Annotated in this window: 54 protein-coding genes and 1 pseudogene (1 of these 55 running past the window's edge); 23 read left to right on the forward strand and 32 right to left on the reverse strand. The window is 56.0% G+C overall.

The genetic code is table 11. The annotated features are described in order from the left end of the window. Positions 1-5: 5 nt before the first annotated feature. Both tssB and icd read right to left on the reverse strand, forming a co-directional pair. Positions 6-503, reverse strand: coding sequence for a type VI secretion system contractile sheath small subunit (gene tssB, locus EDF81_RS21640; RefSeq protein ID WP_123350236.1), 498 nt, complete (start codon positions 501-503; stop codon positions 6-8). A gap of 613 nt (positions 504-1,116) precedes the next feature. Next, a complete protein-coding gene (icd, locus tag EDF81_RS21645; protein WP_123350237.1) occupies positions 1,117-2,367 on the reverse strand; it encodes an NADP-dependent isocitrate dehydrogenase in 1,251 nt (416 codons plus the stop codon). 460 nt (positions 2,368-2,827) lie between these two features. Here icd and EDF81_RS21650 point away from each other — a divergent pair, with 460 nt between their 5' ends. The 11 genes and pseudogenes from EDF81_RS21650 (at position 2,828) to EDF81_RS21700 (ending at position 13,797) form a co-directional block, all read left to right on the forward strand. Then, positions 2,828-4,387, forward strand: a complete 1,560-nt coding sequence (locus EDF81_RS21650; protein WP_123350238.1) for a hypothetical protein — start codon at positions 2,828-2,830, stop codon at positions 4,385-4,387. A 102-nt stretch (positions 4,388-4,489) separates the two neighbouring features. Then, complete coding sequence (locus tag EDF81_RS21655) at positions 4,490-4,921, forward strand: hypothetical protein (protein ID WP_123350239.1); 432 nt, start codon at positions 4,490-4,492, stop codon at positions 4,919-4,921. A gap of 149 nt (positions 4,922-5,070) precedes the next feature. Then, positions 5,071-5,943, forward strand: coding sequence for a hypothetical protein (locus tag EDF81_RS21660; protein ID WP_123350240.1), 873 nt, complete (start codon positions 5,071-5,073; stop codon positions 5,941-5,943). Positions 5,944-5,992: 49 nt separating this feature from the next. Continuing rightward, complete coding sequence (gene rluE / locus EDF81_RS21665; protein WP_123350241.1) at positions 5,993-6,631, forward strand: 23S rRNA pseudouridine(2457) synthase RluE; 639 nt, start codon at positions 5,993-5,995, stop codon at positions 6,629-6,631. 20 nt (positions 6,632-6,651) lie between these two features. Then, a complete protein-coding gene (locus tag EDF81_RS21670) occupies positions 6,652-7,110 on the forward strand; it encodes an NUDIX hydrolase (RefSeq protein ID WP_123350242.1) in 459 nt (152 codons plus the stop codon). Positions 7,111-7,165: 55 nt separating this feature from the next. After that, positions 7,166-8,272, forward strand: coding sequence for a tRNA 2-thiouridine(34) synthase MnmA (gene mnmA / locus EDF81_RS21675; protein ID WP_123350243.1), 1,107 nt, complete (start codon positions 7,166-7,168; stop codon positions 8,270-8,272). A gap of 59 nt (positions 8,273-8,331) precedes the next feature. Next, a pseudogene (gene hflD, locus EDF81_RS21680) lies at positions 8,332-8,975 on the forward strand (high frequency lysogenization protein HflD). Positions 8,976-8,978: 3 nt separating this feature from the next. Continuing rightward, positions 8,979-10,349, forward strand: a complete 1,371-nt coding sequence (gene purB, locus EDF81_RS21685) for an adenylosuccinate lyase (RefSeq protein ID WP_123350245.1) — start codon at positions 8,979-8,981, stop codon at positions 10,347-10,349. Between the two features lie 121 nt (positions 10,350-10,470). After that, positions 10,471-11,145 carry a two-component system response regulator PhoP gene (gene phoP / locus EDF81_RS21690; RefSeq protein ID WP_123350246.1) on the forward strand — a complete coding sequence of 225 codons (675 nt, stop codon included), beginning with the start codon at positions 10,471-10,473 and terminating at the stop codon, positions 11,143-11,145. Further along, positions 11,142-12,620 carry a two-component system sensor histidine kinase PhoQ gene (gene phoQ, locus EDF81_RS21695; RefSeq protein ID WP_123350247.1) on the forward strand — a complete coding sequence of 493 codons (1,479 nt, stop codon included), beginning with the start codon at positions 11,142-11,144 and terminating at the stop codon, positions 12,618-12,620. The genes phoP and phoQ overlap by 4 nt, the downstream gene beginning before the upstream one ends. A gap of 55 nt (positions 12,621-12,675) precedes the next feature. Continuing rightward, a complete protein-coding gene (locus EDF81_RS21700; protein ID WP_123350248.1) occupies positions 12,676-13,797 on the forward strand; it encodes a cupin domain-containing protein in 1,122 nt (373 codons plus the stop codon). Between the two features lie 40 nt (positions 13,798-13,837). Here the strand turns inward: EDF81_RS21700 and pepT are convergent, their stop codons facing one another. Further along, positions 13,838-15,064: a peptidase T gene (gene pepT / locus EDF81_RS21705; protein ID WP_123350249.1), complete on the reverse strand. Its 1,227-nt coding sequence runs from the start codon at positions 15,062-15,064 to the stop codon at positions 13,838-13,840. A 264-nt stretch (positions 15,065-15,328) separates the two neighbouring features. On the opposite strand from pepT, the gene potA reads away from it, so the two are divergent. The 4 genes from potA to potD are packed head-to-tail and all read left to right on the forward strand — an operon-like array spanning position 15,329 to position 19,131. Continuing rightward, positions 15,329-16,465 (forward strand): spermidine/putrescine ABC transporter ATP-binding protein PotA, encoded by a 1,137-nt coding sequence (gene potA, locus EDF81_RS21710; RefSeq protein ID WP_123350250.1) that lies wholly within the window; start codon positions 15,329-15,331, stop codon positions 16,463-16,465. After that, positions 16,449-17,306, forward strand: coding sequence for a spermidine/putrescine ABC transporter permease PotB (gene potB, locus EDF81_RS21715; protein WP_123350251.1), 858 nt, complete (start codon positions 16,449-16,451; stop codon positions 17,304-17,306). The genes potA and potB overlap by 17 nt, the downstream gene beginning before the upstream one ends. Then, positions 17,303-18,088 (forward strand): spermidine/putrescine ABC transporter permease PotC, encoded by a 786-nt coding sequence (gene potC, locus EDF81_RS21720; protein WP_123350252.1) that lies wholly within the window; start codon positions 17,303-17,305, stop codon positions 18,086-18,088. Before potB ends, potC begins: the two co-directional genes overlap by 4 nt. Then, on the forward strand, positions 18,085-19,131 hold the full coding sequence (gene potD / locus EDF81_RS21725) for a spermidine/putrescine ABC transporter substrate-binding protein PotD (RefSeq protein WP_123350253.1): 1,047 nt from the start codon (positions 18,085-18,087) through the stop codon (positions 19,129-19,131). The genes potC and potD overlap by 4 nt, the downstream gene beginning before the upstream one ends. A gap of 42 nt (positions 19,132-19,173) precedes the next feature. On the opposite strand, the gene cobB is transcribed toward potD, so the two are convergent. Genes cobB through lolC form a run of 5 tightly spaced genes read right to left on the reverse strand, consistent with a single transcriptional unit; the run spans position 19,174 to position 24,076 of the window. Beyond that, entirely contained in the window at positions 19,174-19,992 is an 819-nt protein-coding gene (gene cobB / locus EDF81_RS21730) for a Sir2 family NAD+-dependent deacetylase (protein WP_123350254.1), read from the reverse strand. A 12-nt stretch (positions 19,993-20,004) separates the two neighbouring features. Beyond that, a complete protein-coding gene (gene nagK, locus EDF81_RS21735; protein WP_123350255.1) occupies positions 20,005-20,919 on the reverse strand; it encodes an N-acetylglucosamine kinase in 915 nt (304 codons plus the stop codon). 19 nt (positions 20,920-20,938) lie between these two features. Beyond that, positions 20,939-22,183, reverse strand: coding sequence for a lipoprotein-releasing ABC transporter permease subunit LolE (gene lolE / locus EDF81_RS21740; RefSeq protein WP_123350256.1), 1,245 nt, complete (start codon positions 22,181-22,183; stop codon positions 20,939-20,941). After that, positions 22,183-22,884, reverse strand: a complete 702-nt coding sequence (lolD, locus tag EDF81_RS21745; protein ID WP_123350257.1) for a lipoprotein-releasing ABC transporter ATP-binding protein LolD — start codon at positions 22,882-22,884, stop codon at positions 22,183-22,185. Before lolD ends, lolE begins: the two co-directional genes overlap by 1 nt. After that, positions 22,877-24,076: a lipoprotein-releasing ABC transporter permease subunit LolC gene (gene lolC / locus EDF81_RS21750; protein ID WP_123350258.1), complete on the reverse strand. Its 1,200-nt coding sequence runs from the start codon at positions 24,074-24,076 to the stop codon at positions 22,877-22,879. Before lolC ends, lolD begins: the two co-directional genes overlap by 8 nt. 296 nt (positions 24,077-24,372) lie before the next feature. Here lolC and EDF81_RS21755 point away from each other — a divergent pair, with 296 nt between their 5' ends. The 3 genes from EDF81_RS21755 (at position 24,373) to EDF81_RS21765 (ending at position 30,145) form a co-directional block, all read left to right on the forward strand. Further along, positions 24,373-25,446 carry an acyltransferase family protein gene (locus EDF81_RS21755; protein ID WP_123350355.1) on the forward strand — a complete coding sequence of 358 codons (1,074 nt, stop codon included), beginning with the start codon at positions 24,373-24,375 and terminating at the stop codon, positions 25,444-25,446. Positions 25,447-25,578: 132 nt separating this feature from the next. Beyond that, positions 25,579-29,025, forward strand: a complete 3,447-nt coding sequence (gene mfd, locus EDF81_RS21760; protein ID WP_123350259.1) for a transcription-repair coupling factor — start codon at positions 25,579-25,581, stop codon at positions 29,023-29,025. A gap of 154 nt (positions 29,026-29,179) precedes the next feature. Then, the gene (locus EDF81_RS21765) at positions 29,180-30,145 is read left to right on the forward strand and encodes a L,D-transpeptidase family protein (RefSeq protein ID WP_123350260.1); all 966 of its coding nucleotides are present in this window, start codon (positions 29,180-29,182) and stop codon (positions 30,143-30,145) included. A gap of 85 nt (positions 30,146-30,230) precedes the next feature. Here EDF81_RS21765 and EDF81_RS21770 read toward each other — a convergent pair whose 3' ends face one another. Then, a complete protein-coding gene (locus EDF81_RS21770; RefSeq protein ID WP_123350261.1) occupies positions 30,231-30,488 on the reverse strand; it encodes a DUF1471 domain-containing protein in 258 nt (85 codons plus the stop codon). A 243-nt stretch (positions 30,489-30,731) separates the two neighbouring features. Here EDF81_RS21770 and EDF81_RS21775 point away from each other — a divergent pair, with 243 nt between their 5' ends. Next, positions 30,732-31,367: a TetR/AcrR family transcriptional regulator gene (locus EDF81_RS21775; protein WP_123350262.1), complete on the forward strand. Its 636-nt coding sequence runs from the start codon at positions 30,732-30,734 to the stop codon at positions 31,365-31,367. 64 nt (positions 31,368-31,431) lie between these two features. On the opposite strand, the gene EDF81_RS21780 is transcribed toward EDF81_RS21775, so the two are convergent. The 8 genes from EDF81_RS21780 to hinT all read right to left on the reverse strand — a co-directional run bounded on the left by EDF81_RS21780 (position 31,432) and on the right by hinT (position 37,499). Next, a complete protein-coding gene (locus EDF81_RS21780; RefSeq protein ID WP_123350263.1) occupies positions 31,432-31,971 on the reverse strand; it encodes a glycine zipper 2TM domain-containing protein in 540 nt (179 codons plus the stop codon). A 166-nt stretch (positions 31,972-32,137) separates the two neighbouring features. Further along, positions 32,138-33,442, reverse strand: coding sequence for an NAD(P)/FAD-dependent oxidoreductase (locus EDF81_RS21785; protein WP_123350264.1), 1,305 nt, complete (start codon positions 33,440-33,442; stop codon positions 32,138-32,140). 258 nt (positions 33,443-33,700) lie between these two features. Beyond that, on the reverse strand, positions 33,701-34,243 hold the full coding sequence (ycfP, locus tag EDF81_RS21790; protein ID WP_123350356.1) for an alpha/beta hydrolase YcfP: 543 nt from the start codon (positions 34,241-34,243) through the stop codon (positions 33,701-33,703). 38 nt (positions 34,244-34,281) lie between these two features. Then, the gene (gene nagZ / locus EDF81_RS21795) at positions 34,282-35,307 is read right to left on the reverse strand and encodes a beta-N-acetylhexosaminidase (RefSeq protein ID WP_123350265.1); all 1,026 of its coding nucleotides are present in this window, start codon (positions 35,305-35,307) and stop codon (positions 34,282-34,284) included. A gap of 11 nt (positions 35,308-35,318) precedes the next feature. Then, complete coding sequence (gene thiK, locus EDF81_RS21800; protein WP_123350266.1) at positions 35,319-36,134, reverse strand: thiamine kinase; 816 nt, start codon at positions 36,132-36,134, stop codon at positions 35,319-35,321. Beyond that, entirely contained in the window at positions 36,115-36,753 is a 639-nt protein-coding gene (lpoB, locus tag EDF81_RS21805) for a penicillin-binding protein activator LpoB (protein WP_123350267.1), read from the reverse strand. Before lpoB ends, thiK begins: the two co-directional genes overlap by 20 nt. Positions 36,754-36,763: 10 nt before the next feature. Continuing rightward, positions 36,764-37,138 (reverse strand): YcfL family protein, encoded by a 375-nt coding sequence (locus EDF81_RS21810; protein WP_123350268.1) that lies wholly within the window; start codon positions 37,136-37,138, stop codon positions 36,764-36,766. A 1-nt stretch (position 37,139) separates the two neighbouring features. Then, on the reverse strand, positions 37,140-37,499 hold the full coding sequence (gene hinT / locus EDF81_RS21815; protein WP_123350269.1) for a purine nucleoside phosphoramidase: 360 nt from the start codon (positions 37,497-37,499) through the stop codon (positions 37,140-37,142). A gap of 336 nt (positions 37,500-37,835) precedes the next feature. Here hinT and fhuE point away from each other — a divergent pair, with 336 nt between their 5' ends. Further along, positions 37,836-40,046: a ferric-rhodotorulic acid/ferric-coprogen receptor FhuE gene (fhuE, locus tag EDF81_RS21820; protein WP_123350270.1), complete on the forward strand. Its 2,211-nt coding sequence runs from the start codon at positions 37,836-37,838 to the stop codon at positions 40,044-40,046. A 111-nt stretch (positions 40,047-40,157) separates the two neighbouring features. On the opposite strand, the gene ptsG is transcribed toward fhuE, so the two are convergent. The 14 genes from ptsG to yceD form a co-directional block, all read right to left on the reverse strand. Then, positions 40,158-41,591: a PTS glucose transporter subunit IIBC gene (ptsG, locus tag EDF81_RS21825; RefSeq protein ID WP_123350271.1), complete on the reverse strand. Its 1,434-nt coding sequence runs from the start codon at positions 41,589-41,591 to the stop codon at positions 40,158-40,160. A gap of 376 nt (positions 41,592-41,967) precedes the next feature. Beyond that, entirely contained in the window at positions 41,968-42,762 is a 795-nt protein-coding gene (locus tag EDF81_RS21830; protein WP_123350272.1) for a metal-dependent hydrolase, read from the reverse strand. A 10-nt stretch (positions 42,763-42,772) separates the two neighbouring features. Then, positions 42,773-43,780, reverse strand: a complete 1,008-nt coding sequence (gene holB / locus EDF81_RS21835; RefSeq protein ID WP_123350273.1) for a DNA polymerase III subunit delta' — start codon at positions 43,778-43,780, stop codon at positions 42,773-42,775. After that, a complete protein-coding gene (gene tmk, locus EDF81_RS21840; RefSeq protein ID WP_123350274.1) occupies positions 43,777-44,418 on the reverse strand; it encodes a dTMP kinase in 642 nt (213 codons plus the stop codon). The genes holB and tmk overlap by 4 nt, the downstream gene beginning before the upstream one ends. Then, positions 44,408-45,430 carry a cell division protein YceG gene (gene yceG, locus EDF81_RS21845; RefSeq protein ID WP_123350275.1) on the reverse strand — a complete coding sequence of 341 codons (1,023 nt, stop codon included), beginning with the start codon at positions 45,428-45,430 and terminating at the stop codon, positions 44,408-44,410. The genes tmk and yceG overlap by 11 nt, the downstream gene beginning before the upstream one ends. Further along, complete coding sequence (gene pabC / locus EDF81_RS21850; protein WP_123350276.1) at positions 45,427-46,242, reverse strand: aminodeoxychorismate lyase; 816 nt, start codon at positions 46,240-46,242, stop codon at positions 45,427-45,429. The genes yceG and pabC overlap by 4 nt, the downstream gene beginning before the upstream one ends. Before the next feature lie 76 nt (positions 46,243-46,318). Further along, on the reverse strand, positions 46,319-47,560 hold the full coding sequence (gene fabF, locus EDF81_RS21855) for a beta-ketoacyl-ACP synthase II (protein ID WP_123350277.1): 1,242 nt from the start codon (positions 47,558-47,560) through the stop codon (positions 46,319-46,321). A gap of 86 nt (positions 47,561-47,646) precedes the next feature. Continuing rightward, the gene (gene acpP, locus EDF81_RS21860) at positions 47,647-47,883 is read right to left on the reverse strand and encodes an acyl carrier protein (RefSeq protein ID WP_004157115.1); all 237 of its coding nucleotides are present in this window, start codon (positions 47,881-47,883) and stop codon (positions 47,647-47,649) included. A gap of 153 nt (positions 47,884-48,036) precedes the next feature. After that, positions 48,037-48,771: a 3-oxoacyl-ACP reductase FabG gene (fabG, locus tag EDF81_RS21865; protein ID WP_123350278.1), complete on the reverse strand. Its 735-nt coding sequence runs from the start codon at positions 48,769-48,771 to the stop codon at positions 48,037-48,039. Positions 48,772-48,783: 12 nt separating this feature from the next. Beyond that, the gene (gene fabD, locus EDF81_RS21870; protein WP_123350279.1) at positions 48,784-49,713 is read right to left on the reverse strand and encodes an ACP S-malonyltransferase; all 930 of its coding nucleotides are present in this window, start codon (positions 49,711-49,713) and stop codon (positions 48,784-48,786) included. A 15-nt stretch (positions 49,714-49,728) separates the two neighbouring features. After that, positions 49,729-50,682, reverse strand: coding sequence for a beta-ketoacyl-ACP synthase III (locus EDF81_RS21875; RefSeq protein WP_123350280.1), 954 nt, complete (start codon positions 50,680-50,682; stop codon positions 49,729-49,731). Between the two features lie 6 nt (positions 50,683-50,688). Then, positions 50,689-51,762 carry a phosphate acyltransferase PlsX gene (plsX, locus tag EDF81_RS21880; RefSeq protein ID WP_123350281.1) on the reverse strand — a complete coding sequence of 358 codons (1,074 nt, stop codon included), beginning with the start codon at positions 51,760-51,762 and terminating at the stop codon, positions 50,689-50,691. Positions 51,763-51,841: 79 nt separating this feature from the next. Next, positions 51,842-52,015 carry a 50S ribosomal protein L32 gene (gene rpmF, locus EDF81_RS21885; protein WP_006819481.1) on the reverse strand — a complete coding sequence of 58 codons (174 nt, stop codon included), beginning with the start codon at positions 52,013-52,015 and terminating at the stop codon, positions 51,842-51,844. 53 nt (positions 52,016-52,068) lie between these two features. Then, positions 52,069-52,590 carry a 23S rRNA accumulation protein YceD gene (yceD, locus tag EDF81_RS21890; RefSeq protein WP_123350282.1) on the reverse strand — a complete coding sequence of 174 codons (522 nt, stop codon included), beginning with the start codon at positions 52,588-52,590 and terminating at the stop codon, positions 52,069-52,071. 142 nt (positions 52,591-52,732) lie between these two features. Here yceD and EDF81_RS21895 point away from each other — a divergent pair, with 142 nt between their 5' ends. Both EDF81_RS21895 and EDF81_RS21900 read left to right on the forward strand, forming a co-directional pair. Next, positions 52,733-53,317, forward strand: a complete 585-nt coding sequence (locus EDF81_RS21895; RefSeq protein WP_123350357.1) for a nucleoside triphosphate pyrophosphatase — start codon at positions 52,733-52,735, stop codon at positions 53,315-53,317. An 82-nt stretch (positions 53,318-53,399) separates the two neighbouring features. Continuing rightward, a complete protein-coding gene (locus EDF81_RS21900; RefSeq protein WP_184999578.1) occupies positions 53,400-54,554 on the forward strand; it encodes an alpha/beta fold hydrolase in 1,155 nt (384 codons plus the stop codon). Positions 54,555-54,596: 42 nt separating this feature from the next. Here the strand turns inward: EDF81_RS21900 and rluC are convergent, their stop codons facing one another. Then, positions 54,597-55,550: a 23S rRNA pseudouridine(955/2504/2580) synthase RluC gene (rluC, locus tag EDF81_RS21905; RefSeq protein WP_123350284.1), complete on the reverse strand. Its 954-nt coding sequence runs from the start codon at positions 55,548-55,550 to the stop codon at positions 54,597-54,599. A gap of 573 nt (positions 55,551-56,123) precedes the next feature. Between rluC and rne the strand changes: the two genes are divergently transcribed. Next, positions 56,124-57,671 carry the start of a ribonuclease E gene (rne, locus tag EDF81_RS21915; protein WP_123350285.1) on the forward strand. 1,614 nt of this gene lie beyond the right edge of the window, so only the first 1,548 of its 3,162 coding nucleotides appear in the window; it begins with the start codon at positions 56,124-56,126; the stop codon falls past the right edge of the window.

Raw genomic sequence — 57,671 nt, forward strand, 5'->3', positions numbered from 1 at the left:
ACCGGTCAGGCCTGTTGCGGCACCAGGGCAGTCAGCTCGGTGCGCAACTCCTGGCTCAGGGCCGGGTCGAGCAGGATTTTCTCCAGCTCTTTGCGGAAGGCCTGGTTATCAAGCAGGTTGGCTTTCAGGTCGCGGAGAAGATTGCGCATGGCAAGCATGGCTTTCAGCTGGGGGATCTGACGCGCCACCTGCTCCGGCGTGAAGTCATTCATATCGCGGAAGGTCAGGCGGACATTCTCCTCGCTGCCGTCACCGGCGAGGGTGTTTTCCACGGTCAGGTTGACGGCGGGAGAATAATCCGCGAGGACGCTGTTAAAGTTATTTTTGTTGATGTTGATCCGGTTACGTTCAGAGACCGCCGCAGTCTCCCTGCCGTTGCTGAAATCACCGGTCACCAGTAATTTCAGTGGGAGCTCCGTTTTTTTCTGTGCGCCACCGGTATGCAGATCGAGTTTCAGGTTAATACGTGCTTTTGGTATTTCCTGCTGGAAGCTATCGCCCATAATTCCCTCTTATATATTGCTGTTTAATCATTTGCCAGCTACTGGTCCGTGCAGTGGCATAATAGAACATTACGCTCACAATGATCAAATATTGAGATCTTCGATCTGCAATTAGAAAAATCCTAAGAATTTATGACTACAACAGGACAAAAAAAGACCGGAAAAAGGACCAGAAACCCTCTCTTTCGGTTGATAAAAAGCCAAATACCAGGAATATCTGTCGCGCACGATGATAACGTCAGGATTTTATTTGAAAACGATGCAGCATTGATTTAAATCAGAACAATAAATGGATCATGCCCTGACAAGAAATATCTTAGGGAATTATCTTAGAAGAACGACTAAAAATGGATCGAGAAAGAAAAACAGGTAAGGATAATTAATATCGATTACGAGTTTATATAACGAAAGGGATATTTAATACAGGGCTTATTAATTCCGAAAGTAGTCAAAATAGAGCATAATTGTCTGACAGAGCGCGCAAGAAAAAGGGACTTGAGACGGATAATGGGAAAGCATTCTGGAGCCCGGGAGGAAAGGCTAACCACTCTGACAGATAAGAAAAAATCGCGGGAGCCATCGGCTCCCGCACGTGCATCTCAGCCGGGGCTGATTACATATTCTTGATAATCGCGTCGCCAAACTCTGAACATTTCAGCAGCTTAGCGCCTTCCATCAGACGTTCAAAATCGTAGGTCACGGTTTTGGCAGCGATTGCGCCTTCGGTGCCCTTAACGATCAGGTCTGCGGCTTCGAACCACTCCATATGGCGGAGCATCATCTCAGCAGAAAGGATAATCGAACCCGGGTTCACTTTGTCCTGGCCGGCATACTTCGGCGCAGTACCGTGAGTCGCTTCGAACAGCGCGCATTCGTCACCGATGTTCGCGCCCGGTGCGATACCAATCCCGCCAACCTGAGCGGCCAGGGCGTCGGAGATATAGTCGCCGTTGAGGTTCATACAGGCGATAACGTCGTACTCCGCCGGGCGCAGCAGGATTTGCTGCAGGAAGGCGTCGGCGATAACGTCTTTGACGATGATATCTTTACCTGTGTTCGGGTTTTTGATTTTCACCCACGGACCACCGTCAATCAGCTCACCGCCGAACTCTTCGCGCGCCAGGGCATAGCCCCAGTCTTTGAAGGCACCTTCGGTGAACTTCATGATGTTGCCTTTGTGGACCAGCGTCACGGAGTCGCGTTCGTTAGTGATCGCATACTCAATGGCCGCACGCACCAGGCGTTTAGTGCCCTCTTCCGAGCACGGCTTGATGCCGATACCGCAATGCTCCGGGAAGCGAATTTTCTTCACGCCCATCTCGTCGCGCAGGAATTTAATCACTTTTTCCGCTTCGGCGCTGTCGGCTTTCCACTCGATACCGGCGTAGATGTCTTCAGAGTTTTCACGGAAGATCACCATATCGGTCAGTTCAGGGTGTTTTACCGGGCTTGGTGTACCCTGGTAGTAACGCACCGGGCGCAGACAGATGTAGAGATCCAGTTCCTGACGCAGAGCAACGTTCAGGGAGCGGATACCGCCACCGACCGGGGTGGTCAGCGGGCCTTTAATGGCCACACGATATTCACGAATAAGATCGAGGGTTTCAGTTGGCAGCCAGACATCCTGGCCGTAAACCTGCGTCGATTTCTCTCCGGTATAAATCTCCATCCAGGAAATCTTACGCTCACCTTTATAGGCTTTCTCGACAGCGGCATCGACCACTTTTAACATCGCAGGCGTTACATCCACGCCGATACCATCACCTTCAATGAAGGGAATGATCGGGTTATTCGGAACGTTCAGCTTGCCGTTTTGTAGGGTGATCTTTTTACCTTCCGCCGGAACAACTACTTTGCTTTCCATTCACCTCTCCTTCGAGCGCTTCTGGTTATAATTTACTTTGTTAACGATTTGTAATAAGCAGATTCATACTAACCGATTGTGGAGCGCCAGGAAAGGCGTTCGTTGTACAGGCATAATGCGACAATCGGTCATCACTGAAAATACCCTGCGTAAAACTTACTTTATAACAATGCTGGTATTTATGAATTCGTTCAAGTGAACAATGTAACTTACTGAACATCAACGTAAAATGCGTTGCTTTTGTGATAAAGACTTTTGCAGCACCCCTTGCACTCTTCATCACATCCCCCGAAAGACTATTGGATGACTTAAAAACTAAATACCTTATCTTTTCAGAAGATTGCAATAATGACTAAAATAAGTGATTAAAAAGACTTGAAGACAATCAACCAAAGAGTAAGATGCGCGGCATAATCAATCCACCAGTCACTACCAAAACTCTTTTATGGAAGTCAAACTCATGTCTAAAATCACTATCAGTACTCTGCAGAAAAATACCCAACAGGTGATTCCTGGCTACTGGAAAATCACCCTCGCCGAATCCGCTAAAACGGTAACCAGCATTGTCGAACTCACCGCTGGTGCCTATTGCGTAACCCACGATATGACCGAACATAAAACGTTTATTGCCGCGCTGACCCACGTACTCCCCTTATATCAGGCAGCACAGTCAGTCTTCAATATATCAGTGATGGCACAGTCTGCACGAAGAGCGATGATGTTGGCCTTACTGGGTGTGGCTTCCGTGGGTACCGCTCAGGCATCCAATATTGATGTGAACGCATTTCTGGTGAAGGCTCAGACAGCAATAGATCACACCGATCGCCATGATCTTTATAATGAAGCAGTCAACGCGTTCGATAACCTGAATGCGCGTGACAGAATGGTCGTTGCGGGGATTGCTGATAAGACGAATCATGAAGGGATGATCCGCGATGTAATAGGTTCTGCCGAAGCGCGAGGCCATCAGGCCGTCGTTCCACAGGGCTGGAACGTAGAGAAAACGCAGGAATTTCTCCGTGCAGCCCATCCGGTAGCAGCAACCCCCGCTCCCACAGCGCGCATGGCGCCTGCGCCAGCGGTAACCTTTGACCCGGTGGCACATGCCAACGCGAATGCCAGTGCTGCCCTTCATATGATCCAGACCACTGACAGTACTGTCGCCCAGAATCAGAAAGATATTGCCGCTGCGCAGCATACCGCTGACAGTGCGATGTCAAATGCGGCGCAAGTGAATGGCAAAGTTGACGTTGTTCAGAAAGAGGTCATGACGGTTGACCAGCGCGTCGACGGCGTTGAGCATACCGCTAACCACGCCAACGCAAATGCCAACGCTGCCCTGCATATGCTCCAGAATACGGACAATGCCGTCGTTCAGAATCAAAAAGACATTGCCGTTGTCCAGAATGACGTCACCACGGTCGACCAGCGCGTTGACGGCGTTGAGCATAGCGCTAACCATGCCAACACCAATGCCACTGCCGCACTGCATATGCTCCAGAAAACCGACAGCGCGGTTGTCGGTATGCAGCTTGAACAGGCTAACCGCGATCGCACGGCGAGCCAGCGTGTGGCAACGCCAGCAGAACCTGATACCACAACCCAGGCACAGGTTTCCGATAACACAACGTCACTCCGTGCAGTTATCGATGAGCAACAGACGCAGGGCGATCACGTCCAGACCATGGATCAGGTAGTCTCCCATAACTCAGCCACCATCGCTCAGAACGCCCAGCGTATTGACACCGACGGTCAGCGCATTGACCGCAATGCTAAACGCATCGATGAGACTCGCGAAGATCTGAAACGTGGCCTGAACAATGCGGCGGCAATGACGGGTCTGCATTACCACTCAAATGATGCCTACGCGTTGTCAGTGGGTACCGCGAACGGTGAAGGCGCCGCGCTGGCTGGCGGTCTGTCTCACGGATTCACGCAGCATACTGCGGCAACCGTTCAGGCATCGACCTCAATGGATGGCGGCTACATGGCTTCCGTCGGTTTTTCTGGCGATTTCTAATCGAGCGTGACAAAGGGTGGGCACAGATACCCACCCTGTCAGTCCGTGCCGTTCGAAGATGCCAGCGCCTCAACGTTATTCCATTAATGAGATAGCACCCTAATGAAAAAAAATAAGTTTTTACTCTCGCTGCTTGCCGTGATCCTGTTTAGTGGCTGTACTTCCTCCGCGCAGCGTATGGCGGATTGTCAGGCACAGGGCGTTTCTCGCGATGCCTGCTACATTGCCGAACAGAATCGCAAAGCGTCGATTAACGCCGTTGCTGAGAAACAGGCCATGGAGAATGCACAGGCTCTCTACCCGGTACAACATGCGCAGGCCGCAGCGCGTTCGCATAAGACCTGGAAAGGGTTTGGCGTGACCGTTGAAAGACATGCTGACGGGCTGGTTTACGTTGACAGTAAACCTGCAGTCATTGAAGAGACCACCGAAAAAGCAACAGTCTATCAGCAGGGGTTATACCTGGTGATTATCTATAACAGCGGTAAAGTCAGATTGATGAAAGATAAAGTCTATATCGGTGAACTCAGATAAACCAGTCAATGCCATTGCTGACTATTGTCTTATAATGATAAAAGTGTGATGTACGCCTTGTTCATAACTCAATCAAAATTCATGTTAATGACTTGTTTAACTCTGCTGTGGTACGCTAAGTACGACAGACAGATAACAGGACTTTTTACATGGCACACATTTTTCTTGAGATTAAAGGGATCAGGCCCGGCGTTGAAACCCCCGCCGACCTGAGCTATGTCATACGTGATGACAAGGACACCACCTATTCAATTTCCCCGTCTGTCGTCGAATGGATCAGAGGCACGATTGATTTTGCGGCAGGGCAGCCGCTGGTGACGCTCAAAAATTGTTGCTTTGCATTTGGCGATGGCGCGGAGTTTGTCGAATTCGACGGGAAAGGCAAACTGAAGCCGATAACCACCGTTGTTCCTCCCTGGTTCCCGGATCTGGGTGACTTCCTGAGAGAACGCTGGTTAATCAACAATGAAATGTACGACCTCCCCATTGTTGATTTTATTAAATCTTTCCTCGATATGTTCCCTGACGTGGAAGATCGTCGCCTCCACGCCGGGCTTCTTTTTGATCTCCAGCTAAAAAATGCCAGGACGTTATCCGCGACTGCCGCCAGTCCGATAAAAGGGACGACGGGCAACAAGCACGGTAAATCTACCGCACCCAAAATCGCTGATATGAAGTCGCTGGAGATGTTCACAACCTTCTTTGCCCGGCTCAAAGAAGCGGCAAATCATGACGAATTCCCGACGCTGCATATCCTGACCGGGCATGAGGATATTTCAAAAGTCCCCGCCACCTATAAAGCGGCAGTGCGAACCTGGTTCAGGGCGATTACGGGCGTTCTGCCGCCGAACAACAAACGCGTCGCAGCGGGTAATGCCGAACTGTTCTGTGCTCCGATACGTGAGCAGCTGAAAGCGGTAGAGGCTTACGGTCTCGATAAGTATTATCCCGCGCTTTCCGACGCCATTGAGCAGGCTGGTGATCTTGAAGTCTCTAAGTTTGAATATAAACTGCCTGTTTAAACGCTCAGCAATTTGATCTGCGCCCACTGCGATACGAGAAGCTTTTGTCATGAAATCCCCTAAAGGTACCGGTACCTCTTTCAGAAAACCGCCATCGGCGCGATTCAACAGCAAACGAATCAGCAGTGCGCCTCAGCAATCCGGGCCTTCGCGGGTGATTCTGTTCAATAAACCCTATGATGTACTGCCGCAGTTTACCGATGAGTCCGGCCGCAGCACGCTGAAGGATTTTATCCCGGTGGCCGGGGTTTATGCTGCGGGTCGTCTCGATCGCGACAGCGAAGGGCTGCTGGTGCTGACCAACGACGGCAAGCTGCAGGCGCAGTTGACCCAGCCGGGGAAGCGTACGGGCAAGATCTATTATGTACAGGTCGAAGGTGAACCGACAGAAGAAGCGCTGGCGGCATTTCGTCTCAGTTTGCCGCTGAAAGACGGCCCTACCCTGCCCGCCGAGGTAGAACGGGTGGATGAGCCCGCCTGGCTATGGCCGCGCACGCCGCCGGTTCGCGAACGTAAGGCGATCCCTACCGCCTGGCTAAAAGTCACACTGTATGAAGGGCGCAACCGTCAGCTACGACGGATGACCGCGCACATTGGTTTCCCGACCCTGCGGCTGATCCGCTACGCAATGGGCGGCTACAGCCTTGACGGGCTGGCCAACGGGGAGTGGCGTGAAATTGACCGCTAACGGCTTAACAGGAGAGCGATATGTTTAAACCCCATGTGACGGTAGCCTGCGTGGTGCAGGCGCAGGGCAAGTTTCTGGTCGTTGAAGAGACCATCAAGGGCAAAGCGCTGTGGAATCAGCCCGCCGGGCACCTTGAAGCCGATGAGACGCTGGTCCAGGCGGCAAGCCGCGAACTGTGGGAAGAGACCGGGATCCGCGCCCTGCCTCAGCATTTTCTGCGCGTGCACCAGTGGATCGCTCCTGACAATACGCCGTTCCTGCGCTTTTTGTTCACCCTCGATCTTGACGAAATGTGCGCTACAGAGCCGCACGACAGCGATATTGACCGCTGCCTGTGGGTCACCGCCGACGAGATCCTGACCGCCCCACATCTGCGATCTGCGCTGGTGGCCGAGAGTATTCGCTGTTATCAGCAGAGCACCCGCTATCCGCTGGCGCTGATCGGCGAGTTTAGCTGGCCGTTTACAGGGGATGCCTGAGCGCGACGTGCGTGGTAGAATACGCCGCTTTGATGTCCCATGTTGTGAGTATTCTATGTCTGCAAGCCCAAAAAAAGTGATCGTCGGCATGTCCGGCGGTGTCGATTCCTCCGTTTCCGCTTACCTGTTGCAGCAACAGGGCTATAAGGTGGTAGGCCTGTTCATGAAGAACTGGGAAGAGGACGACGGCGAGGAATACTGCACCGCCGCAGCGGATCTCGCCGATGCGCAGGCGGTGTGCGATAAGCTGGGCATTGAGCTGCACACCGTCAACTTTGCCGCCGAATACTGGGATAACGTTTTCGAGCATTTCCTGGCTGAATATAAAGCCGGACGCACGCCGAACCCGGATATTCTGTGTAACAAAGAGATCAAATTTAAAGCCTTCCTTGAGTTTGCCGCAGAAGATCTCGGCGCCGACTATATCGCCACCGGTCACTATGTCCGCCGGGCGGATGTCGACGGCAAAAGCCGCCTGCTGCGCGGCCTCGACGGCAACAAGGATCAGAGCTACTTCCTCTATACGCTCGGCCATGAGCAGATTGCCCAGAGCCTGTTCCCGGTCGGCGAGCTGGAAAAGCCGGAGGTGCGTAAAATCGCCGAAGAGCTGGATCTGATCACCGCGAAGAAGAAAGACTCTACCGGTATCTGCTTTATCGGCGAGCGTAAATTCCGCGAATTCCTTGGCCGCTATCTGCCGGCTCAGCCGGGTAAAATTATCAGCGTCGACGGCGATGAAGTCGGTGAACATCAGGGTCTGATGTATCATACCCTCGGCCAGCGTAAAGGGCTGGGGATCGGCGGGATCAAAGACGGCGGCGAAGATCCGTGGTACGTGGTCGATAAAGACGTCGAGAACAACATTCTGGTGGTGGCTCAGGGTCATGAACACCCGCGCCTGATGTCGGTGGGCCTGATTGCCCAGCAGCTGCACTGGGTGGATCGCGAGCCGCTGCAGGGGGAACTACGCTGCACGGTGAAAACCCGCTACCGTCAGGCCGATATTCCCTGCACCGTCACCGTACTGGATGATGAACGCATTGAGGTTCGCTTTGACGAGCCGGTCGCCGCGGTCACGCCCGGCCAGTCCGCCGTGTTTTACAGCGGCGATGTGTGCCTGGGCGGCGGCATTATCGAGCAGCGTTTACCGCTGCCGGTTTAATATACAGCAATCCCCTGCGGCGTAAGGCTGTCGCCGCAGCGGGACGACAAGGAGTTTGTGTGGCGAAGAATTACTATGACATCACCCTGGCGCTGGCCGGTATCTGCCAGTCAGCCCGTCTGGTGCAGCAGCTGGCGCATGAAGGCCACTGCGATAGCGATGCTCTGCATGTTTCACTGAATAGCGTCATCGACCAGAGCCCGGATTCAACTCTCGCCGTGTTCGGCGGCAGTGAAGCGAACCTTCGCCTCGGTCTGGAAACATTGCTGGGCGTCATCAACGCCAGCAGCCGTGAGGGGCTGAATGCGGAACTCACCCGCTACACCCTGAGTCTGATGGTGCTGGAGCGCAAGCTCGCCTCGACAAAAGGCGCGATGGATGCGCTGGGCAACAGCATTGCAGGTCTTCATCGCCAGCTTGAACACTTTGATTTGCAGTCCGAAACGCTGCTGAGCGCCATGGCCGGTATCTATGTCGATGTGATAAGCCCGCTCGGCCCGCGTATTCAGGTGACCGGCTCGCCAGCGGTGTTGCAAAGCTCGCAGGTCCAGGCGAAGGTGCGCGCCACCCTGCTGGCCGGTATCCGCGCAGCGGTACTCTGGCAACAGGTCGGCGGTGGCCGTCTGCAGCTCATGTTTTCTCGTAATCGCCTGTCAACGCAGGCTAAAAATATTCTTGCTCATTGTTAACCCCGGAGTCTTGACCTATGGAATTATCCTCACTGACCGCCGTTTCCCCTGTCGATGGACGCTACGGCGATAAAGTCAGCGCGCTGCGCGGGATTTTCAGCGAATACGGTTTGCTGAAATTCCGTGTCCAGGTGGAAGTCCGCTGGCTGCAAAAACTGGCCGCGCAGGCAGCGATCAAGGAAGTTCCTGCTTTTGCTGACGACGCAAACGGTTACCTCGATAAAATCGTCGCTGACTTTAACGAAGAAGACGCTGCGCGCATTAAAACCATTGAGCGCACGACTAATCACGACGTTAAAGCAGTCGAATATTTCCTGAAAGAGAAAGTCGCAGCGATTCCTGAGCTACATGCGGTATCGGAATTTATCCACTTTGCCTGCACCTCAGAAGATATTAACAACCTCTCCCACGCCCTGATGCTGAAAACGGCTCGTGACGAGGTGATCCTGCCTTACTGGCGTAAGCTTATTGATTCGGTAAAAGATCTGGCGGTTCAGTATCGTGATATCCCGCTGCTGTCGCGCACCCACGGCCAGCCGGCTACGCCGTCCACGATCGGGAAAGAGATGGCCAACGTGGCTTACCGTATGGAGCGCCAGTACCGCCAGCTGAACCAGGTCGAGATCCTGGGCAAAATCAACGGCGCGGTAGGTAACTACAACGCCCATATCGTCGCCTACCCGGAAGTCGACTGGCACCAGTTCAGCGAAGAGTTTGTGACCTCTCTGGGCATTCAGTGGAACCCGTACACCACCCAGATCGAGCCGCACGACTACATTGCCGAGCTGTTCGACTGCATGGCGCGCTTTAACACCATCCTGATCGACTTTGACCGCGATGTGTGGGGCTATATTGCCCTCAACCACTTTAAGCAGAAGACCGTTGCCGGTGAGATCGGCTCTTCCACCATGCCGCATAAAGTGAACCCGATTGACTTCGAAAACTCAGAGGGCAACCTGGGCCTGGCGAATGCGATGTTCCAGCATCTGGCCAGCAAACTCCCGGTTTCCCGCTGGCAGCGTGACCTGACCGACTCCACCGTGCTGCGTAACCTCGGCGTCGGCGTCGGCTACGCTCTGATTGCCTACCAGTCCACGCTTAAAGGCGTCAGTAAACTGGAAGTGAACCGTCAGCATCTGCTTGATGAACTGGACCACAACTGGGAAGTGCTGGCAGAGCCGATTCAGACGGTAATGCGTCGCTACGGCATTGAAAAGCCGTATGAAAAACTGAAAGAGCTGACCCGCGGCAAGCGCGTCGACGCGGAAGGTATGAAGCAGTTTATCGACGGTCTTGCGCTGCCGGAAGAGGAAAAAACACGCCTGAAAGCGATGACCCCGGCGAACTATATCGGCCGGGCCATCACCATGGTGGATGAACTGAAGTAAGCTTTTCCCGCCCCTTTCCGCCCGGAAAGGGGTCTTTTCTCCCCATTTAATAAATGTTTATCACTGCGATCCCATAATTGGCATTAAACTATTCAGCAATCATTGTTAGGGGAGAACAGACATGCGCGTACTCGTGGTGGAAGACAATGCTCTACTGCGCCATCATCTGAAGGTGCAATTGCAGGAACAGGGTCATCAGGTTGACGCGGCCGAAGACGCCAAAGAAGCCGACTATTATCTGGGCGAACATGTTCCCGATATTGCCATTGTCGATCTGGGGCTCCCGGACGAAGATGGCCTGTCACTGATCCGCCGCTGGCGTAGCCACGACGTCTCCCTGCCCGTTCTGGTGCTGACGGCCCGCGAAGGCTGGCAGGATAAGGTTGAGGTGCTGAGCGCCGGGGCCGATGATTACGTCACCAAACCCTTCCATATTGAAGAAGTGGTTGCTCGTATGCAGGCCTTGCTGCGCCGTAACAGCGGTCTGGCATCGCAGGTTATCTCTATTCCCCCTTTCCTGGTGGATTTATCTCGCCGCGAACTCTCCATCAATGAAGAGGCGATCAAGCTGACCGCCTTTGAATACACCATTATGGAAACCCTGATCCGCAACAGCGGCAAAGTCGTCAGCAAGGATTCCCTGATGCTCCAGCTTTATCCGGATGCCGAGCTGCGCGAAAGCCATACGATTGACGTCCTGATGGGCCGTCTGCGCAAGAAAATTCAGGCGCAGTATCCGCAGGAAGTGATCAGTACCGTACGCGGTCAGGGCTATCTCTTCGAACTCCGCGGATGAATAAACTGCTGCGCCATTTTTTCCCTCTGTCACTGCGGGTTCGCTTCCTGCTGGCAACCGCTGCGGTGGTTCTGGTGCTGTCCCTGGCCTACGGCATGGTGGCGCTGGTGGGTTACAGCGTCAGCTTCGACAAAACCACCTTCCGCCTGCTGCGCGGCGAAAGTAATCTTTTTTATACTCTGGCAAAATGGCAGGACAACCGTCTTTACGTCGAGCTGCCGGAGAATCTTAACCAGCAAAGCCCGAGCATGGCGCTGATCTACAACGATCGCGGCCAGCTGCTGTGGGCGCAGCGCGATGTGCCCTGGCTGGTCAAGCGTATTCGCCCTGAGTGGCTGAAAACCAACGGCTTCCATGAAATTGAGGCCGATGCGGGCGATACCAGTATCCTGTTGCGCAGCGATGCCCAGTCGCAGGAGTCCCTGCAGGCTATTCGCGAATATGACGCGGATGCGGAAATGACGCACTCCGTGGCGATTAACGTTTATCCAGCCACGTCGCAGATGCCGCAGCTAACGATTGTGGTGATTGATACCATCCCGATTGAGCTAAAACGCTCATATATGGTCTGGAACTGGTTCGTCTACGTGCTTGCCGCCAATCTGTTGCTGGTGCTGCCCCTGCTGTGGCTCGCGGCCTGGTGGAGCCTGCGCCCTATCGAAGCGCTGGCAAAAGAGGTGCGTGAACTCGAAGAGCACAATCGCGAGCTGCTCAACCCGGCAACCACCCGTGAACTCACCAGCCTGGTGCGTAACCTTAACCGCCTGCTGAAAAGCGAGCGCGACCGCTATCAGAAGTACCGCACCACCCTCACCGATTTAACCCATAGCCTGAAAACACCTCTGGCGGTACTGCAGAGCACCCTGCGCTCCCTGCGCGGCAATACGCTGAGCGTCGCAGAGGCGGAGCCGGTGATGCTGGAGCAGATCAGCCGTATCTCCCAGCAAATCGGCTACTACCTGCATCGCGCCAGCATGCGCGGCAGCGGCGGTCTCACCAGCCGTGAGCTGCATCCGGTTGCGCCGCTGCTCGACAGTCTGATCTCCGCGTTAAACAAGGTTTATCAGCGTAAAGGCGTCAATATCACGCTGGATATCTCCCCGGAAATTAGCTTTGTCGGCGAGCAGAATGACTTTATGGAGGTGATGGGCAATATCCTCGATAACGCCTGTAAGTACTGCCTTGAGTTCGTTGAGGTGACCGCCCGCCTGAGCGACGACGCGCTGCACGTTATCGTCGAGGACGATGGTCCCGGTATCCCGCACAGCAAGCGCGATCTGGTCTTCGACCGCGGACAGCGCATTGATACATTGCGCCCGGGCCAGGGGGTTGGGCTGTCGGTCGCCCGCGAAATTGTCGAGCAGTATGAAGGGAAAATCCTCACCGCCGACAGCCCACTCGGCGGGGCGCAAATGGAAGCCGTTTTTGGCCGTCAGCACCCCGGCAGCAAAGAGAACGCAAAGCTCACGCGATAATTCCGCGTGGGCACGTTATAATCCGTGTCAGATTCCTGCCTGCGGACAAAAAAACATGGATTATCATTTAACGCTCAACTGGCCCGACTTTCTCGAACGCTACTGGCAAAAACGCCCGGTAGTGCTGAAACGCGGCATCGCCAATTTTGTCGACCCTATCACCCCGGATGAACTGGCCGGGCTGGCGATGGAAGAGGAAGTGGACAGCCGTCTGGTCAGCCATCTCGACGGCAAATGGCAGGTCGGGCACGGCCCCTTTGAAAGCTACGATCACCTTGGCGAAAGCAACTGGTCGCTGCTGGTACAGGCCGTCGATCACTGGCACGAGCCTGCCGCCGCGCTGATGCGTCCGTTCCGGGCGCTGCCGGACTGGCGGATGGATGACCTGATGATCTCCTTCTCGGTGCCGGGCGGCGGCGTAGGTCCGCACCTCGATCAGTACGATGTCTTTATCATTCAGGGAACCGGCCGTCGCCGCTGGCGCGTCGGCGAAAAAATCCCGATGAAGCAGCACTGCCCTCACCCGGATCTGCTCCAGGTCGACCCGTTTGAGGCGATTATTGATGAAGAGCTGGAGCCGGGCGATATTCTCTACATTCCGCCGGGATTCCCGCACGAAGGCTACTCTCTGGAAAACTCCCTGAACTACTCCGTCGGTTTCCGGGCGCCCAATGGCCGGGAGCTGATCAGCGGTTTCGCCGACTACGTATTGCAGCGCGAGCTGGGCAGCTACCGTTACAGCGATCCGGACGTCCCCTCCCGCGAGCTGGCAGCGGATATTCTGCCCCAGGAAGTCGATGCCGTACGCAAGATGATGCTGGACCTGATCGACCAGCCTGAGCACTTCCAGCAGTGGTTTGGCGAGTTTATCTCCCAGTCGCGCCACGAGCTGGACGTCTCTCCGCCGGAGCCGCCTTACCAGCCCGATGAAATCTATGACGCGCTGCAGCAGGGCGATAAGCTGGTGCGCCTCGGCGGCCTGCGCGTGCTGCGGATCGGTGACGATGTCTTTGCTAACGGTGAGAAGATCGATACCCCGCATCGTCCGGCGCTAATCGCTCTGGCCGGTCATATGGTGCTGGATGCGGAGAAATTCGGCGATGCGCTGGAAGATCCGTCGTTCCTCGCCATGCTGGCGGCGCTGGTCAACAGCGGCTACTGGTTCTTTGAGGATTAAATAAACCTGCCCGGCGCACAGAACGCGCCGGGCATGATTTTCAGACCGGCTTCGCGGTCAGCTCGGCGATACGTACAATCACCTGCACCGCTTTTTCCATCCCCTCCAGCGTCACAAACTCGTGCTTGCCGTGGTAGTTATAGCCGCCGGTAAACAGGTTAGGACAGGGCAGTCCCATAAACGAAAGCTGAGCCCCATCGGTCCCGCCGCGAATAGGCTTCATATCCGGTTCAATATCGCAGTCGCGCATCGCCTGCTCGGCAATCTCGACAATGTGCGGAAACGCCGCCACTTTCTCGCGCATATTGTAGTAGCTGTCCTCGAAGATCAGTTCGATGTAGCAATCCGGGTGCAGCCCTTTACCGACCTTTTTGGCGATCTCCATAATCTTGCGCTTGCGGGCTTCAAAGGATTTTCGCTCAAAATCACGGATGATGTAGTGCATTTCAGCGCGATCGACGCTGCCCTTCATGCTGGCCAGATGGTAAAAACCCTCGTAGCCTTCGGTATTTTCCGGGCTTTCGTCTGCCGGCACCTCGGCGTGAATACGGGCGGCCAGCGACAGGGCGTTAACCATCACCCCTTTGGCCGTGCCCGGGTGGACGTTATTGCCGACGATTTTGATGGTCACGGACGCGGCGTTAAAGTTTTCAAACTCCAGCTCACCCACGCCGCCGCCGTCAACTGTATAGGCCCACTGCGCGTCAAAGGCCGTCACGTCAAAATGCTTCGCGCCTTTGCCCACTTCTTCATCCGGCGTGAAGGCCACGCGAATATCGCCGTGCGGGATTTTTTTGTGTTTCATTACCGCCAGCGCGGTCATGATCTCCGCCACGCCCGCTTTGTCATCTGCGCCCAGCAGGGTTTTGCCGTCGGTAGTGATCAGGGTCTGCCCGAGCAGCTGGTGCAGAACCGGGAACATCACCGGGGAGAGAATTTCATCCCCCATTCCCAGCGCAATGTCGCCGCCGCGATAGTTTTCGACAATCTGCGGCTTCACGTTTTTGCCGCTGAAATCGGGCGCGGTATCAACGTGGGAGATAAAGCCAATCACCGGAACAGCGTGTGGCACATTCGACGGCAGCGTGGCCATCACGGTGCCTTTGTCGCTCAGGGTTACATTGACCAGCCCCATCTCTTCGAGCTGCAGTTTGAGCAACCGTAACAGCTTCCACTGTCCTTCCGTGCTGGGTACCTGGCGCACGCCAGCTTTAGATTGTGTATCCAGAGACACGTACTGTAAAAAACGCTCAAGTAATTTATCCATAGTCACCCCCACTTTTCGTCGCAACATTATTAATAAGCACGAAAACATAAGTATTGCGTCAGGTCACTTTTCCTCCGGCAAATGAGAATATTTCTCCCTTGTTGCCTTCATTGTGCATAATAACGCGGCTTATCTGCCAATCCATGCGCGACACCCATTGGCGATAACGGTGGGATGCCGTAGAATGCCTGCCCTTAATCAAAAGTCAGACCCTAAGGTGGTTAACGACAAACCCCGCAGCATTTCGCCTTCCGCTGCGTCTACATGGGACAGAGTAAAAAATTGAATACACAATCGCGTTCGCGATCGCCGTTGGTTGAGCTGACGGGGATCTGCAAAGGCTTTGATGGCAAGGAGGTCATCTCCGACCTTAATTTAACCATCAATCACGGTGAGTTCCTCACGCTGCTTGGCCCCTCCGGCTGCGGCAAAACCACAGTTCTGCGCCTGATAGCCGGGCTGGAAAGCGTCGATAGCGGACAGATCGCGCTGGACCATCAGGATATTACCCAGGTTCCGGCAGAGCATCGTCATGTGAACACCGTCTTTCAAAGCTACGCGTTGTTTCCCCATATGACCGTGTTTGAAAACGTCGCCTTTGGTCTGCGAATGCAGAAAACCCCCGCCGCAGAGATTAGCCCACGCGTGCTGGATGCGCTACGTATGGTGCAGCTGGAATCCTTCGCCCAGCGCAAACCGCATCAACTCTCCGGCGGCCAGCAGCAGCGCGTGGCCATCGCCCGTGCGGTCGTTAATAAACCCCGCCTGCTGCTGCTCGATGAATCCCTCTCCGCGCTGGATTATAAGCTGCGCAAGCAGATGCAGAATGAGTTAAAAGCCCTGCAGCGTAAGCTGGGTATCACCTTTGTGTTCGTCACCCACGATCAGGAAGAAGCCCTGACCATGTCCGACCGTATCGTGGTCATGCGCGACGGTAAGATTGAACAGGATGGCACCCCGCGCGAAATCTACGAAGAGCCAAAAAACCTGTTTGTTGCCAGCTTTATCGGTGAGATTAATATCTTCGACGCCACGGTTATCCAGCGCCTCGACGACACCCGCGTACTGGCGAACGTCGAAGGCCGCGAGTGCAATATCTTCGTTAATTTCCCGGTTGAACCCGGCCAGCGCCTGCACGTCATGCTGCGCCCGGAGGATCTGCGCGTCGACGAAATTAACGACGACAGTAACGTAGACGGCCTGATCGGCTATATCCGCGAGCGTAACTATAAGGGCATGACCCTGGAATCGGTCGTCGAGCTGGAAAACGGCAAAATGGTCATGGTCAGCGAATTCTTTAATGAGGACGACCCGGACTTCGACCACTCTCTCGACCAGAAAATGGCCGTTAACTGGGTAGAAAGCTGGGAGGTCGTCCTGCCTGATGAAGAACACAAGTAAATTCCAGAATCTGGTGATCGCCACTATCGTCGGCTGGCTTGTGTTGTTTGTCTTCCTGCCCAACCTGATGATCATCGGCACCAGCTTCCTGACCCGCGACAACGACAGCTTTGTCAAAATGGTCTTTACGCTGGATAACTACGCCCGGCTGCTCGATCCGCTCTATTTTCAGGTGCTGCTGCACTCTCTGAATATGGCGCTGATCGCCACCCTCGCCTGCCTGGCGCTCGGTTACCCGTTCGCCTGGTTTCTGGCGCGTCTGCCGCGCCGGGTCCGTCCGCTGCTGCTGTTCCTGCTGATTGTCCCGTTCTGGACCAACTCGCTTATCCGCATCTATGGGCTGAAGATCTTCCTCAGCACCAAAGGTTATATGAACGAGTTCCTCCTGTGGCTGGGGGTTATCGATGAGCCGATTCGCCTTATGTTTACGCCGTCGGCGGTGATTATCGGCCTGGTTTACATTCTGCTGCCGTTTATGGTGATGCCGCTCTATTCCAGCATTGAAAAGCTCGATAAACCGCTGCTGGAGGCCGCGAAGGATCTCGGTGCCAGCCGCCTGCAGACCTTTATCCGCATTATTATTCCGCTGACTATGCCGGGGATTATCGCCGGATGCCTGCTGGTGATGCTGCCGGCAATGGGCCTCTTTTATGTGTCGGACCTGATGGGCGGCGCGAAAAACCTGCTGATCGGCAACATCATTAAGAGTCAGTTCCTCAATATTCGCGACTGGCCGTTCGGCGCGGCGACCAGCATTACGCTGACGCTGGTGATGGGCCTGATGCTGCTGGTTTACTGGCGCGCCGCACGCATGCTGAATAAAAAAGGGGAACTTGAATGATCGGTCGACTGCTTCGCGGCGGTTTTATGACCGCCATTTACGCGTACCTGTATATTCCGATTATCATCCTGATCGTGAACTCCTTTAACAGTTCGCGATTCGGGATCAACTGGCAGGGTTTTACCACCAAATGGTATAGCCTGCTAATGAACAACGATAGCCTGCTGCAGGCGGCGAAGCACTCGCTGACGATGGCGGTCTTTTCCGCCACCTTCGCCACGCTGATGGGTTCCCTGACGGCGGTAGCGCTCTATCGCTACCGTTTTCGCGGTAAACCCTTCGTCAGCGGCATGCTGTTTGTGGTGATGATGTCGCCGGATATCGTGATGGCCATCTCTCTGCTGGTGCTGTTTATGCTGCTGGGTATCCAGCTGGGCTTCTGGTCGCTGCTGTTTTCCCATATCACCTTCTGCCTGCCCTTTGTGGTTGTGACCGTCTATGCCCGCCTGAAAGGCTTCGACGTGCGAATGCTGGAAGCGGCGAAGGACCTGGGCGCCAGCGAAATCACCATTCTGCGCAAAATCATTATGCCGCTGGCCATGCCTGCGGTCGCTGCCGGCTGGCTGCTGAGCTTTACCCTGTCGATGGATGACGTGGTGGTGTCGTCGTTTGTGACCGGGCCGGGTTATGAAATTCTGCCGTTGAAGATTTATTCGATGGTGAAAGTCGGCGTATCGCCTGAGGTGAATGCGCTGGCAACCATTCTGTTAGTTCTGTCGCTGGTTATGGTGATCGCCAGCCAGCTTATTGCACGTGATAAAACTCAGGGGACGTCAAAATGATGAAATGGTCACGCCACCTGCTTGCTGCGGGTGCTCTGGCACTGGGCATGAGCGCGGCACACGCCGATGATGGCAAAACGCTCTACTTCTATAACTGGACCGAGTACGTCCCGCCGGGACTGCTGGAACAGTTCACCAAAGAGACCGGCATCAAGGTTATCTATTCGACCTATGAGTCGAATGAGACCATGTACGCCAAGCTGAAGACCTATCAGGACGGCGCATACGACCTGGTCGTGCCTTCCACCTACTACGTGGATAAAATGCGTAAAGAGGGGATGATCCAGAAGATCGACAAATCGTCCCTGAGCAACTTCCACAATCTCGACCCGGATATGCTCAATAAGCCGTTTGATCCGAACAACGACTACTCCATCCCCTATATCTGGGGTGCGACGGCCATTGGCGTGAACAGCGACGAGATCGATCCGAAAACCATCACCGGCTGGGCCGACCTGTGGAAACCGGAATACAAAAGCAGCCTGCTGCTGACCGACGATGCCCGGGAAGTCTTCCAGATAGCCCTGCGCAAGCTTGGCTACTCCGGCAATACCACGGACCCGAAAGAGATTGAAGCCGCTTACCACGAACTGCAGAAGCTGATGCCTAACGTGGCGGCGTTTAACTCCGATAACCCGGCTAACCCGTATATGGAAGGGGAAGTGAATCTCGGGATGGTGTGGAACGGCTCGGCGTGGGTTGCCCGTCAGGAAGGCACCCCGCTGGAGATTGTCTGGCCGAAAGAAGGCGGGATCTTCTGGATGGATAGCCTGGCCATTCCGGCCAATGCGAAAAACAAAGACGCTGCGCTGCAGCTAATTAACTTCCTGCTGCGCCCGGAAGTGGCGAAAGAAGTGGCGGAAACCATTGGCTACCCGACGCCAAATCTGGCGGCGCGCAAGCTGCTCAGCCCGGACGTGGCGAACGATAAGTCGCTCTATCCGGACGCTAAAACCATCAGTCAGGGTGAGTGGCAGAACGACGTGGGCGACACCAGCGCCCTCTATGAAAGCTACTATCAGAAACTGAAAGCGGGTCGTTAAACAGACCTCGCCCTCTCCACAGGAGAGGGCGAACTCAGACGGTTAGAGATCTTTTAGCAACCTGTCGATATACTCCGGCACCACTTCACTGGCCAGCCCGTAGTGCTTCTCTTCAAATTCGCTTCCCACCTGGCTCGGCTCAAGGTTTAGCTCAACCGTATGCGCGCCGTGCAGTTTGGCTTCGTGGACAAAACCGGCGGCAGGATAAACGTGCCCGGACGTGCCGATGGCAATAAAGATATCGGCCATCTGCAGTGCCATATAGATATGATCCATATCCAGCGGCATCTCACCGAACCACACCACGTGCGGACGCAGCGGCGCGGGGAACTGGCAGCAGTGGCACTTATCGTCCGCCGTCACCTCGCCTTCCCAGTCAATAACCTGCCCGCTTTGCGTACAGCGCACCTTTAACAGCTCGCCGTGCATATGGATAACGTTCTGGCTCCCCGCACGCTCGTGCAGATTGTCGATATTCTGCGTCACCAGCATAAAGCGATCGCCAAGCTCGGCTTCCAGCCGCGCCAGCGCCTGATGCGCGGCGTTGGGGGTAATTTCTGGCTGCTGCAGCTGACGGCGGCGAGCGTTATAAAATGACTGCACCAGTTCAGGGTTGCGCGCAAAACCATCCGGCGTGGCGACATCCTCAACCCGGTGCTCTTCCCACAGGCCGTCAGCGGCGCGAAAGGTACGAATACCCGATTCCGCCGAGATTCCGGCTCCTGTCAGTACCAATACTCTAGGCTTTTCCATTTTTTCCGGCATCCTGTCTCTGAAAAAAATACGCTGACGCAGGCGGTCGCGTAACCGGCGCTTATTTCTGCGAAAACGACAAACCCGATGTAGACGACGCGACTGCATATCAGCCTCGGTTTACTCACTAGTTATATGAAGAAACGCCGCGCCGCGCATGCCACCGGCATCGCCGTGACGCGCGAGCGCAATGCGGGGTACGCGTGCGGCCGGCAACAAATGCTGTGCCAGACGCTCTTCCAGGCCGCTGGCCAGCCGGGAAAAATTCGACAGGCCGCCGCCCAGTACAACAATATGCGGATCGACGATGGTCAGTATCGATCCCATGCACACTGCCAGCAAATCCAGATAGCGTTCCACGTGCTCGCGGGCATTGGCATCGCCGGCTTCCCAGCGCGCAATAATCTCAGGTGCCTGCAACGATTCATGGTAGAAGTGATGCCAGAGCCATGCAAACCCACGGCCGGACAGATAGTTCTCGATACAGCCCAGCTGACCACAGCCGCAGCGGGTCAATGGAAAATCAAACCCCAGCAGGGTCAACGCATCAACCGGCAGACGAATATGGCCGAATTCGCCGGTAATATAGCTCCGTCCGGTGACGGATTTTCCGTTCACCACAATACCGCCACCGACGCCGGTGCCGAGGATTAGCCCCATCACCACCGGATAGGAACGGAATTCGTCATCCCAGGCTTCGGAAAGGGTAAAACAGTTGGCATCGTTGTCCAGACGGACGTCACGCTGAAGGCGCTGGCTCAGATCGGCCCGCAGCGGTTGACCGCTGGCGGCCGGGACATTCGCCGCATACAGGGTGCCGTCATCGGTTTCCGGCATGCCGGGAATACCAATCCCGACGGTGCCTTCACAGCCAAAACGGGCGTCGGCCACGGCGACCAGATCGCAGACCGCGCTCAGAAAGGACGCATAGCTGTCGCGAGGCGTGGCAATGCGCGTTTCCCACTGCAGGTTTCTCGCCGCATCAAACACGCCCAGCGCGATCTTACTGCCACCGATATCGAACCCGTAATGCATTGCCGCTCCTTGTAGGGATTTACTGTCCGCTCAATACCCTTGCAGGGTCAATATTGCTGGCGCGTCTGGCCGGATACCAGCTGGCCAGCAGGCTCAGCGCCAGCGCGGTAGCCAGAACATAGACCACATCCATCCAGTGCAGCTCTGACGGCAGAAAATCGATAAAGTAAATATCACCCGACAGAAAACGATGGCCGATCAGTCGCTCAATGCCCTTGATGATGGGCGTCAGCTGCAGAGCAGCAACCACGCCAACAACAACGCCGCACAGGCTGCCCAGCAGTCCGGCAAGCAAACCATACCATACGAAAATCGCACGGATCAGGCCATCTTTCGCCCCCAGCGTGCGCAATACCGCAATATCGCTACTTTTCTCTTTCACCGCCATCACCAGGGTGGAGACGATATTAAAACAGGCCACCCCAATCACCAGCACCATCGCCAGGTACATAATGGCGCGGATCATCTGAATATCACGGTACATATAGCCGTAGGTGCCAATCCAGCTCTTGATATAGACATAGCTGTTGGTCACCTCGCCGGCATCGCGCACCAGCACATTCGCGTTAAAGACATCCTGAACCTTGATAGCAATCCCGGTCACGCTGTCGCCCATCTCCAGATACTGGCGGGCATCGTCAATCGGGATCATGGCAAAACTGTGGTCCAGCTGGCCGCTTAACTGCAGGATACCCGCCACCTGCAGTCTGACGCGCTTCGGCTGCAGGAGCTTGTTATCCGCATTGGCGTTGGGGATCATGATAGAGACCCAGTCACCCTGCTTCACTTTTAGCGCATCCGCGACGCCTTTGCCGATGATAATCTGCTGTTCGCCGCCTTTAAACTGGCTCCATGCGCCGTTCTGCACAAACTGCGGCAGCGTGCTGAGACGGCTTTCCTGCTGCGGGTCAACGCCCTTAATCTGGATAGCCCGCAGATTTGCACCGCTCTCCATCAGGCCGGTAAACTGAATATAGGGCGCGGCAGCAAGCACGCCGGGTACTTTTTCGACTTTCGCCAGCGCGCTGTTCCAGTTATTCCAGGGCTGGTTAACCGGTTCGATCTCTCCGTGCGGCACGACCGCCAGAATGCGGTTGTTCAGCTCGCGCTCGAATCCGTTCATCGCGCTCAGGCCGACAATCAGTACCGCCACACCCAGCGCAATGCCGACCGTTGAGATTACCGAAATCAGCGACACCATCCCACTGCGCCGACGGCCCCGGCTGAAGCGCAGGCCGATCAAAAGTGACAGAGGCGATGCCATTACTCGGCCCCCATCAGGGAGAGTTGCTCGCTCAGCCGCCCGTCGCGCATTTCAAGCTGGGTACGCATCCGCTTCGCCAGATGCAGATCGTGGGTCACCACCAGGAAGGCGGTGCCCTGGGAGGCGTTCAGTTCACCCAGCAGCTGGAAAATGCTCTCCGCATTGCGGGCGTCAAGGTTACCGGTCGGCTCATCCGCCATCACCAGCCGCGGGTTGTTGACCAGCGCACGGGCAATGGCAACGCGCTGACGCTCGCCGCCGGACAGTTCGGAAGGACGGTGACTGGCGCGGTGCTCAAGGCCAACCGCACGCAGCATATCCAGCGAACGACGACGAATATCCGCCGGTTTCTGGCGGCCAATCAGCAGCGGCATTCCGACATTTTCCTCGGCGGTAAAGTCCGGCAGCAGATGGTGGAACTGATAAATAAAGCCCAGCTCGCGATTGCGCAGCTCCGCTTTTGCCGAGGAGGAGAGCTTGCTCATCGCCTGGCCGTCAAAAATCACATCGCCGCTGGTCGGCGAATCCAGACCGCCAAGCAGATGCAGCAGCGTACTTTTACCGGACCCGGAGCTGCCGACGATCGCCATCATATCGCCCTGATTGAGGCTAAAGCTGACATCGTGCAGCACATCGGTCTGCACGCTGCCTTCCTGATAGCGTTTGCACAGGTTGTCGCATTGCAACAGGATCTTATTCATAACGTAAAGCCTCAGCGGGTTGAGTGGCGGCGGCGCGCCAGGAAGGGTACAGCGTAGAAACAAGCGCAATCAGCATCGCCACCAGCGCTATCACGATAACCTGGAGCGGCTCAATGGCAACCGGCAGCGCTGCGCCATCGAGGATTGCGCCGATCACCGGCATCAGATTGTTGAGCTGGCTGGCCAGCAGTACGCCCAGCAGCGCACCCAGCAGCGCACCGATAATCCCGGCGCTGGCCCCCTGCACCATAAAGACGGCCATAATCTGTCGCGGCGTCAGCCCCTGCGTTTGCAGGATCGCCACTTCGCCCTGCTTCTCCATCACCATTAATCCCAGAGAGGTAATGATGTTGAACGCGGCGACCGCAACGATCAGGCTCAGCAGCAGCCCCATCATATTTTTTTCCATCTTCACGGCCTGGAAGAGCTCGCCCTTACGCTCGCGCCAGTCCTGCCACTTAGTGCCTTCCGGCAGCGTCTGCTGGCTGAGCACGTCCACGGTCAGCGGCTCATTCAGCCACAGGCGCCAGCCGGTAATATTCCCGGCCGGGTAACGCATCAGGCGCGACGCGTCCTGAATATTGACCAGCATCTGATAGCCGTCCACTTCACTGCTTGCAGCAAAGGTGCCAATCACCGTAAACAGACGCTGACTTGGCAGGCGGCCCATCGGCGTAAACTGGCTGGCGGAAGGAACCATCACCCGGATCTGGTCGCCGCGATTGACGCCCATCTGACCGGCAAGCTGTTCACCGAGAATAATATTGTACTTGCCCGGCTGCAGGTCGGTTTGCTTAACGTTAACCAGCCAGGGCGTTAAAGGGTCGGGCTGAGCCGGGTCAATGCCGAGCATCACCCCAACCGAGACGTTGCGGGCGCTCTGCAGCACCACGTCGCCGGTGGTCAACGGTGCCATACGGCTGACGCCCTGCAGTTTGACCTCGCTTGCCGGCAGCTGCTGCGGATTGAGCGAGCCCTTCTCCGCGCTAAGCACCGCCTGCGGCATCAGGCCGAGGATATTATTTTGCAGTTCGCGTTCAAAACCGTTCATCACCGACAGGACGGTCACCAGCGCCATCACGCCAAGCGTAATGCCGATGGTCGAAAGCCAGGAGACAAAGCGACCGAAGCGGTCCGCTGCACGCCCACGCATATAACGCAGGCCAATGAATAGAGCGACAGGTTGGTACATAACATCCGTCTGTTTGCTGATAGCAGGCCCCAGAGTATATAAGCGAATCCGGGGAGCGTAAATGAGTGAAACGGTAAGTTTTTGTCACCCGAAAACCAAAAAACGCCTATAAATCAAATCAGTATTCTATTCCTTCCAGCAAAACGCCCCTTTAGTCGTTCACCAGGCCAATTGCAGCGCAAAACAGCCTGACCTTTTTCCTAAAATATCCAGATACAGACTGTTACCGGTTTACGCCCGCCCTCCCCCTGTTCAGGATTAACGTTTTGTTTATGGCAAACAGGTCTGCGATCATTATGAAACAAAAAGCCTTATGGATTAACCAGATTAAGGGACTCAGTATCTGCCTGGTGGTTATCTACCACTCGGTGATTACTTTTTATCCACATCTGGATGTTTTTCAGCACCCGTGGTCAGAAATCCTGGCGAAATGCTGGATCTACTTCAATCTCTATCTGGCCCCGTTCCGTATGCCGGTCTTCTTCTTTATCTCCGGGCTGCTGATCCGACGCTATATCGACGATGTTCCCTGGCAGGGCTGCGTGGATAAACGGATCTGGTCTATCGTCTGGGTGCTGGCGCTATGGGGACTGATCCAGTGGGGTGGCTTAACGCTGGTGAACCAGTGGCTGGCACCGGAACGCGATCTCAGCAACGCCTCTAACGCCGCCTATGCCGGTTCGTTTGGCGAGTTCCTGAAGGGGATGCTCACCGCCAGTACCAGCCTGTGGTATCTATATGCGATGATCCTTTACTTCCCGTTCTGCAAAATCTTCAGCAACTGGAAAGCGCCGATGCTGGTACCGCTGGCGGCGCTCAGTATCGCGATTAACTTCCTGCCAACGCCATGGTGGGGTATGAACAGCGTTCTGCGTAACGTTATCTTCTATGCGCTAGGCTCCTGGTATGGCGCATTCCTGCTGGACCAGATGAAAACGCTGCATTTTCGCCGCTACGCGCTGCCGCTGGCCGTGCTGACGTGTGTGTCGGTACCGCTCTATTTCCTCGGCGTGCCGCTGCTGATTTCACTGGTCTCTATCTTTATGATCATGAAGCTGTTCTATACCTTCAGCACTATCGTCACACCGAAAGAAAAAGGTCTGCTGAACGTGGTCGGTACCAATACTATCGCTATCTACACGACGCACCGGATCCTGATTGAAGCCTTCAGCCTGGCGCTGCTGGCACAGCTGAATCAGAGCCTGCTCTCTCGCCCGGTTGAGCTGGCAATCCTGCTGGTCTATCCGTTTGCCAGCCTGGCGATCTGTACGCTGTTTGGCCTGGCAACGCGTCGACTTTCTGCCTTTATCTTCAGCGACGTCCTCTTTACGCCGCCCAGACCGCTGGTGGCCGCTCCGGCAACCCGCTAACCCTGACGCCCCACTTTCGTGGGGCGATTCGATTTGCTAATGACCGGCGATCAAGGATAATAAACAGCATTGAGTATCAATGGTCTGCCCCCATATCAACGGCACCAGACCTTCAGGGATCCCGATATAAGAATGTCCGATCACAATCGTTATTCACTGCCTGTCAAAGCAGGCGAACAGCGTCTGCTTGGCGAGTTGACCGGTGCGGCCTGTGCCGTGGAAGTGGCGGAAATCGTTGAGCGCCACGCTGGGCCGCTGGTGCTGATTGCGCCCGATATGCAAAATGCCCTGCGCCTTCACGACGAAATCCGGCAGTTTACCGATCGTATGGTGACCAATCTGGCGGACTGGGAAACGCTGCCCTACGACAGCTTCTCCCCGCACCAGGAGATTATCTCCTCACGCCTGTCGACCCTCTATCAACTCCCCACCCTGAAGCGCGGCGTCCTGATTGTTGCCGTCAGCACCCTGATGCAGCGCGTCTGCCCGCACAGCTATCTGCACGGCCACGCGCTGGTGATGAAAAAAGGCCAGCGCCTCTCCCGTGATGCCCTGCGGGCGCAGCTGGACAGCGCGGGCTATCGTCATGTCGACCAGGTGATGGAGCATGGTGAATATGCTACTCGCGGCGCGCTGCTGGACCTGTACCCGATGGGCAGCGAGCAGCCCTATCGCCTCGATTTCTTCGACGATGAAATCGACAGCCTGCGCCTGTTCGACGCTGACACCCAGCGCACCCTGGAAGAGGTTGAGGCCATCAACCTGCTTCCCGCCCACGAATTCCCGACCGATAAGACGGCCATTGAGCTGTTCCGCAGCCAGTGGCGGGATCGTTTTGAGGTCAAGCGTGATGCGGAACATATCTACCAGCAGGTCAGCAAAGGCACGCTGCCTGCCGGGATCGAATACTGGCAGCCGCTGTTCTTTAGCGAGCCGCTGACCACGCTGTTCAGCTACTTCCCTGCCGGGACGCTAATCGTTAATACCGGCGATCTGGAAACCAGCGCTGAGCGCTTCCAGAATGAGGCCCGGGCGCGTTTTGAAAATCGCGGCGTCGACCCGATGCGCCCGCTGCTGCCTCCTGAGCAGCTCTGGCTGCGCGGTGATGAACTGTTCAGCGAGCTGAAAGCCTGGCCGCGTATCCAGCTCAGAACCGACCAACTGGCGAAAAAAGCCGCCAACGTTAACCTGCAGTACCAGCGCCTGCCGGACCTGGCGGTTCAGGCTCAGCAAAAAGCCCCGCTGGATAATCTGCGGCGTTTCCTGGAATCCTTTAGCGGCGCGGTCGTCTTCTCGGTTGAAAGCGAAGGCCGTCGCGAAGCTCTGGGCGAACTGCTGGCGCGGATCAAGCTGGCCCCGAAGCGCATTCAGCATCTTGATGAAGCCGTCGACGGTGGCCGCTACCTGATCACCGGTGCGGCGGAACACGGTTTTATTGATACCCTGCGCAATCGGACGTTAATTTGCGAAAGCGATCTGCTCGGCGAGCGCGTGGCGCGCCGTCGTCAGGACAGTCGCCGGACCATCAACCCTGATACGCTGATCCGCAACCTGGCGGAGCTGCACACCGGCCAGCCGGTGGTGCATCTGGAACACGGCGTTGGACGCTACGCCGGAATGACCACCCTTGAAGCCGGTGGCATCGTTGGTGAATACCTGATGCTGACCTATGCGGGTGACGCGAAACTTTACGTCCCCGTCTCCTCTTTGCACCTGATCAGCCGCTATGCGGGCGGGGCCGAAGAGAATGCGCCGCTGCACAAGCTTGGCAGCGATGCCTGGACGCGTGCGCGGCAGAAAGCGGCGGAAAAAGTCCGTGATGCGGCGGCTGAACTGCTGGATATTTATGCCCAGCGTGCGGCCAAACATGGCTTCGCCTTTAAGCACGATCGCGAACAGTATCAGCTCTTCTGCGACGGCTTCCCCTTCGAAACCACGCCCGATCAGGCCCAGGCCATCAATGCGGTCCTCAGCGATATGTGCCAGCCCCTGGCGATGGACCGCCTGGTGTGCGGGGACGTGGGCTTCGGTAAGACGGAAGTCGCTATGCGCGCCGCCTTCCTGGCGATTGAGAACAACAAACAGGTGGCGGTGCTGGTGCCCACCACCCTGCTCGCCCAGCAGCACTATGATAACTTCCGCGACCGCTTCGCCAACTGGCCGGTGCGTATCGAGATGCTTTCCCGTTTCCGCACAGCCAAAGAGCAGGCGCAGATCCTGGAGCAGGCCGCCGAGGGGAAAATCGATATTCTGATCGGCACCCATAAATTGTTGCAGAGCGACGTCAAATGGAGTGATTTAGGCCTGCTGATTGTCGATGAAGAGCACCGTTTCGGCGTGCGCCATAAAGAGCGTATCAAGGCGATGCGCGCCGAGGTGGATATTCTGACCCTGACCGCGACGCCGATCCCGCGTACGCTGAATATGGCGATGACCGGCATGCGCGATCTGTCGATTATTGCTACGCCACCGGCGCGTCGCCTGGCGGTGAAAACCTTTGTCCGCGAGTACGATAGCCTGGTGGTTCGTGAGGCCATGCTGCGCGAGATCCTGCGTGGGGGTCAGGTGTACTACCTCTTCAACGATGTTGAAAATATCCAGAAAGCGGCGGACAGGCTGGCCGCCCTGGTGCCGGAGGCGCGCATTGCCATCGGCCACGGGCAGATGCGCGAGCGCGAGCTGGAACGGGTAATGAACGACTTCCACCATCAGCGTTTCAATGTGCTGGTCTGTACCACCATTATTGAAACCGGGATCGACATCCCGACGGCCAACACCATTATTATTGAACGTGCGGATCACTTCGGTCTGGCCCAGCTGCACCAGCTTCGCGGCCGCGTCGGGCGCTCACACCACCAGGCCTATGCCTGGCTGCTGACGCCGCACCCGAAATCGATGACCACCGACGCGCAAAAACGCCTGGAGGCCATTGCCTCGCTGGAGGATCTGGGCGCAGGCTTTGCATTAGCGACCCACGACCTGGAAATTCGCGGCGCGGGTGAACTGCTCGGCGAAGACCAGAGCGGTCAGATGGAGACCATCGGTTTCTCGCTCTATATGGAACTGCTGGAAAATGCCGTCGATGCGTTAAAAGAGGGTCGCGAGCCCTCGCTGGAAGATCTTACCAGCCAGCAAACGGAAGTGGAGCTGCGCATGCCTTCCCTGCTGCCGGATGATTTTATTCCCGACGTCAACACGCGCCTCTCCTTCTATAAACGCATCGCCAGCGCCAAAACCGCCGGTGAGCTGGAGGAGCTGAAAGTCGAGCTGATTGACCGCTTCGGTCTGCTGCCGGACCCGGCGCGTAATCTGCTGGATATCGCCCGTCTGCGCCAGCAGGCGCAGAAGCTGGGGATCCGCAAACTGGAAGGCAATGACAAGGGCGGCATGGTTGAGTTCGGTGAGAAAAACCACGTCAACCCTGGCTGGCTGATTGGCCTGCTGCAAAAACAGCCCCAGCATTTCCGCCTTGATGGACCGACGCGGCTGAAATTCTTCCAGGATCTCGCCGAGCGCAAAACGCGTATGGAGTGGGTACGCCAGTTTATCCAGGAGCTGGAAGAGAACGCTCTCGCCTGATGTTCTGTACAGGCTGGCCGAATCGCTCCCGGCCAGCCTGTAATATTTACAAATCCTTTGCAATCCGCCTGGGTTTTTCGACACAGGTTCTCGCCATAATTGTCACTAATTCTTTATAAAACAATAACCTTATAATTAATATGGGTATGTGGTGATGATTAAACACACGCGTTTTACTCGCTGGCTGGCACTTTTGGCCGTTGCAGCGACCGTCGCACTGGCGCTGCCCGCCCGCGCAAATACCTGGCCTTTACCCGCTAACGGCAGCAGGCTGGTGGGCGAAAACCGCTTTCACGTGGTGAAAAACGACGGCGGCTCGCTGGAGGCTATCGCTAAGGAGTACGGGGTTGGATTTCTGGCCCTGCTGCAGGCCAACCCCGGCGTTGACCCCTACGTACCGCGCCCGGGCAGCGTGCTGACCATCCCGCTGCAGACCCTGCTGCCGGATGCGCCGCGTGAAGGCATTGTGATGAATCTCGCGGAGCTGCGTCTTTACTACTACGCGCCGGGCAAAAACACCGTCACCATTTACCCTATCGGCATCGGCCAGTTGGACGGCGACACGCTGACGCCGACAATGGTGACGACCGTGTCCGATAAACGCGCGAACCCAACCTGGACGCCAACGGCCAATATCCGCGCCCGTTATAAAGCCCAGGGTATTAACCTGCCTGCGGTGGTCCCTGCCGGTCCGGAAAACCCGATGGGCCACCACGCTATTCGCCTGGCGGCCTACGGCGGTGTCTACCTGATCCACGGAACTAACGCCGATTTCGGTATCGGAATGCGCGTCAGCTCCGGCTGTATCCGCCTGCGCGATGATGATATTTCCGCCCTGTTTGCGGCGGTTACGCCGGGCACGAAAGTGAATATTATTAATACCCCGATCAAAGCCTCCGTCGAGCCGGATGGCCGCCGTCTGGTCGAAGTCCACCAGCCGCTGTCAAAATCCATTGAGGACGATCCGCGCACTCTGCCAATCACGCTCAATGCCGGGATGCAGACGTTTAAAGCCTCACCGTCCACGGATGCTGGCGTGATGGACTACGCCATTGAACTGCGTTCCGGGATGCCGGTTGACGTCAGTAGTCATCTGCCGGTCGGACAGCAAACGCTGTAACATTCCGACGCCAGACAGCAAAAAGCCCTGCGGTTGCATATCCGCAGGGCTTTTTTTATTTAGCAGTGGCAGCGAGGGTTATCGCTTATTTATAGATAACCGCAGTACCGTGCAGGTTATTCGGACCGGTCACCGACGTGATACGGAAAGATTTCGCACCCGCAGCCTCGGCTTTCTGGGCCAGCTCCTGCTGGAGTGAATCCAGATTAGGACCCGCATTGGCAGCGATGGAGCCCACCGCCTGCTGGCCAGCAGGTGTCGCCTGAACTTCAACGGCAGCGACGCTTGCGAATGAGAGTGAGCTAAGAGCAGCGGCAATAAACAGCGCATTCATGGTTTTCATAATCAGTGACCTTTTGCAGATGAAGGGTGATCGCAGTTATTTACTTAACGATCGATAACCAAATGATAAGTGTGATCTACATCACAGGTCAACATTATTTTATAACGATTGATAACTAATTTATAAATACCTTAATTATCATAAGCATATGATTTAATTATTTGTGCTGTTTTGTCGCTGGCCTCTGATGCAAATTATTTTTATAATGGTCGTTCAACACACCAACAGAGGTACAACGGCACCATGACAACAGACGTTACCTGTTGCACAAAAAAAAGCCGTGGCCGACCGAAAGTGTTCGACAGGGAAGCGGCGCTCGACAAGGCCATGACACTCTTCTGGCAGCACGGCTATGAAGCCACATCACTCTCCGATCTGGTCGAGGCAACCGGCGCCAAAGCGCCCACGCTGTATGCGGAATTCGTCAATAAAGAGGGGCTGTTCCGTGCGGTACTTGAGCGCTATATCGCGCACTTTGCCGATCGACATGAGGCACAGCTTTTTTGTGAGGATAAACCGGTCAGCGAAGCCCTGGCGGACTATTTCACCGCCGTCGCCCGCTGCTATACCAGCAAAGACACGCCCGCGGGCTGCTTTCTGATCAACACCTCCGCCACCCTTGCCGCCTCGTCAAAAGAGGTCGCCCGGATGCTGAAATGCCGACATGCGCAGCAGGAACAGACCCTGCGTGCATTTCTGGAAAAACGCCAACAGCGCGGCGAAATCCCGGCAGGGAAAGATCCTGAAGAGCTGGCGCAGTTCCTCAGCTGTATTCTGCGAGGGATGTCGGTCACCGCCCGCGAAGGGGCCGATTTTGACAAGCTGATGCAAATTGCCGCCACAACGCTGCGTCTGTGGCCTGAGATGCTGAAGGATTAAGTAAACAAAAAAGGCTTCCCAGCCTGAGCGAATGGGAAGCCAATCAATAACGTACTGCTTTATTTTACGCTTTTTTATTCAGAATCAACTGTCCGTTGCCGTCCAGCGGGATCTGGGTACCAGGATCGTTATCCATACGGATTTTCCCCTGCTGATCGCCGATTTTATAGGTGACATCGTAGCCGAGCATTTTTTCTGACTTGTCATACACCGTTTTGCAACGCTGCTGAGTCGTTGTATAGGTATCTCTGTCCTGCATCGCGCCCTGGACCTGGTTACCGGCATAGCCGCCGCCCAGCGCACCGGCTACGGTTGCGAGATCCTTACCACGTCCACCGCCGAACTGATGGCCAAGCACGCCCCCGGCAACGGCACCCAGAACGGAACCCGCAATGCGGTTTTCATCCTGGACCGGACGACGATGGGTGACCGTCACATCACGGCACTCATTACGCGGTGTTTTGATGCTCTCTTTGATCGGCGTGGCCGAAACCACCTGCGCATACTGCGGACCGCGTTCAAAGACGTTTAAACTGGCGACGGCGGCCACGCCCAGTGCAGCGGCTACGCCAATCCCCATACCTGCCAACATAGATTTATTCACAGGATTTTCTCCTTCGTTTGCTATTGTAACAATTCTGCAACTCGTCAAGCGGTTTGCACATCGGAATAGCGCCTAAAACACAGGAGAAATACGCCAAAAGGCGTTGATTCAGAGGACTCTGAGGCGGGGAAAGGTGCCGGGCAGAGGGACTGCCCGGCAGAAATATTTAGTGCAGTTTCAGACGTGGACGGATCACACGGTTAATGCTGCCGACCAGCATCATCAGACCGGTTTTAAAGTATCCGTGCAGCGCAATCTGGTGCATACGGTACAGGGAGATATAGACGATACGCGCGATGCGCCCTTCGACCATCATCGAGCCACGCATCAGGTTACCCATCAGGCTACCGACGGTAGAGAAGTTCGACAGGGACACCAGCGAGCCGTGATCCTTATAGACGTAGGACTTCAGCGTTTTGCCTTTGATCTGCGCGAGGATGTTGTGCTGCGCGCAGGAAGCCATCTGGTGCGCAGCCTGCGCACGCGGCGGCACAAAGCCCCCTTCCGGACGGGCGCAGGACGCGCAGTCGCCGATGGCGAAGATATCCGCATCCAGCGTCGTCTGCAGCGTCGGCTCCACCACCAGCTGGTTGATACGGTTCGTTTCCAGACCGCCGATATCCTTCATAAAGTCCGGCGCTTTGATCCCGGCCGCCCAGACCATCAGGTCCGCTTCGATATACTCACCGTCTTTGGTGTGCAGACCGCCTTCATCGGCGCTGGTGACCATCGTCTGGGTCAGCACGCGCACGCCAAGCTTAGTCAGCTCATGCTGCGCGGCACCGGAGATACGCGGCGGCAGCGCAGGCAGAATACGTTCACCCGCTTCCACCAGCGTTACGTTCAGCGCTTCATTGGTCAGACCTTTATAGCCGTAGCTGTGCAGCTGTTTCACCGCGTTGTGCAGTTCCGCAGACAGCTCTACCCCGGTCGCCCCACCGCCAACGATGGCAATGTTCACCTTGCCGTTTGCGCCCAGGTTGCTGGAGTATTTCAGGAACAGGTTGAGCATTTCCTGATGGAAGCGACGCGCCTGATGCGGGTTATCGAGGAAGATACAGTGCTCTTTCACGCCCGGGGTGTTGAAGTCGTTGGAGGTACTACCCAGCGCCATCACCAGGGTGTCGTAGGCCAGCTTACGTTCCGGCACCAGCAGCTCGCCTTTTTCATCGTGAAGCGGCGCCAGGGTCAGGGTCTTACCGTCACGGTTGATATCCACGACCGATCCCAGCTGGAACTCAAAGCCATGGTTGCGGGCATGCGCCAGATAGCTCAGGGCATCAACGCCTTCATCCAGCGATCCGGTCGCCACTTCGTGCAGCAGCGGTTTCCACAGATGGCTGTGGTTGCGATCTACCAGCGTGATTTTGGCTTTTTTACCCCGGCCCAGCTTTTTACCCAGTTGAGTAGCCAGTTCCAGGCCGCCAGCACCACCACCCACAATCACAATTTTTTTCAATGGTGTAGTCAACGTGACCCCCTAAATTATTAACCAATTGTTAATTAAAAGTTATTCAAATAACTTTTAATTAACAACAGGTTAGCGATGTTAAAGCATCGCTACACAAGGAGAGTAACACGAACGGTGCATTGGTCATACCAAAATTGATATGCATCAAGTTTTGCCGCTGAAAAGATGAACAAGTGTAGCAGTCGGCCAGCAGGCCAACGGCAAAAAAGAGGGGAATGACGGCCCGCCGGGTCTGCCTGCGGGCCGGAGGAAGCGGCTTCAGCCGAGGGTTTTAAACGCTTTGATACGCTGCAGGTGCGGCGAGATATTTTTAAATTTGTGGGTCTGCTCTTCGTCCCAGACGATTTCGTAGTAATGATGCAGCAGCGCTGAAGTGTCCTGGCTGTTCAGGGCTTCATCCTGCCGGGAGAGGATCACCATACAGCGGTCGCGGTTCTTCTCGCGGAAGTTACTCACGCACTTGGTGGCGATATCGACATACTCTTCCGGGCGGTCGATCTTCCCTTCCATATTCTCATTCGGATGGAGGTTCGGATTAAAGACCACCTGCCGCATATCGCAAAGAAAACCAATCCGCTCGGCCCAGTAGCCGCCCAGTCCGACGCCGCAGATCAGCGGCCGTTCATCGGCGCTAAGCTGTAGCATCTTGTCGACCTCTTTCAGCAGATGCTGCATATCATGCTTCGGGTGCCGGGTGCTGTAGCTGATCAGCCGCACATCCGGGTCGATAAACTGCAGCTGCAGCACCTTCTCATGGTTACCAGGACTGTTAGAGTCAAAACCGTGTAAATAGATAATCATCGGATCCTCACTGCACATAACCGCCTGTTGCGGGAGCGTTAATGTTCCGCTTTGTGCGCCTGCCAGCGCTCATGGAGCGCCTCCAGCTGCGCGCTTGCCGTCTTCCAGCGCGCGGAGTCCATTAACGCCTGACGAGTAAACGAACCTTTATGATACAAATTCGTAACACGCTCAGCTTTGATCGGCGACAGGTTATCCAGCACGCTTACTGCGCCTTTACGATTATTGCAGACCAGGATCATATCGCAACCGGCATCGAGCGATGCCTGTCCGCGTTCGGCGTAGCTGCCCATAATCGCGGCACCTTCCATCGACAGATCGTCGGAGAAGATGACCCCGTTAAAGCCAAGTTCTTTTCGCAGCACCGTTTTCAGCCAGTACGGCGAGCCGCTGGCCGGGCGCGGGTCGGCATCTTCATAAATAACATGCGCGGGCATAATGGCATCCAGCTTTCCGGTGCCGATCAGCTTTTTAAACACGTCCATATCGCGGGCGCGGATCGCCGCCTGCGTACGCGGATCGCGCGGCGTCTCTTTGTGGGAGTCGGCGGTGACCGCTCCGTGACCGGGGAAGTGTTTACCCGTCGTTTTCATTCCCGCGCTGTGCATCCCGTCGATAAAGCGGCTGGCAATGGCCAGCGCCTTCTGCGGGTCTTCGTGATACGCGCGTTCGCCGATTGCCGCGCTGATGTGTCCGACATCCAGCACCGGGGCAAAGCTGATATCAATATCCATGGCGATCATTTCGCTGGCCATCAGCCAGCCCGCCTCTTCCGCCATCTGACCGCCCTCTTCCATGCCGAGCAGCGCGGCAAAGGACTGAGCGGCAGGCAGGCGCGTAAAGCCTTCACGAAAACGCTGTACCCGACCGCCTTCCTGATCGACGGCCACCACCAGCCGGTGGTGCGATGCGGCGCGTATTTGCCGCACCAGCTCACGAAGCTGGGCAGGATCGTGGTAGCTGCGGGTAAACAGAATCAGCCCACCCACCAGCGGATGCGCCAGAATCTCGCGCTCTTCCGCATCCAGTTCATACCCTTCGACATCCAACATCACCGGACCCACAAATACCTCTCTTAGTCTTTGATTCCCCGCTGGCGCCATATCTCATCCGCCAGCGTAATAAACTGTCGATCGCCGGTTTGCTGCCAGCGACATTCATACCATCCGGCCATCAGCATCAGCACCCAGGGCCGCCAGCGCAGCACCTGCCGCCTTAGCAGCACGGCATCCATCCGGGCCTCCCTGGCATAGGCTATCACCAGAGCTTCGCGGTCTTCAGTCCACACGGCAGACAGCTCAAGGGCAATATCCCCGTCTCCGGCGTATTCCCAGTCAATCAGACGAAGGCCGTCCGCAGTATGGACCAGATTACCCGCATGGATGTCCATATGCAGCGGCGACAATCTTAAAGGCTGCGGCTCGCCCTGCGCGGTCAGCCGTTTTAGCTCCCGCAGCCAGCCTGCCGAACGTCGGCCCGGCTCGCACGCCTGCCAGTACTGTTCCAGCAGAGGCAGCAGCAGGACTCGCCAGCCAAAACGCGGCTGGTGGTGCAGCTGAGAGAGCACGCTGGCAAGCTCGTCGGCATCCGGTAAGGCGGTTTTTACCTCGCCCGGAAGATAATCCACCGCCATCCAGCCCGCCGCGCAGAAACGCGCCGTGGCGGTCAGCGTATCCGGCAACCGGCGCAGCGCACGATACTGGCGCAGAAACTGGGCATGCGACAGCGCCGACGCCCGTTGTTCACGGAGCACCAGCCGCTGTTCATCGCGGACGATCAAACAGCCACCGCCGCTCAGACCCTGAAGAGTCTGCGCGGCGGCGGGTTGATAACCGGGGAAATAGCGCGCCAGCACTTCGGCGCGAGTGAGCTTACTGTTGCTGGACCGCACCTTTACCTGACCAGACTATTTCGCCGGTCTGCACCAGCATCAGCTGCAGCTGGAGACCCGGCGCGTTGGCGCTGCCCGAGGCGCTGGAATAGAGCACATACTGCGCCCCGACGTTGCGGGCGATACCCATCGCCTTGCTGCGGCTGCCCAGGCTATCCTGCGGTGACAGACCAAGCTGCTGCTTTGCCAGCGCCAGCTGCTGAGCCGACACCAGCGTAAATTTGCCGTTGTTGGCCAGCGCGTTGCGCAGCACCTCGGTGGCTTCCGCCGTGTTCAGCGAACCGTTGGTCCGGTTATTGACGCTGTCCACCAGCAGGACGCTGCCGGCCGTCGCCCCGCTGGACTGCAGCATTTTGCCCATCATCGGCTGAACCGCCCCGTTCCAGTCATAGTGGCGAACCCGTGGCGCAGGCGTTTCGTCCGGGCGTTCAATCGGCCCTGGCTGCTGCGGGATGGTCGGCACGGAAGGCACGGTCGGTACCGGCTGCTGAGGCTCCGCCGGTTGCTCTGGCGTCGGGACCTGATCGACCGGTGCGGGCTGGTTGTTATCCAGCACACAGCCTGAGAGTAAAAGTGCCAGCGCCGTGACCAGGCCATAGCGATGCAGAGTCTTCTTCAAGGTTCACCCCTTATAAATAGAGATACAGTCTGACCTTATGGGCACCCAGGAAATTCGCGCTACCGTAGACGGTCACCGACGACTTCGCCGGGATGGTCACGCTGCGCGCGGCTTCAAGCGGGTGCATTTCCAGACCTCTGGCGTCATACCAGAAAAAGCGATAGTGGACGGTGACCGGTTCGCTGCGTTCGTTATACAGCCGCGAAGAGGCAGAGGGCTGAATCTCCCCGGTGTTAAGCTCTGGCTCCTGGGCGCTAATGCCCGCCGCCAGTACGCTCGACTCCATCACCAGCGGCTGTTTATCGCTGACCGGAATTTCCGGATGCGAACCACAGCCTGCCAGCAGCAGGCCCGTTAACAGCACGGCACAACGTCCCCGTGTCATCTTATCTGTCCTTATGGGACAGCATCGGGCCTAAGGCGTGACCGCCCACCAGATGCATATGAATATGGTAGACTTCCTGCCCGCCGTGACGGTTACAGTTCATAATCAGACGGTAGCCATCTTCGGCGATCCCTTCCTGCTGCGCGATTTTCGCCGCAGCGGTCAGCATACGGCCCAGGGCCTGCTCATGTTCAGCCGTCACATCATTAACCGTCGGGATCAAGATATTCGGTACAATCAGAATATGGGTCGGTGCCTGCGGGGAGATATCGCGAAACGCGGTGACCAGTTCATCCTGATAGACGATATCCGAGGGGATTTCGCGGCGAATAATTTTACTGAAGATGGTTTCTTCGGCCATGACCTTTTCCTTATAGATGAATCCCGTACTTTTCCCACCCATCATACAGGACAGGCTGCACGGGCAGGACAGAATCCTGAGAGTATGATCGAGTTAGTCCTGTTCTTTCAACCTTATCCCTCTTTTTCTTTATTGGCTCTGCACTTACCCAGCGCGAACACCAAACTAAAACAAAGTTCCATTAGCAGAGTAACAAATGTTTACAGCGATAACTCGAATGAGTATATTTCCCATTTGCATTTTCATGCGCATTGCCAAATCGTTCCAGAAATCGTGCACGCCTGACGGCATCGCACCGAAAGCGGCACAAATTTCCAGTATAATTAAGGGGTTAAAATGTCTTTCACCGTTCACGCCAGGACCGGACAGCGCCTGCCTGCCACCGGGCCATCACTGCTTGCTGCCTGCATAGCAATGGCCCTGCTACCTTCTGCCGCGTTTGCCGCTGAAACCGCCGCTGCCGATGAAACTATGATCGTTGAAGGTACCGGGCTCAGCACCTCCGACGGCCAGGATCAGGACTACAGCGTAAAAACCACCACCACCGGCACGAAACTTTTGCTGGTTCCCCGTGATATTCCCCAGTCAGTGAGTGTCATCAGTCAACAACGTATGCAGGATCAGGAACTGACGTCTATCGGGCAGGTTCTGGATAATACAATCGGTGTAAGCGCCTCACGTATCGATACAAGCCGTACTAACTTCTATGCGCGCGGTTTCTTTATTAGCAACTTTGCCTATGAAGATATGCCTACATTCCTCGATAATCGCTGGAATTTTGGTGATACCGCTGGCGACACTGCGATTTACGAAAAGATTGAGGTCGTTCGTGGTTCTTCGGGACTAATGAGTGGCACTGGTAACCCCTCAGCATATGTCAATATGGTGCGTAAGCATGCGGACAGCAAGGAATTTAAAGGTTCAGCGTCTGCAACATACGGTAGCTGGGACAAACAGCGCTATGTGCTGGACCTGCAGGCTCCGCTGACAGAAACAGGTAATGTCCGCGGCCGTGTCATTACTGGCTATCAGGATAATGATTCCTGGGTTGATCGGAACCATTACCGCAAGAAATTTGTCTACGGTGTTATCGACGCTGATATTACTGATTCCACAACACTCACAGTGGGTTATGACTACCAGGAAAGCGAAGAAGATAGCCCGACCTGGGGTGGCTTCCCGTCACTCTACAGCGATGGCAGCCGGACTAACTTCTCTCGCCACTTCAGCACAGCGGCTGACTGGGCTTACTCTAACTCAGATTCGACGAAAATTTTCGCCAACCTGACACAGCGCTTTGACAACGGCTGGGAAGCTAAAGTCAATGCGATGCATGCGGAAACTAACTTTGATAGCCGTCTGATGTATATCGATGGGTTCCCGGATAAGACAACGGGTCTTTTCGATGCAACGAAATGGCATGGTGCCTGGGGTGGCTGGAATGTCGGTGAACGTAAGCAGGATTCCGTCGATGTCTTCGCCCGCGGTGGGTACGATTTATTCGATCGCCAGCATGAGCTTATGTTTGGTGGTAGCTACAGCCGTCAGCGCAATAACTATGATAACTCCTACCCGGTAAATAATAACTCTGGCCTGATGGATGTCGGCGATATTCACAATTACAACGGCCAAACGCTGGCTAACCCGACCTGGTCTGATTTCGCATTTTATCAGCGTGACATCATTCGTCAGAAATCACTCTATGCCGCAACGCGAATTTCACTGGCTGACCCGCTGCATTTAATCCTCGGAGCTCGCTATACGGAGTGGAGCGCCAAGTACAATCTGGAACGTAAACCGGATGAAGTCCGCAACGTCAAATTTGACGACATCACACCTTATGCCGGACTGGTTTATGATATTGACGACACCTGGTCTGTATACGGTAGCTACACCTCTATCTTCCAGCCTACTGGGCAGCGTGATATCAACAGTGAATTCCTCAAGCCAACAACCGGTCAGAGCTATGAAGCAGGGGTTAAAGGCGACTGGTTCAATACTCGTCTGACAGCCTCTGTTTCCGTTTTCCGCACCGAGCAGGATAATGTCGCGGTATCAACGAACAAAACCATTCCTAACTCCGGGAACCAGACAGCGTATCAATCACTCGATGGTACTGTGAGTAAAGGTATTGAACTGGAGCTGAATGGAGCGCTTACCGACAACCTGCAGTTAACCTTCGGTGCAAGCCGCTATATGGCTGAAGACGACACCGGCAAGGCAGTCAATCCAGGTCAGGCTCGTACAACAATGAAGCTGTTTACTCGTTACCAGTTGCCGATGCTTCCAGAACTGGCTATTGGCGGTGGCGCCCGCTGGCAGAATAAAACCTGGCAGTACATCGAAGGTCCTAATAACATCAGCAAGATTACGCAGAGCGGCTACACGGTTGTTGACCTGTTTACCCGTTACCAGGCGACTAAAAACCTGGCAATTCAGGCGAATCTGAATAACGTCTTTGACAAAGAGTATTACGACTACCTTGGCACCTATGGTGTCTATGGTGCACCACGTAACTTCTCTGTGAGTGCAAGCTACAGCTTCTAATCTTTGAGTGATACGTTAGCGAGGGAGCCGAATGGCTCCCTTTTTTTGGCATGTTTTCCGGGCATTAAAAAAGGGAGCCATTCGGCTCCCTCAGTCTCCCCAGACTATCTATCAGTTGTTGCGGATGTACTCATCCATCTCGGTTTTCAGGTTATCGGATTTCGTACCGAAAATCGCCTGAACGCCGGAGCCTGCAACAACCACACCCGCCGCACCCAGTTTCTTCAGGCCAGCCTGATCCACTTTCGCCACGTCGGCTACGCTGACGCGCAGACGCGTAATACAGGCGTCGAGGTTGGTGATGTTCTCTTTACCGCCGAAGGCAGAAACCAGAGCCGGAGCCATTTCACTGGAGCCAGTGGTTTTCGCATCGTCGGTTGCTTCTTCACGGCCCGGGGTTTTCAGATCCAGCGCCTTGATCAGCACGCGGAATACGGTGTAGTAAATAGCCGCATAGCCGAGACCCACAATCGGGAACAGCCAGAGCTTGCTGCCGTTGCCGCTGAGCACGATAAAGTCGATCAGACCGTGGGAGAAGGACGTCCCGTCACGCATACCCAGCAGGATAGCAATCGGGAAGGCCAGACCGGCCAGGATGGCATGGATCCCGTACAGGATCGGCGCCACGAACATAAAGGAGAACTCGATCGGCTCGGTAATACCGGTCAGGAACGAGGTCAGCGCGGCGGAGATCATGATCCCGCCCACTTTGGCGCGGTTTTCCGGTTTCGCAGAGTGCCAGATAGCGATAGCCGCTGCCGGCAGACCGTACATTTTGAACAGGAAGCCACCGGACAGCATGCCCGCAGTCGGGTCGCCTGCCATATAGCGAGGAATATCGCCGTGGAAGACCTGACCGGCCGCGTTGGTGAACTCACCGATCTGCATCTGGAAAGGAACGTTCCAGATATGGTGCAGACCGAACGGCACCAGGCTACGTTCTACGAAACCGTAGATACCGAAAGCCACAACCGGGTTCTGGTAAGCAGCCCACTGGGAGAAGGTCTGGATAGCGGAACCAATCGGCGGCCAGATAAAGGACAGCACTACGCCGAAGACGATAGCGGTCATACCGGAGATAATCGGTACAAAGCGCTTGCCGGCGAAGAAGCCCAGATACTCAGGCAGCTTGATACGGTAGAAGCGGTTGAACATATAGGCCGCAATAGAACCGGCGATAATCCCGCCGAGAACACCGGTATCAGCGAGGTGCTTAGCGGCGATCTCTTCTGCCGGTAACTGCAGCACCAGCGGCGCAACCACGGCCATGGTTTTCACCATGATGCCGTAGGCCACAACCGCAGCCAGGCCGGATACACCGTCGTTATTGGTAAAGCCCAGCGCCACGCCGATTGCGAAGATCAGCGGCATGTTGGCAAAAACGGAACCGCCCGCTTCGGCCATAACGTGGGAAACAACGGCTGGCAGCCAGCTGAAGTTTGCGGAACCGACGCCGAGCAGGATACCTGCGATCGGCAGTACGGAAACCGGCAGCATCAGCGATTTACCGACCTTCTGCAGGTTAGCAAATGCATTCTTAAACATAATTGAGAGTGCTCCTGAGTATTTGTGCTTTTACACGTTGTCCTTCGCCTTAGCCCGCTGTCGGCTGCGTCATGCCGTTTTGTGCCAGCGCGAATAACGTGGTGTATTTTTCATGCTTTTTACGCATTGGCGAGGGGGGAGAACCTCGCCGTGGACAGGACATCTGAGCGTCCTTTATTTATTACACAGAGTAAAATAATTACCTGAAAGTTTGTTTGACGGCTATCACGTTTCAGCTAGCCCCAGACGTAAAACTTTCATACAGATACAAAAGTAGTCGAAATTCGCTTAAACGGTATCCTTCACCGCCACTTTCATGGCGGTGAACTCTACTCGCTTTAATTATTAATTACGAGCCTTGAAATAACCGTAATCTTCAGGCGGATTGCAGGCGGGAGAGGTCTACATGGAACAGGCGGGAGAAGTTTTCGCTGGTCTGCTGCGCCAGCGCGTCCAGAGAGACGCCTTTCAGCACGGCCATATACTCAGCCACGTCGCGCACCATCGCCGGCTGGTTCTCTTTGCCGCGATGGGGAACCGGCGCCAGATACGGGGAGTCGGTTTCCACCAGCAGGCGATCCAGCGGCACGTAGCGCGCCGCATCACGCAGTTGTTCAGCGTTGCGGAAGGTCACGATACCGGAGAAAGAGATATAGAAACCCATATCCAGCAGCTTACCTGCCGTTTCCCGATCCTCGGTAAAGCAGTGCAGCACGCCGCCGCAGTCGGTCACCTTTTCCTCACGCAGAATATCCAGCGTGTCGGCGCGGGCGTCGCGGGTATGCACAATCACCGGCTTGTTCAGCTCGCGGCCAATACGGATATGCTGACGGAAAGATTCCTGCTGACGGGCTTTTGTTTCCGGCGTGTAGAAATAATCAAGGCCGGTTTCACCCATCGCCACCACGCCCTCTTCCGCCGCCAGACGGCGCAGATCCTCAAACGCGTAGTCTTCATCCTGATTCAGCGGGTGTACGCCGCAGGAGAACGCAACGTCGGGACGCTCACCGACCAGCTCGCGCATTGCACGATAGCCCGGCAGGGTCGTGGCGACCGCCAGGCAGAACTTAACGTCGCGGGCGGCGGCTTTCGCCAGCACGTCATCAACGTTTTGATGTAAAGATTGATAATCCAGGCCATCGAGATGGCAGTGGGAGTCGACTAAAAACATGATGTCTCTCTCAAAGGTGGGATACAGGAAGCACCGCGCCCGGTTGCAGGTAGTGCTCCCAGTTTAATAACTGTTCGGTCAGGACAAGCTCCCGGTTCAGGCCGCTAACGCTCAGCAGCTGTTCCCGGTGCTCACAGGCCTGCTGCATCAGCAGCCGCAGGACGGTATCCGACATCTGCTGTGCCAGCCGGTTCACCAGAGGAACCGCATCTGCATTGCTCAGCAGGGTAATACGCTGCCGCGCTTTGATCGCATCCAGCAGCAGTGAAGCCAGCCAGTGAAGACGCTCTGCGGCATTATCATGGTTCAGGGCCGGTAACAGTGCCAGCCAGTCCCCGCTGTCCAGCGTACCGTCCAGCGCCTGACAGAGCTGCTGTCGCTGGTTCCATCCTCCTGCCGTCAGCAGCGCCAGCGCCGCACCCGGCGAACCGCCGCACAAGCGCAGCGCGGTCAGCTGCGCCTCACCTGTCATCGTCGGCGCTTCACGGGCCAGCCAGGCCTGCGCATAAGACTCAGCGGGCGGTGCCAGATGATGCCAGCGGCAGCGGCTGCGCAGGGTCGCCAGCAAACGCGCCGGTTCACGGCAGGCGAGGAAAAACCAGCTGTTAGCCGGTGGTTCTTCAAGGGTTTTCAGCAGGGCGTTAGCGGCTGCATCGGTCAGCAGTTCGGCATTCTGGATCCAGACCACCTTCGCTCCGCCAAGCCTGGCGTGCTCATACATTTTTTCGCCGATTTCACGCACGGCATCCACGCCCAACGTCGCCTTGCCTTTCTCCGGGGCCATCACGTAGTAATCGGGATGCGTTCCCGCCTGCATTAGCTGACAGCTATGGCAGTGTCCGCAGCTTTTATTATCCTGCGGCGTCTGGCACATCAGATAGCGGGCAATCGCATAAATCAGGGCATCTTCACCCATTCCGGGCAGCGCCTGGATCATCAGCGCATGGTGTCCGCGTCCGGCCTGGTAGCTGGCGATCAGCTGCTCAAAATCGGGCCGTAGCCACGGATACCATTTCATGCGCCCTGCTCCTGCACCCAGGCGGTCACCGTCTGACGGATATCCGCCATCACGTTCTCCAGCGGCTGGGTGGCATCGATGGTACGAATGGAATCATCCTGCTCCGCCAGTTCCAGATAGCGGGCGCGGGTACGATGGAAGAAGTCATAAGACTCCTGCTCAATGCGATCCAGCTCACCACGGGCGCGGGCGCGTTTCAGGCCCACTTCCGGGGTCACATCCAGATAGAGGGTCAGATTCGGGCGGAAATCCCCCAGCACCGCATCGCGCAGCGTTGAGAGCATCTGCCGGTCGATTCCGCGTCCGCCGCCCTGATAGGCCTGGGTCGAGAGATCATGACGGTCGCCAATCACCCACTCTCCCTTCGCCAGCGCCGGTTTGATCACCGTCTCGACCAGTTGAACGCGGGCGGCATAAAACATCAGCACTTCCGCTTTATCGACAATGACCTCATCCCCGGTAGAGCGAATGTCCAGCACCAGGCTGCGCAGCTTTTCGGCCAGCACGGTGCCGCCCGGCTCGCGGGTAAAGACCAGATCCTGAATGCCCAGCTGTTGAAGCGTCTCCACCACGGTGTTACGCGCCGTGGTTTTTCCCGCGCCTTCCAGGCCTTCAATGACGATGTAGTTACTGGCCATTTTTTTCCTTAAGTACTTTCAGATAATCCCGCACAGACTGGTTATGGCTGGCAAGATTGGTATTAAACGTGTGGCCGCCTTTACCGTCGGCAACAAAATAGAGATACGGCGTTTTCGCCGGGTGTGCGGCAGCCTGCAGGGATGCCGCGCCCGGCGCGGCAATCGGACCCGGCGGCATTCCGCCAATCACATAGGTATTGTACGCGGTTGGCGTCTCCAGGTCTTTACGCGACAGCCTGCCCTGATAGCGTTCGCCCATTCCGTAGATGACGGTGGGGTCGGTTTGCAGACGCATCCCCAGGCGCAGACGGTTGATAAACACCGAGGCCACGCGGTCGCGCTCGCTGGCTACCGCCGTCTCTTTTTCAATAATTGACGCCATGGTGACCAGCTCATTCTGGTCTTTGTACGGCAGACCTTCCGCACGCCCTTCCCAGGTCTTATTGACGGCAGAAACCATCTTGTCGTGGGCGCGTTTCAGCAGCGCCACGTCGGTAGTATGGGCGGTATACATCCAGGTATCCGGCCAGAACCAGCCTTCGACCCACTCAGGATGCTCAAACTTCAGCGCCTCGGCAACCGTTGCATAGCTGTCATCTTTCAGCGTATGGGTCACCCAGGGCGCATCGCGCAGCTGGCGGAGATAGTCGCTCAGACGCATGCCTTCAACCAGCCGCAGCGGGAACTGGGCCTCTTTGCCGCTCTCCAGCAGCAGAAGCATCTCGCGAACGGTCATATCTGGCGTCAGGCGATAGGTTCCGGCTTTAAAATTCGCTAAATCCGGCTCGACGCGCAGTAGCCACTGGAAGACCCGCGGCCGGTTGATGACTTTCTCAGCATAAAGCTGTTCGCCCAGGGCCAGACGTCCGGTCCCGGCTTTCAGGCTGAAAATCGTCTCTTCTTTAATCAGCAGCGCGCTGTCTGCCATCTGGCGCACTTTCCATACGCCCACGCCAGCAGCGATACCGGCGAGGATTAACAATACAAAAATCAGACGTAATAGTTTTTTCATAACGCAATCAACTGCTCACAACGAGGGGCCAAAAAGTGGTACAGCTCGCGGGAAGTCCAGCGCTGCGCGCCGTACGCCCTGACGGGGATCACCGGCATCAGCGCATTACAGACAATCACCTCATCGGCCTCTGCCAGGGCCGAGACCGGCGCGTTAACTTCCCGCACGTCAAAATGCGATCCTGCCAGCAGCTGGATACAGTGCTGACGCATAATACCGTTAACGCCCGCCTGATCGAGCCGCGGGGTAAAAACGGCGTTACCCTGTCGCCAGAATATATTCGCGGCACAGCATTCCGTAAGCCACCCGTCGCTGTCAAGCACCAGGGCATCATCGGCTTCCGTCTGCTCAAGATGGGCACGGATCAGTACCTGTTCGAGCCGGTTAAGATGTTTGATCCCGGCAAGCAGCGGATTCCGCCCCAGCCTGACAGGACTGAGCGTCAGGGTAATGCCCTCTTCACGCCAGCGTGCATAGTGGGATGGCCAGGCGGAAATGCTCAGCATCCGCGTCGGCTGAACGCAGGCGCTGCCGCTGTAGCCACGTCCGCCGCTGCCGCGACTGAGCAACACCTTCAGCACGGCCTGCTGATGTTCGCAGGCGTAAGAAACCATCTCCTGCTCTAACGCAGACCATTCGGTAAAGGGGATCATCAGACGCTGGCAGGCATCGCGCAGCCGCTGCAGATGCGCCGACAGGAGGTGGATCTGCCCTTCCGTCACCCTGGCGGTAGTGAAACAGCCATCGCCAAACTGGGTGGCGCGGTCGTCAGCCGGAAGTTCGTTCTGCGGTTTGCCGTTAATAAAGAACATAGAGGCTCCTGAACACAAGCTGCATATAGCAGAAAGGCCCGGAAACCGGGCCTTTCTGGGCTGCATACCGACGGGATCAGATCTTTTTAAAGATCAGAGAACCGTTGGTGCCACCGAAGCCGAAGGAGTTACACAGGGTGTACTCCATTCCGCTGACCTGACGCGCTTCGTGCGGGACGAAGTCCAGATCGCAACCTTCATCCGGGTTATCCAGGTTGATGGTTGGCGGAACGGCCTGATCGCGCAGGGCAAGGATCGAGTAGATTGACTCTACCGCGCCCGCCGCACCCAGCAGGTGCCCGGTCATCGATTTGGTGGAGCTGACCAGCACGCGGCTGGCTTCCGCACCAAATACGGACTTCACCGCCTGGGCTTCGGCTTTGTCGCCTGCCGGGGTCGAGGTGCCGTGGGCGTTGACGTAGCCAACCTGAGATGGCGTAACGCCGGCATCACGCAGCGCATTGACCATCGCCAGTGCCGCACCCGCGCCGTTTTCCGGCGGAGAGGTCATATGGTAAGCATCGCTGCTCATACCAAAACCGACCAGTTCAGCATAGATTTTCGCGCCGCGTTTTTTCGCGTGCTCGTACTCTTCGAGTACCACCATACCCGCACCGTCGCCCAGCACGAAGCCGTCGCGATCTTTATCCCACGGACGGCTTGCCGCCTGCGGATTTTCATTATGGGTAGAGAGCGCACGCGCTGCACCAAAGCCACCCACGCCAAGCGGGGTACTGGCTTTTTCTGCGCCACCTGCCACCATCGCATCGGCGTCGCCATAGGCGATCATCCGCGCGGCCTGGCCGATGTTATGCACACCGGAGGTACAGGCTGTCGCGATAGAGATGCTCGGACCACGCAGGCCGAACATAATTGTCAGATGGCCAGCGACCATATTAACAATCGTCGAGGGTACGAAGAACGGACTGATTTTACGCGGACCGCCCTGCACCAGCGAAGCATGGTTTTCTTCAATTAAGCCAAGACCGCCAATGCCGGAGCCGATAGCGGCACCGATACGCGTGGCGTTCTCTTCTGTGATCTCAAGACCAGAATCATGCATGGCCTGGACACCGGCGACAATTCCATATTGAATGAAGGCATCCATCTTGCGCTGTTCTTTGCGCGAGATAATGTCATCACAGTTAAAATCCTTTACTAAGCCAGCAAATTTCGTTGCATAGGCGGTAGTATCGAAATGGTCGATCAGGCTGATGCCACTCTGACCGGCAAGGAGAGCTTTCCAGGTAGACTCTACGGTATTGCCGACAGGAGACAACATGCCCAGTCCGGTCACAACTACACGACGCTTAGACACGTTTGTCCTCCAGGGAGGGAAAAAAGAGACTTATGGGAGAATCAGATAAAACTCAGGCGGTCGAATGACCGCCTGGAGATGTTCACTTACGCCTGGTGACCGTTGATGTAATCAATGGCAGCCTGAACGGTGGTGATTTTCTCAGCTTCTTCGTCCGGAATCTCAGTATCAAACTCTTCTTCCAGAGCCATTACCAGCTCAACAGTGTCAAGAGAATCAGCGCCCAGGTCCTCAACGAAGGAAGCGGTGTTTACAACTTCTTCCTGCTTAACGCCCAGCTGCTCGCCGATAATTTTCTTAACGCGTTCTTCGATAGTGCTCATACTCTTAAATTTCCTATCAAAACTCGCTTTCGCGATGGTTTTCGTAGTGTATAAAATGTTGAAAAATTTGCAACTAAATCCCGGCAGGTCTTACCACGATTTTACGCTATTTTGCGGCTATTCGCCCAAATAACGCAAATGTTTTATCGCGGATTAGACCATATACATCCCGCCATTGACGTGCAACGTCTCACCAGAGATGTAAGCTGCTTCGTCAGAGGCTAAAAATGCAACCGCGCTGGCGATTTCCTGAGCGCCGCCGAGGCGACCCGCAGGAACCTGCGCCAGAATACCCGCACGCTGCTCGTCAGAGAGCGCACGCGTCATGTCCGTTTCAATAAAGCCCGGAGCAACAACGTTCACCGTAATACCGCGAGACGCGACTTCACGCGCCAGCGATTTACTGAAACCGATAAGACCCGCCTTCGCCGCAGCGTAGTTGGCCTGACCGGCATTTCCCATGGTACCAACCACAGAACCGATAGTGATAATACGGCCATGACGCTTTTTCATCATAGCCCGCATTACCGCTTTTGACAGACGGAAAACCGATGACAGGTTGGTTTCCAGAATATCGTTCCACTCATCGTCTTTCATACGCATCAGCAGATTGTCGCGTGTGATCCCGGCGTTGTTCACCAGAATATCCACTTCGCCAAATTCCGCACGGATGGTTTCAAGCACAGAGTCGATAGACGCCGGATCGGTCACGTTTAACGCCAGACCTTTACCGTTCGCCCCTAAATACTCGCTAATCGCCTGCGCGCCGCTTTCGCTGGTGGCAGTACCGATAACTTTTGCGCCACGCGCAACGAGGGTTTCAGCGATAGCACGGCCAATACCGCGGCTTGCACCGGTAACCAGCGCGATTTTTCCTTCAAAACTCATGGTGTTCCTCTTTTATTGCGCAAGTGCCGCTGACAGCGCTGCTGGCTCATTAATGGCCGCTGCGGTCAGGGTATCTACAATACGTTTGGTCAGGCCGGTCAGTACTTTACCCGGTCCCACTTCATACAGGTGTTCGACACCCTGGGAGGCCATAAATTCAACGCTCTTCGTCCACTGCACCGGGCTATAGAGCTGGCGCACCAGCGCATCGCGGATAGCCTCAGGCGTGGTTTCACACTTCACGTCAACGTTGTTCACCACCGGAATGGTCGGAGCGCTGAAGGTGATTTTGTTCAGTTCAACGGCCAGTTTCTCAGCGGCAGGCTTCATCAGCGCACAGTGAGACGGCACGCTGACCGGCAGCGGCAGCGCACGTTTAGCGCCTGCAGCTTTACAGGCAGCGCCTGCACGCTCAACGGCTTCTTTATTGCCGGCGATAACCACCTGGCCCGGCGAGTTAAAGTTCACCGGAGAGACAACCTGCCCTTCGGCAGACTCTTCGCAGGCTTTCGCGATAGCAGCATCATCAAGACCGATAATCGCTGACATCGCGCCGGTGCCTTCCGGCACGGCTTCCTGCATAAATTTACCGCGCAGTTCGACCAGGCGAACGGCGTCGGCGAACGGGATCACCCCGGCGCAAACCAGCGCAGAGTATTCACCCAGGCTATGACCTGCCAGCAGAGCAGGCGCTTTACCGCCCTGCTGTTCCCAGACACGGTACAGCGCCACGGAAGCGGTCAGCAGCGCAGGCTGAGTCTGCCAGGTTTTGTTCAGTTCTTCCGCCGGACCCTGCTGGGTCAGCGCCCAGAGATCGTAACCCAGCGCGGCCGAAGCCTCAGCAAAAGTTTCTGTCACAATCGGGTATTCTGCCGCGATGTCCGACAGCATCCCAACGGTCTGGGAACCCTGTCCCGGAAACACAAATGCAAATTGCGTCATCTTTTAAATCCTTAGTTAGAAACGAACCAGCGCAGAACCCCAGGTGAACCCGCCACCAAAGGCCTCAAGCAGTACCAGCTGACCTGGTTTAATTCGTCCATCACGCACCGCTTCGTCCAGCGCACTAGGCACCGACGCGGCAGACGTATTACCGTGGCGATCGAGGGTGACAACGACGTTGTCCATCGACATCCCGAGCTTTCTGGCGGTCGCGCTGATAATGCGCAGGTTCGCCTGATGCGGCACCAGCCAGTCCAGCTCGCTGCGATCGAGATTATTCGCCGCCAGCGTCTCATCAACAATATGCGCCAGCTCGGTGACAGCCACTTTAAAGACTTCGTTACCGGCCATCGTCAGGAAGGTCGGGTTTTCCGGGTTAACGCGGTCGATATTCGGCAGCGTCAACAGCTCACCGTAGCTGCCGTCGGCATGCAGGTGAGTCGAAATAATGCCTGGCTCCTCGGAAGCGCCCAGCAGCACAGCGCCTGCGCCATCACCGAAAATAATGATAGTGCCGCGATCTTCCGGATTACAAGTCCGCGCCAGCACGTCGGCGCCGATGACCAGCGCATGTTTAACCGCGCCGGATTTCACGTACATATCGGCCACGCTTAACGCGTAGGTAAAACCGGCACAGGCCGCCGCCACGTCAAACGCCGGGCAGCCTTTGATTTCCAGCATCGCCTGAACCTGACAGGCCGCGCTCGGGAAAGCATGGGTCGCAGAAGTGGTCGCCACGATGATCAGACCCACCTGGTCTTTATCAACGCCCGCCATTTCCAGCGCACGTTTAGCCGCTTCAAAGCCCATCGTCGCAACGGTTTCATCCGCTGCTGCAATACGGCGTTCACGGATGCCCGTACGGGTGACAATCCACTCGTCGGTCGTTTCGACCATTTTTTCCAGATCGGCGTTAGTTCGCACTTGCTCGGGCAGATAGCTGCCGGTACCAATAATCTTCGTGTACATGTACGCTCAGTCACTCTTGGGTAACATACCCGCCGTTTCACTTTGCCCGAAACCGGCTGGATATAACAATTCCAGGCGAGCGGCAATCCGCTGGGGAACCTGCCGCTGCACCGCCTGCACTGCCTGTTCAATCGCGACGGCAAACGCTCGCTGATTGGCCGCACCGTGGCTCTTCACCACCGTGCCGCGCAATCCTAACAGACAGGCGCCATTATACTGGTCGGGGTTGAGGTGACCGAATCGCCTTGCCAGGCTTTTTTGTAACCAACGTTTTAATAACCACAGCCACCACGACCTTTTTTTCCCCTCACCCTGAGATTTCAGCAGTGAAAGAAAGAGTCTGACAACCCCTTCCATGGTTTTTAATGTGACGTTTCCCGTAAATCCGTCACAAACCAGCACATCGGTTTTCCCGGTCAGCAGTTCATTCGCTTCCAGATAACCGATGTAGTTAATCGAAGAAACCGTTTTCAGTCGCGCAGAAGCGTCACGAATCGCGTCATGACCTTTATTCTCTTCTTCGCCAATATTGAGCAGGGCGACGCGCGGGTGGTTCATCCCCACGACCTCTTCCGCCAGCACCGACCCCATCACCGCAAACTGCACCAGCATACTGCTGTCGCAGTCGAGGTTTGCGCCGAGGTCGAGCACGACCGTTTTCCCTTTCTGCTGGTGCGGTAAAATCGTCACCAGCGCCGGGCGCTCAATCCCTTCAATAGGCCTGAGGAGCAGCTTAGCCAGCCCCATCAGCGCCCCGGTATTCCCCGCACTCACGCAGGCCTCAGCCCGCCCTTCTTTTACCATTTCCAGCGCCACACGCATCGAGGTCCCGCGGCTTGCGCGTATTGCCTGCGACGGACGCGCATCACCAGCAATCACCGATTGCGCAGGGATAATCTGCAGACGTGAACGTTGTTCGAAATCTGCTCTGGCAAGTAATGGCGTGATTGTGTCGGGATCGCCGACTAAAAGAAGTGTGAGTTGCGGATTAGAATCCAGTGCCTGCAGTGCTGCAGGCACCGTCACGGAAGGTCCAGAATCCCCTCCCATGACATCTAACGCCAGGGTTAGACGTGTCAAAGTATCATCGCTGCCTGGTCAGGTCATTCCCCGCGTGAGCGGGGAAATCCTCACTAAGCTTCACCACGCATACGCGTGATTACTTAGTGATGACCTTGCGACCGCGGTAGAAACCGTCGGCAGTCATGTGGTGACGCAGGTGGGTTTCACCAGAAGTTTTGTCTACAGACAGGCTGGTGACTGCGGTCAGAGCGTCATGAGAACGACGCATGCCACGTTTGGAACGGGTTGGTTTATTTTGTTGTACGGCCATGGACCTTACTCCTCAATTACGGTTCATCCCCGTTTATACCGGGGAAATACCTATTACTTACGCTTTAAGCTGGCTAATACGGCAAATGGGTTTGGTTTTTGCGCTTCATCAGGCAATTCGCCAAAGACCATGTCCGCCTCGGACACTTCACAGTGTTCAGAATCATGCACCGGAACTACCGGCAGGGAGAGGATGATTTCATCTTCTACCAGCGCCAGCAGATCGATTTCACCGAATTCGTTAACCTCAATCGGTTCGTACGCTTCCGGTAGTGCTTCAGCCTGCTCGCGTGAACGAATCGGACTGAAACAATAGGTTGTGTGGACATGATAAGGGAACGGTTTCCCGCAACGCTGACATGCCAGTGTTACCGATACCTTCGCATCACCGGTAATGACCGCGAGGCGTTGGTTATCGATAGCGAATGACATCTCGCATTCCACATCACTGTCCACACTGACGACTGAAGCCGTGACACGCTCAGCCTGATCGCCAGAGTAGACACCCTGGTAATCGAGGCGTTTTTGAGCCGTGCGAACCGGATCAAGAGTCAGGGGTAATTTTACCTTTTGCATAGGGCGCGCATATTAACTTCGTAACGTCATAGAGTCAAAGAAAAAGGCAGCCTGAGGTTGCCTTTCGCCAGTTATTCGCACACATTGCGGCCAGTAGTTTAAAATGACGCAATCCAATACGCTATATGTGAGCGAAAAAAATATGACGAATCTGGTTCTTGCTTCCACTTCTCCGTTTCGCCGTCAGCTGCTGGAAAAACTGGGGCTGCCTTTTGAGTGCGTGGCCCCGGAGGTTGATGAAACCCCGCACGACGGCGAATCCCCCCGCCACCTGGTACTGCGCCTGGCGCAGGCCAAAGCCCAGGCGATGGCTGAACGCTACCCGCAGCACTTAATCATTGGCAGCGATCAGGTGTGTCTGCTCGGCGGTGAAATCACCGGCAAGCCAAAAACGGAGGAAAATGCGCGCCGACAGCTCAGCCTCGCCAGCGGCAATATCGTGACCTTCTATACGGGCCTGGCGCTGTATAACTCCGCCACCGGGGCGTTACAAACCGAATGTGAACCCTTCGACGTCCATTTCCGCCACCTAAGCGAGCAGGAAATCGATGACTACGTGCGTAAAGAACGTCCCCTCCACTGTGCGGGCAGTTTTAAGTGCGAAGGCCTGGGGATCGCCCTGTTTGAACGGCTGGAAGGACGCGATCCCAATACGCTGATTGGCCTGCCGCTGATCGCGCTGTGCCAGATGCTGCGGCGGGAAGAGCGTAACCCCTTGTTAAGCTAATGCTTTACCGATCACAGTTTCTTTTTTAAGCAGCACGTAGAGTCCTCCTTGATATTAAAACGTCGTTTTAATTTAAGGAGAGATGATGAAAGCTTCCCATCACTGGGCGCTGGCCCTCGGCCTGCTGGGTGCCAGCGTCGCCTGCGCTCAGGATAGCTGGCAAACGCAGGGCGTGGTTGAAGGTAATCTCCCTGCCAGCTGGCAGGCACTCAAGACGCAGATGCGCTACCCGGACTCCTGGCTCTCGGGCCAGTACAGCGATTTTTCCGCCTGGCAGAGCCACAGCCGCCAGATCCTGCGCCAGGCGCTGCTAACGCCAGAATCTACCCGCCCCTTCTCGCCGCAAACCCTCTCTGAGGAGGATCGCGGCAGCTATACCGCCCAAAAGCTGGCCCTCAATATTACCGATGACAATCGCATTGCGGCCCTGATGCTGACGCCAAAATCACCCGGCCCGCATCCGGCTATCGTGCTGCTCCACGATCACGGTTCAAAATTCGATATTGGCAAAGAGAAGATGATCCGTCCCTGGCAGGATCCTGCGAAGCTCGCCAGCGCGCAGGCCTGGGCAGATAAGTTTTTCAGCGGTCGCTTTGTCGGGGATGAACTGGCAAAACGTGGCTATGTGGTGATCGCTATCGACAGCACCGGCTGGGGCGATCGTGGCCCGATGGTTTATGAACAGCAGCAGGCGCTGGCCAGTAACTATTTTAACCTCGGTCGCTCTCTGGCGGGCGAAGTGGCCTACGAAGATATGCGCACCGTCGATTTCCTTGCCGGTCTCCCGGGCATCGATAAAACGCGTATTGGCGTGCTGGGCTTTTCAATGGGCGGCTATCGCGCCTGGCAGCTGGCAGCCCTCTCAGAGAAGGTTGCCGCGACGGCGGTAATCTCCTGGTTCGGCACCTGGAACGGACTGATGCAGCCGGGCAACAATGTCCTGCGCGGGCAGTCGGCGTTTTATATGCTGCATCCTGGCGTGTCGGCAAGACTGGATATTCCGGATATCGCCAGTATCGCCGCGCCGAAGCCAATGCTTATCTACAGCGGCGGCCAGGATAAACTGTTCCCGCCCCAGGCGGTCGAGGAAGCCTTTAACAAGGTGCATAAGGTGTGGGCGTCACAGCAGGCGCAGGATAAGCTGATCACCCGTAGCTGGCCGGATCTGGGCCACGTGTTTTATCAGCAGCAGCAGGACGAGGTCTTCCCCTGGCTGGATAAGTGGCTTAAACCCTGAGTTGAAGGTGGAAACGTGCGGGCAGAACGCCCGCACGCTGGATTACTTCGCGTTGCGCAGGATCTGCAGGCAGCGTTTCAGTTGGTTATCCATCGGCGCTTCCATACGTAGCGTTTCACCAGTACCAGGATGGGTAAAGGTTAACGCGGCCGCGTGCAGGAACAGACGGCTCAGGCCGGTGTTGGCCAGTTGGGCGTCGAACTCGCGGTCGCCGTAGCGGTCGTCAAAGGCGATAGGATGCCCGGCATGGAGCGCATGAACGCGGATCTGATGCGTACGTCCGGTCACCGGACTGCAGCGCACCAGCGTTGCGCTCTCATAGCGTTCTTCTACTTTAAAGCGCGTTTCTGACGGTTTACCTTCGCTGTTCACCCGAACAATACGCTCTCCGCTCTGGAGAATATTTTTCAGCAGCGGGGCCTGGACCACTTTCACATGCGACTGCCACTGTCCGCGTACCAGGGCAAAATAATCTTTCTGCATCCCCTTTTCACGCAGCTGCTCATGCAGCGAACGCAGGGCCGAACGTTTTTTGGCAATCAGCAGCACGCCGGAGGTATCGCGGTCCAGACGGTGAACCAGTTCCAGGAAGCGCGCTTCCGGACGCAGGGCGCGCAGGCCTTCGATCACGCCGAAGCTCAGCCCGCTGCCGCCGTGTACCGCCGTACCGGAAGGTTTATTCAGCACCAGCAGATGGTCGTCTTCATAGAGGATCACGCCTTCCAGCGCGGCCACCTTTTTCAGATGGGGCGATACCGCCTCGTCATCCCGCTCCGCAACGCGTACAGGCGGAATACGGACTTCATCACCATCTTCCAGCTTATACTCTGGCTTGATGCGTTTTTTATTCACCCGCACTTCGCCTTTGCGAAGGATGCGGTAAATCATACTCTTCGGCACGCCCTTAAGCTGGGTGCGCAAAAAGTTATCAATACGCTGCCCCGCTTCATCAGCGGTAATAGCAACGATTTTTACGGAAGGATTCTCAGTTTTCATGGGGGGCGATTCTAATTAGCTGTGCCAGATAGCGCCACTCCTTTTTCTGTGCTTATATTTATCTTTACCCTGCTCTTACAGCCTCGCTTTATCGTTAGTTGATGGTTATTAAAACAATCAGCCGGGGATAAGTGAAAAAACTGTGAGTAACCGGGTGATAAATGGTAAAAGTCATCTTGCTATAACAAGGCCAGCAATGGAATAATGATGCGGTTTTCCGTGCTGATTCTTGTTAAAACAAGCATGTTACGGAATGACCAGTTTTATCTGTCCGATCATCTACGCAGCAATGGCATAAGACGTATTGATCTTTCAGATTGTTAGCGGGCTGCGGGTTGCAGTGCTTACCGGTAAATGGAATCTTCTCTGGAGAGTGTTCCCAGGCTGTTCCCCCTGAATAATTGCGCTGTGTTTCCGTATGAAATGCAGGCAACCGACACTTTGCGCCTCTTAAGCGTACGACAACCGTGAGGTTGGCGACGTGCACAGTCACGAGGCCATCGGTTCACACCCGGAAAGACATCACCATGCCCGTAGCTCTATCGTCAATGATAGAATAATGAGTAAGTTACGATGAAAAGAATGTTGATCAACGCAACTCAGCAAGAAGAGTTGCGTGTCGCCCTCGTTGATGGGCAGCGGCTGTACGACCTGGATATCGAAAGCCCGGGACACGAACAGAAAAAAGCGAACATCTACAAAGGCAAAATTACCCGTATTGAACCAAGCCTTGAAGCTGCGTTTGTCGACTACGGCGCAGAACGTCATGGTTTCCTGCCTCTGAAAGAAATTGCCCGCGAATACTTCCCAGCTAACTACAATTCTCACGGCCGTCCGAACATCAAAGACGTGCTGCGCGAAGGCCAGGAAGTCATTGTCCAGATCGATAAAGAAGAACGTGGCAACAAGGGCGCCGCCCTGACCACCTTTATCAGCCTGGCCGGCAGCTACCTGGTGCTGATGCCGAATAACCCACGCGCTGGCGGTATCTCCCGTCGCATCGAGGGTGACGACCGCACCGAGCTGAAAGAAGCGCTGTCCAGCCTTGAACTGCCGGACGGTATGGGTCTTATCGTACGCACCGCAGGCGTAGGCAAGTCTGCCGAAGCGCTGCAGTGGGACCTGAGCTTCCGCATGAAACACTGGGAAGCCATCAAGAAAGCCGCCGACAGCCGCCCTGCTCCGTTCCTGATCCATCAGGAAAGCAACGTTATCGTGCGCGCCTTCCGCGACTATCTGCGCCAGGACATCGGCGAAATCCTGATCGACAACCCGAAAGTGCTGGAGCTGGCTCGCCAGCATATCGCCGCCCTGGGCCGTCCGGATTTCAGCAGCAAAATTAAGCTCTATAGCGGCGAAATTCCGCTGTTCAGCCACTATCAGATCGAATCGCAGATCGAATCGGCCTTCCAGCGCGAAGTCCGTCTGCCGTCCGGTGGTTCTATCGTTATCGATTCCACCGAAGCCCTGACCGCCATCGACATCAACTCCGCACGTGCTACCCGCGGCGGTGATATCGAAGAAACCGCGTTCAACACCAACCTGGAAGCCGCCGATGAGATCGCTCGTCAGCTGCGTTTGCGCGACCTCGGCGGTCTGATCGTTATCGACTTTATCGATATGACGCCGGTCCGTCACCAGCGCGCGGTGGAAAATCGCCTGCGTGAAGCGGTGCGTCAGGATCGTGCGCGTATCCAGATCAGCCATATTTCACGTTTTGGCCTGCTGGAGATGTCCCGCCAGCGTCTGAGCCCGTCCCTCGGCGAGTCCAGCCATCATGTCTGCCCGCGCTGTAGCGGCACCGGCACCGTTCGTGATAACGAATCCCTGTCGCTGTCTATCCTTCGTCTGATCGAAGAAGAAGCGCTGAAAGAAAATACGCTGGAAGTTCACGCCATCGTCCCGGTACCGGTAGCCTCCTACCTGCTGAACGAAAAACGTGCGGCCGTCAGCGCTATCGAAGCCCGTCAGGGCGGCGTGCGCTGCGTGATCGTGCCGAACGACCAGATGCAAACGCCGCACTACTCCGTGCTGCGCGTGCGTAAAGGTGAAGAGATTTCCGCCCTCAGCTACCTGCTGCCGAAGGTGCATGAAGAAGCGATGGCGATGCCGTCGGATGAA

Origin of the sequence: Enterobacter sp. BIGb0383 (assembly GCF_003751845.1) — a bacterium.
Classification (GTDB): domain Bacteria; phylum Pseudomonadota; class Gammaproteobacteria; order Enterobacterales; family Enterobacteriaceae; genus BIGb0383.

What these genes read in the sequence shown, in the direction of transcription:
- tssB (WP_123350236.1), bottom strand. Translation starts at nt 503, where the DNA reads ATGGGCGATAGCTTCCAGCAGGAAATACCAAAAGCACGTATTAACCTG.
- icd (WP_123350237.1), bottom strand. Translation starts at nt 2,367, where the DNA reads ATGGAAAGCAAAGTAGTTGTTCCGGCGGAAGGTAAAAAGATCACCCTA.
- EDF81_RS21650 (WP_123350238.1), top strand. Translation starts at nt 2,828, where the DNA reads ATGTCTAAAATCACTATCAGTACTCTGCAGAAAAATACCCAACAGGTG.
- EDF81_RS21655 (WP_123350239.1), top strand. Translation starts at nt 4,490, where the DNA reads ATGAAAAAAAATAAGTTTTTACTCTCGCTGCTTGCCGTGATCCTGTTT.
- EDF81_RS21660 (WP_123350240.1), top strand. Translation starts at nt 5,071, where the DNA reads ATGGCACACATTTTTCTTGAGATTAAAGGGATCAGGCCCGGCGTTGAA.
- rluE (WP_123350241.1), top strand. Translation starts at nt 5,993, where the DNA reads ATGAAATCCCCTAAAGGTACCGGTACCTCTTTCAGAAAACCGCCATCG.
- EDF81_RS21670 (WP_123350242.1), top strand. Translation starts at nt 6,652, where the DNA reads ATGTTTAAACCCCATGTGACGGTAGCCTGCGTGGTGCAGGCGCAGGGC.
- mnmA (WP_123350243.1), top strand. Translation starts at nt 7,166, where the DNA reads ATGTCTGCAAGCCCAAAAAAAGTGATCGTCGGCATGTCCGGCGGTGTC.
- purB (WP_123350245.1), top strand. Translation starts at nt 8,979, where the DNA reads ATGGAATTATCCTCACTGACCGCCGTTTCCCCTGTCGATGGACGCTAC.
- phoP (WP_123350246.1), top strand. Translation starts at nt 10,471, where the DNA reads ATGCGCGTACTCGTGGTGGAAGACAATGCTCTACTGCGCCATCATCTG.
- phoQ (WP_123350247.1), top strand. Translation starts at nt 11,142, where the DNA reads ATGAATAAACTGCTGCGCCATTTTTTCCCTCTGTCACTGCGGGTTCGC.
- EDF81_RS21700 (WP_123350248.1), top strand. Translation starts at nt 12,676, where the DNA reads ATGGATTATCATTTAACGCTCAACTGGCCCGACTTTCTCGAACGCTAC.
- pepT (WP_123350249.1), bottom strand. Translation starts at nt 15,064, where the DNA reads ATGGATAAATTACTTGAGCGTTTTTTACAGTACGTGTCTCTGGATACA.
- potA (WP_123350250.1), top strand. Translation starts at nt 15,329, where the DNA reads ATGGGACAGAGTAAAAAATTGAATACACAATCGCGTTCGCGATCGCCG.
- potB (WP_123350251.1), top strand. Translation starts at nt 16,449, where the DNA reads ATGAAGAACACAAGTAAATTCCAGAATCTGGTGATCGCCACTATCGTC.
- potC (WP_123350252.1), top strand. Translation starts at nt 17,303, where the DNA reads ATGATCGGTCGACTGCTTCGCGGCGGTTTTATGACCGCCATTTACGCG.
- potD (WP_123350253.1), top strand. Translation starts at nt 18,085, where the DNA reads ATGATGAAATGGTCACGCCACCTGCTTGCTGCGGGTGCTCTGGCACTG.
- cobB (WP_123350254.1), bottom strand. Translation starts at nt 19,992, where the DNA reads ATGCAGTCGCGTCGTCTACATCGGGTTTGTCGTTTTCGCAGAAATAAG.
- nagK (WP_123350255.1), bottom strand. Translation starts at nt 20,919, where the DNA reads ATGCATTACGGGTTCGATATCGGTGGCAGTAAGATCGCGCTGGGCGTG.
- lolE (WP_123350256.1), bottom strand. Translation starts at nt 22,183, where the DNA reads ATGGCATCGCCTCTGTCACTTTTGATCGGCCTGCGCTTCAGCCGGGGC.
- lolD (WP_123350257.1), bottom strand. Translation starts at nt 22,884, where the DNA reads ATGAATAAGATCCTGTTGCAATGCGACAACCTGTGCAAACGCTATCAG.
- lolC (WP_123350258.1), bottom strand. Translation starts at nt 24,076, where the DNA reads ATGTACCAACCTGTCGCTCTATTCATTGGCCTGCGTTATATGCGTGGG.
- EDF81_RS21755 (WP_123350355.1), top strand. Translation starts at nt 24,373, where the DNA reads ATGAAACAAAAAGCCTTATGGATTAACCAGATTAAGGGACTCAGTATC.
- mfd (WP_123350259.1), top strand. Translation starts at nt 25,579, where the DNA reads ATGTCCGATCACAATCGTTATTCACTGCCTGTCAAAGCAGGCGAACAG.
- EDF81_RS21765 (WP_123350260.1), top strand. Translation starts at nt 29,180, where the DNA reads ATGATTAAACACACGCGTTTTACTCGCTGGCTGGCACTTTTGGCCGTT.
- EDF81_RS21770 (WP_123350261.1), bottom strand. Translation starts at nt 30,488, where the DNA reads ATGAAAACCATGAATGCGCTGTTTATTGCCGCTGCTCTTAGCTCACTC.
- EDF81_RS21775 (WP_123350262.1), top strand. Translation starts at nt 30,732, where the DNA reads ATGACAACAGACGTTACCTGTTGCACAAAAAAAAGCCGTGGCCGACCG.
- ycfP (WP_123350356.1), bottom strand. Translation starts at nt 34,243, where the DNA reads ATGATTATCTATTTACACGGTTTTGACTCTAACAGTCCTGGTAACCAT.
- EDF81_RS21810 (WP_123350268.1), bottom strand. Translation starts at nt 37,138, where the DNA reads ATGACACGGGGACGTTGTGCCGTGCTGTTAACGGGCCTGCTGCTGGCA.
- hinT (WP_123350269.1), bottom strand. Translation starts at nt 37,499, where the DNA reads ATGGCCGAAGAAACCATCTTCAGTAAAATTATTCGCCGCGAAATCCCC.
- fhuE (WP_123350270.1), top strand. Translation starts at nt 37,836, where the DNA reads ATGTCTTTCACCGTTCACGCCAGGACCGGACAGCGCCTGCCTGCCACC.
- ptsG (WP_123350271.1), bottom strand. Translation starts at nt 41,591, where the DNA reads ATGTTTAAGAATGCATTTGCTAACCTGCAGAAGGTCGGTAAATCGCTG.
- EDF81_RS21830 (WP_123350272.1), bottom strand. Translation starts at nt 42,762, where the DNA reads ATGTTTTTAGTCGACTCCCACTGCCATCTCGATGGCCTGGATTATCAA.
- holB (WP_123350273.1), bottom strand. Translation starts at nt 43,780, where the DNA reads ATGAAATGGTATCCGTGGCTACGGCCCGATTTTGAGCAGCTGATCGCC.
- tmk (WP_123350274.1), bottom strand. Translation starts at nt 44,418, where the DNA reads ATGGCCAGTAACTACATCGTCATTGAAGGCCTGGAAGGCGCGGGAAAA.
- yceG (WP_123350275.1), bottom strand. Translation starts at nt 45,430, where the DNA reads ATGAAAAAACTATTACGTCTGATTTTTGTATTGTTAATCCTCGCCGGT.
- pabC (WP_123350276.1), bottom strand. Translation starts at nt 46,242, where the DNA reads ATGTTCTTTATTAACGGCAAACCGCAGAACGAACTTCCGGCTGACGAC.
- acpP (WP_004157115.1), bottom strand. Translation starts at nt 47,883, where the DNA reads ATGAGCACTATCGAAGAACGCGTTAAGAAAATTATCGGCGAGCAGCTG.
- fabG (WP_123350278.1), bottom strand. Translation starts at nt 48,771, where the DNA reads ATGAGTTTTGAAGGAAAAATCGCGCTGGTTACCGGTGCAAGCCGCGGT.
- fabD (WP_123350279.1), bottom strand. Translation starts at nt 49,713, where the DNA reads ATGACGCAATTTGCATTTGTGTTTCCGGGACAGGGTTCCCAGACCGTT.
- EDF81_RS21875 (WP_123350280.1), bottom strand. Translation starts at nt 50,682, where the DNA reads ATGTACACGAAGATTATTGGTACCGGCAGCTATCTGCCCGAGCAAGTG.
- rpmF (WP_006819481.1), bottom strand. Translation starts at nt 52,015, where the DNA reads ATGGCCGTACAACAAAATAAACCAACCCGTTCCAAACGTGGCATGCGT.
- yceD (WP_123350282.1), bottom strand. Translation starts at nt 52,590, where the DNA reads ATGCAAAAGGTAAAATTACCCCTGACTCTTGATCCGGTTCGCACGGCT.
- EDF81_RS21895 (WP_123350357.1), top strand. Translation starts at nt 52,733, where the DNA reads ATGACGAATCTGGTTCTTGCTTCCACTTCTCCGTTTCGCCGTCAGCTG.
- EDF81_RS21900 (WP_184999578.1), top strand. Translation starts at nt 53,400, where the DNA reads ATGATGAAAGCTTCCCATCACTGGGCGCTGGCCCTCGGCCTGCTGGGT.
- rluC (WP_123350284.1), bottom strand. Translation starts at nt 55,550, where the DNA reads ATGAAAACTGAGAATCCTTCCGTAAAAATCGTTGCTATTACCGCTGAT.